This is a genomic window from Mesorhizobium sp. M0626, from assembly GCF_040320665.1.
In the GTDB taxonomy this organism is placed as follows: domain Bacteria; phylum Pseudomonadota; class Alphaproteobacteria; order Rhizobiales; family Rhizobiaceae; genus Mesorhizobium.
The window spans coordinates 276,563-319,659 of the sequence record NZ_JAMYQD010000004.1; the positions used below are offsets into that span (position 1 = coordinate 276,563).

Annotated in this window: 40 protein-coding genes (1 of these 40 cut by a window edge); 26 read left to right on the forward strand and 14 right to left on the reverse strand. The window is 63.4% G+C overall.

The genetic code is table 11. From position 1 onward, the window contains the following. From NKI37_RS06955 to NKI37_RS06965, 3 genes are all read left to right on the forward strand, one after another. Positions 1 to 256 carry the end of a DUF1214 domain-containing protein gene (locus NKI37_RS06955; RefSeq protein WP_023670163.1) on the forward strand. 329 nt of this gene lie to the left of the window's left edge, so the window shows 256 of its 585 coding nt (coding positions 330-585); the start codon falls outside the window, past its left edge; the stop codon is at positions 254 to 256. Continuing rightward, positions 249 to 797, forward strand: coding sequence for a DUF1254 domain-containing protein (locus tag NKI37_RS06960; RefSeq protein WP_023735535.1), 549 nt, complete (start codon positions 249 to 251; stop codon positions 795 to 797). The genes NKI37_RS06955 and NKI37_RS06960 overlap by 8 nt, the downstream gene beginning before the upstream one ends. Positions 798 to 1,193: 396 nt before the next feature. Further along, positions 1,194 to 2,204, forward strand: a complete 1,011-nt coding sequence (locus NKI37_RS06965) for a DUF2336 domain-containing protein (RefSeq protein ID WP_023708427.1) — start codon at positions 1,194 to 1,196, stop codon at positions 2,202 to 2,204. On the opposite strand, the gene NKI37_RS06970 is transcribed toward NKI37_RS06965, so the two are convergent. From NKI37_RS06970 to NKI37_RS06980, 3 genes are all read right to left on the reverse strand, one after another. Then, positions 2,191 to 2,538: a DUF1491 family protein gene (locus NKI37_RS06970; protein ID WP_023698568.1), complete on the reverse strand. Its 348-nt coding sequence runs from the start codon at positions 2,536 to 2,538 to the stop codon at positions 2,191 to 2,193. The two genes, NKI37_RS06965 and NKI37_RS06970, sit on opposite strands and share 14 nt — an antisense overlap. 73 nt (positions 2,539 to 2,611) lie before the next feature. Further along, positions 2,612 to 3,400 carry a peptidoglycan-binding domain-containing protein gene (locus NKI37_RS06975; RefSeq protein WP_023816459.1) on the reverse strand — a complete coding sequence of 263 codons (789 nt, stop codon included), beginning with the start codon at positions 3,398 to 3,400 and terminating at the stop codon, positions 2,612 to 2,614. Next, complete coding sequence (locus tag NKI37_RS06980) at positions 3,375 to 5,120, reverse strand: sensor histidine kinase (RefSeq protein ID WP_352788203.1); 1,746 nt, start codon at positions 5,118 to 5,120, stop codon at positions 3,375 to 3,377. The genes NKI37_RS06975 and NKI37_RS06980 overlap by 26 nt, the downstream gene beginning before the upstream one ends. A gap of 533 nt (positions 5,121 to 5,653) precedes the next feature. On the opposite strand from NKI37_RS06980, the gene NKI37_RS06985 reads away from it, so the two are divergent. After that, entirely contained in the window at positions 5,654 to 6,022 is a 369-nt protein-coding gene (locus NKI37_RS06985) for a DUF5330 domain-containing protein (protein ID WP_023732038.1), read from the forward strand. A 117-nt stretch (positions 6,023 to 6,139) separates the two neighbouring features. Further along, a complete protein-coding gene (locus NKI37_RS06990) occupies positions 6,140 to 6,568 on the forward strand; it encodes a SufE family protein (protein WP_023684547.1) in 429 nt (142 codons plus the stop codon). A 125-nt stretch (positions 6,569 to 6,693) separates the two neighbouring features. Here the strand turns inward: NKI37_RS06990 and NKI37_RS06995 are convergent, their stop codons facing one another. Beyond that, a complete protein-coding gene (locus NKI37_RS06995) occupies positions 6,694 to 7,119 on the reverse strand; it encodes a Ros/MucR family transcriptional regulator (protein WP_023673680.1) in 426 nt (141 codons plus the stop codon). A gap of 412 nt (positions 7,120 to 7,531) precedes the next feature. Further along, positions 7,532 to 7,906, reverse strand: a complete 375-nt coding sequence (locus NKI37_RS07000; RefSeq protein WP_023684548.1) for an SH3 domain-containing protein — start codon at positions 7,904 to 7,906, stop codon at positions 7,532 to 7,534. A gap of 114 nt (positions 7,907 to 8,020) precedes the next feature. On the opposite strand from NKI37_RS07000, the gene NKI37_RS07005 reads away from it, so the two are divergent. The 3 genes from NKI37_RS07005 (at position 8,021) to NKI37_RS07015 (ending at position 11,327) form a co-directional block, all read left to right on the forward strand. Further along, entirely contained in the window at positions 8,021 to 10,162 is a 2,142-nt protein-coding gene (locus NKI37_RS07005) for a S9 family peptidase (RefSeq protein ID WP_352788102.1), read from the forward strand. 2 nt (positions 10,163 to 10,164) lie between these two features. Continuing rightward, on the forward strand, positions 10,165 to 10,791 hold the full coding sequence (locus NKI37_RS07010) for a LysE family translocator (RefSeq protein ID WP_352788100.1): 627 nt from the start codon (positions 10,165 to 10,167) through the stop codon (positions 10,789 to 10,791). A 146-nt stretch (positions 10,792 to 10,937) separates the two neighbouring features. Beyond that, complete coding sequence (locus NKI37_RS07015) at positions 10,938 to 11,327, forward strand: SET domain-containing protein (RefSeq protein ID WP_352788098.1); 390 nt, start codon at positions 10,938 to 10,940, stop codon at positions 11,325 to 11,327. 21 nt (positions 11,328 to 11,348) lie between these two features. On the opposite strand, the gene NKI37_RS07020 is transcribed toward NKI37_RS07015, so the two are convergent. The 4 genes from NKI37_RS07020 to NKI37_RS07035 form a co-directional block, all read right to left on the reverse strand. Continuing rightward, positions 11,349 to 12,299 carry a c-type cytochrome gene (locus NKI37_RS07020; RefSeq protein ID WP_352788095.1) on the reverse strand — a complete coding sequence of 317 codons (951 nt, stop codon included), beginning with the start codon at positions 12,297 to 12,299 and terminating at the stop codon, positions 11,349 to 11,351. 9 nt (positions 12,300 to 12,308) lie between these two features. Further along, positions 12,309 to 12,746 (reverse strand): c-type cytochrome, encoded by a 438-nt coding sequence (locus tag NKI37_RS07025; protein WP_023687226.1) that lies wholly within the window; start codon positions 12,744 to 12,746, stop codon positions 12,309 to 12,311. A gap of 159 nt (positions 12,747 to 12,905) precedes the next feature. Further along, positions 12,906 to 13,508, reverse strand: a complete 603-nt coding sequence (locus NKI37_RS07030) for a superoxide dismutase (protein WP_023673687.1) — start codon at positions 13,506 to 13,508, stop codon at positions 12,906 to 12,908. Positions 13,509 to 13,613: 105 nt separating this feature from the next. Further along, on the reverse strand, positions 13,614 to 14,492 hold the full coding sequence (locus NKI37_RS07035) for a branched-chain amino acid aminotransferase (protein WP_023673688.1): 879 nt from the start codon (positions 14,490 to 14,492) through the stop codon (positions 13,614 to 13,616). Positions 14,493 to 14,660: 168 nt separating this feature from the next. Between NKI37_RS07035 and NKI37_RS07040 the strand changes: the two genes are divergently transcribed. The 9 genes from NKI37_RS07040 (at position 14,661) to NKI37_RS07080 (ending at position 25,642) form a co-directional block, all read left to right on the forward strand. Further along, positions 14,661 to 15,323, forward strand: a complete 663-nt coding sequence (locus NKI37_RS07040) for a haloacid dehalogenase type II (RefSeq protein ID WP_023743721.1) — start codon at positions 14,661 to 14,663, stop codon at positions 15,321 to 15,323. A gap of 175 nt (positions 15,324 to 15,498) precedes the next feature. After that, entirely contained in the window at positions 15,499 to 16,308 is an 810-nt protein-coding gene (locus NKI37_RS07045) for a L,D-transpeptidase (protein WP_352521879.1), read from the forward strand. A 290-nt stretch (positions 16,309 to 16,598) separates the two neighbouring features. Next, entirely contained in the window at positions 16,599 to 16,799 is a 201-nt protein-coding gene (locus NKI37_RS07050; RefSeq protein WP_023702206.1) for a hypothetical protein, read from the forward strand. Positions 16,800 to 17,605: 806 nt separating this feature from the next. Beyond that, positions 17,606 to 18,541 carry a helix-turn-helix domain-containing protein gene (locus NKI37_RS07055; protein WP_023752755.1) on the forward strand — a complete coding sequence of 312 codons (936 nt, stop codon included), beginning with the start codon at positions 17,606 to 17,608 and terminating at the stop codon, positions 18,539 to 18,541. 233 nt (positions 18,542 to 18,774) lie between these two features. Then, positions 18,775 to 19,194 carry a hypothetical protein gene (locus tag NKI37_RS07060; RefSeq protein WP_023687221.1) on the forward strand — a complete coding sequence of 140 codons (420 nt, stop codon included), beginning with the start codon at positions 18,775 to 18,777 and terminating at the stop codon, positions 19,192 to 19,194. A 1-nt stretch (position 19,195) separates the two neighbouring features. Beyond that, positions 19,196 to 23,875 carry a YadA-like family protein gene (locus tag NKI37_RS07065; protein WP_352788091.1) on the forward strand — a complete coding sequence of 1,560 codons (4,680 nt, stop codon included), beginning with the start codon at positions 19,196 to 19,198 and terminating at the stop codon, positions 23,873 to 23,875. A gap of 9 nt (positions 23,876 to 23,884) precedes the next feature. Continuing rightward, complete coding sequence (locus tag NKI37_RS07070; RefSeq protein ID WP_023670757.1) at positions 23,885 to 24,460, forward strand: invasion associated locus B family protein; 576 nt, start codon at positions 23,885 to 23,887, stop codon at positions 24,458 to 24,460. 13 nt (positions 24,461 to 24,473) lie between these two features. Further along, a complete protein-coding gene (locus NKI37_RS07075) occupies positions 24,474 to 25,169 on the forward strand; it encodes a hypothetical protein (RefSeq protein ID WP_023702210.1) in 696 nt (231 codons plus the stop codon). Then, positions 25,166 to 25,642: a DUF4189 domain-containing protein gene (locus NKI37_RS07080; RefSeq protein WP_023687219.1), complete on the forward strand. Its 477-nt coding sequence runs from the start codon at positions 25,166 to 25,168 to the stop codon at positions 25,640 to 25,642. The genes NKI37_RS07075 and NKI37_RS07080 overlap by 4 nt, the downstream gene beginning before the upstream one ends. Positions 25,643 to 25,646: 4 nt before the next feature. Here the strand turns inward: NKI37_RS07080 and NKI37_RS07085 are convergent, their stop codons facing one another. Continuing rightward, complete coding sequence (locus NKI37_RS07085; protein WP_023702211.1) at positions 25,647 to 26,516, reverse strand: aldose 1-epimerase; 870 nt, start codon at positions 26,514 to 26,516, stop codon at positions 25,647 to 25,649. A 70-nt stretch (positions 26,517 to 26,586) separates the two neighbouring features. After that, on the reverse strand, positions 26,587 to 28,131 hold the full coding sequence (locus NKI37_RS07090; RefSeq protein WP_023702217.1) for a helicase HerA-like C-terminal domain-containing protein: 1,545 nt from the start codon (positions 28,129 to 28,131) through the stop codon (positions 26,587 to 26,589). Between the two features lie 349 nt (positions 28,132 to 28,480). Here NKI37_RS07090 and NKI37_RS07095 point away from each other — a divergent pair, with 349 nt between their 5' ends. The 3 genes from NKI37_RS07095 to NKI37_RS07105 all read left to right on the forward strand — a co-directional run bounded on the left by NKI37_RS07095 (position 28,481) and on the right by NKI37_RS07105 (position 32,341). Beyond that, positions 28,481 to 29,923: a methylmalonyl-CoA mutase subunit beta gene (locus tag NKI37_RS07095; RefSeq protein ID WP_352788088.1), complete on the forward strand. Its 1,443-nt coding sequence runs from the start codon at positions 28,481 to 28,483 to the stop codon at positions 29,921 to 29,923. Continuing rightward, the gene (scpA, locus tag NKI37_RS07100) at positions 29,920 to 32,040 is read left to right on the forward strand and encodes a methylmalonyl-CoA mutase (RefSeq protein ID WP_352788085.1); all 2,121 of its coding nucleotides are present in this window, start codon (positions 29,920 to 29,922) and stop codon (positions 32,038 to 32,040) included. Before NKI37_RS07095 ends, scpA begins: the two co-directional genes overlap by 4 nt. A gap of 64 nt (positions 32,041 to 32,104) precedes the next feature. Next, the gene (locus NKI37_RS07105; RefSeq protein ID WP_023754815.1) at positions 32,105 to 32,341 is read left to right on the forward strand and encodes an AbrB/MazE/SpoVT family DNA-binding domain-containing protein; all 237 of its coding nucleotides are present in this window, start codon (positions 32,105 to 32,107) and stop codon (positions 32,339 to 32,341) included. A 7-nt stretch (positions 32,342 to 32,348) separates the two neighbouring features. On the opposite strand, the gene greA is transcribed toward NKI37_RS07105, so the two are convergent. Beyond that, entirely contained in the window at positions 32,349 to 32,822 is a 474-nt protein-coding gene (gene greA, locus NKI37_RS07110; protein WP_023670749.1) for a transcription elongation factor GreA, read from the reverse strand. Between the two features lie 139 nt (positions 32,823 to 32,961). Between greA and NKI37_RS07115 the strand changes: the two genes are divergently transcribed. Then, positions 32,962 to 34,317, forward strand: a complete 1,356-nt coding sequence (locus NKI37_RS07115) for a TIGR03808 family TAT-translocated repetitive protein (RefSeq protein ID WP_352788082.1) — start codon at positions 32,962 to 32,964, stop codon at positions 34,315 to 34,317. Here the strand turns inward: NKI37_RS07115 and NKI37_RS07120 are convergent. Both NKI37_RS07120 and NKI37_RS07125 read right to left on the reverse strand, forming a co-directional pair. Next, positions 34,310 to 35,314 (reverse strand): asparaginase, encoded by a 1,005-nt coding sequence (locus NKI37_RS07120; RefSeq protein WP_023738533.1) that lies wholly within the window; start codon positions 35,312 to 35,314, stop codon positions 34,310 to 34,312. The two genes, NKI37_RS07115 and NKI37_RS07120, sit on opposite strands and share 8 nt — an antisense overlap. 27 nt (positions 35,315 to 35,341) lie before the next feature. Then, complete coding sequence (locus tag NKI37_RS07125; RefSeq protein ID WP_352514196.1) at positions 35,342 to 36,508, reverse strand: acetyl-CoA acetyltransferase; 1,167 nt, start codon at positions 36,506 to 36,508, stop codon at positions 35,342 to 35,344. A 189-nt stretch (positions 36,509 to 36,697) separates the two neighbouring features. On the opposite strand from NKI37_RS07125, the gene betI reads away from it, so the two are divergent. Genes betI through betB form a run of 5 tightly spaced genes read left to right on the forward strand, consistent with a single transcriptional unit; the run spans position 36,698 to position 42,981 of the window. After that, entirely contained in the window at positions 36,698 to 37,288 is a 591-nt protein-coding gene (gene betI, locus NKI37_RS07130) for a choline-binding transcriptional repressor BetI (RefSeq protein ID WP_352788077.1), read from the forward strand. Positions 37,289 to 37,296: 8 nt separating this feature from the next. Continuing rightward, positions 37,297 to 38,826, forward strand: a complete 1,530-nt coding sequence (gene betC, locus NKI37_RS07135; RefSeq protein WP_352788075.1) for a choline-sulfatase — start codon at positions 37,297 to 37,299, stop codon at positions 38,824 to 38,826. Continuing rightward, positions 38,823 to 39,827: a threonine/serine dehydratase family protein gene (locus tag NKI37_RS07140; RefSeq protein WP_352788072.1), complete on the forward strand. Its 1,005-nt coding sequence runs from the start codon at positions 38,823 to 38,825 to the stop codon at positions 39,825 to 39,827. The genes betC and NKI37_RS07140 overlap by 4 nt, the downstream gene beginning before the upstream one ends. Before the next feature lie 3 nt (positions 39,828 to 39,830). Continuing rightward, positions 39,831 to 41,483, forward strand: coding sequence for a choline dehydrogenase (gene betA / locus NKI37_RS07145; RefSeq protein ID WP_352788069.1), 1,653 nt, complete (start codon positions 39,831 to 39,833; stop codon positions 41,481 to 41,483). A gap of 34 nt (positions 41,484 to 41,517) precedes the next feature. Further along, the gene (gene betB, locus NKI37_RS07150; RefSeq protein WP_352788066.1) at positions 41,518 to 42,981 is read left to right on the forward strand and encodes a betaine-aldehyde dehydrogenase; all 1,464 of its coding nucleotides are present in this window, start codon (positions 41,518 to 41,520) and stop codon (positions 42,979 to 42,981) included. The last annotated feature ends 116 nt before the right edge of the window (positions 42,982 to 43,097 follow it).

A 43,097-nucleotide genomic window follows, 5' to 3' on the forward strand; every position in this document is an offset into this window, starting at 1 on the left:
GGATCAATCGCTCGGCGTGGTCGACACCGGCAAGCCGAGGCTGGCGGCGCTGCAATCCTACCAGGTGCTGCGTCAACCCGACAATTCGGTGATCATCGCCGTCGGCAACCGTCCGGCCCCCGGCAACTGGCTTCTGACCGAAGGTTTTGGCCGGATGTATTTCGTGCTCACCTTCTACGACACGCCGATTGCCTCAAGCACCGGCCTTTCCGACGTGTCGCTGCCCCGGATCGTCAAGGCTGGCTGCAATGCGTAGGTTGCTGCACGCCATCCTGCTCGGCCTGCTCGGCGCCGGCATCGTCCACATCGTGGTGCTTTTGCTGGTGCCGGAATTTACCGAGCGCGATGCCTGGTCACGGCTGGCGATGGCGTCCGACCTCTACAAGATGACCAGGCTGGATGCCGAGGCGGGCGGCGCGCCGGTGGTGAAGTCGGTGGATCCGCTGTTTTACGCCGCCGCCTGCCGCTTCGACCTTGCCGAAGGCGTGGTGCGGATCAAGGCGCCGGGCAGCGTGCCGTTCTGGTCGGTGTCGGTCTATGACCGCAACGGCCACAATTTCTATTCATTCAACGACCGCACGGCGACCGGCAACAAGCTGGACACCGTGGTGCTGACGCCGGCACAGATGATCGACGTGCGCAGGGAGCTTCCCGAAGACCTGCAAGGGGCGATCTTCGTCGAGGCGCCGATCGAGGAAGGCATCTTCGTCATCCGCGCCTTCGTGCCTGACGACAGCTGGAAGCCGGTTGTGTCGCAGTTCCTGGACCAGAGCTCCTGCGAACTGCAGGACTACTGACCTCACCCCGACGACCAGCAAATTCAGTGGTGCGGAACAGGCGTCCGTGGTGTGCCCGGCTGGTCCGCCGGTCGCGCCTGGCCCGCCAATGGCGGATGCTCGTAGCGGACGCCGGGAAAAATGATCACCGCCGCCGGCGTACCGGTGTCCTGAACTGCTCGATTGACTGGTGCCGATCGCGGCACGAAAGACAGTACCATGCCCATGGTTCGCGTATTCCTCTCGGTTGCCCCGGAGCACAACGCAACGCCTCCAAATGTGATTAAGGCCGGCAGAGGGTTAACGGAGCGCTAACGGATCGCGGCTAATTTGATGTTTGTTCCAGGCCTTGCGCGAAACCGACACAGTTGCGGTTGAGCATGGTCCGGGTTGTGTCGAGTGTCGGGCGTATCTTCCGTGTCAGCTTCGGATTTCAGGCAAATCGCCATACGGACGGAATCGGGAAAAGCCGAAAGGCTGTTTCGCGCCGCCGTGTCGGCGTTCTGCTCGCTGACCCGCCCGTCGCGCCGCGAGATCGCCCAGCTCGAGGATCTGACGCTGCCGCTGTTCGACAGCGTGCCGGTCGAATCGCGCCGCTATGTCGCCGCCGCCCTGTCCGAATGCGAATATGCGCCGGCCGCCCTGGTGCGGCGGCTTTGCGAGGAGCCGGTCGATGTCTGCGCGCCCTTGCTCGTCCGTTCGCGGGCGCTGGGCGACATCGACCTGATCGCGTTGATCGGCCGCCACGGCCTGCCGCATGCGCGCGCCATTGCCCGCCGCAAGGATTTGAACCCGACCATCGCGCAGTTGATCAAGGCGCTGGAAAAGCCGACCCTGGTGCGCGTGCGGCAGCCCGAGCCGATCGCCGACGTGGCGGGCGCCGACGCCGAAGCCGCTGCCGCCGCTCCCAGCGCACCAAAACTGCCCGGCAGCGCCGCCGAAACCGCCAGGCGCCGCCTGCGCTCGATGATGCTCGCCGAGGGCGAGGCGACATCGGTCAATCCCTTCGTCGGCTCAGCAACTTACAGCAAGCTGCGCGAGACGGCGCTGACCGGCAACGCCGCCTTCTTCCAGACCGCGCTTGCCGACGCGCTCGATATCGACTTCTCGACGGCGCGGTCGCTGACCGAGCATTCGAGCTATGTCTCGCTGCTCGCCGCGCTGCGGGCGCTCGACCTCAGTGAGGACAGGGCATTCCTGATCGTGGTCGCGGTTTACCCCCGGGAGTTTCCGCACCCGCAGGCGATCCGCATCTTCCTCGACCGCTACCGGCTGCTGCACCACGAGGCGGCGCTCGACAAGGTGCGCGGCTGGAAGGCCGAAACATTGTCGCGAGCGGTGCGCGGCAACACCCCTGTCGCCGCGAATGGCGACCAAGCGCCGGACGTCGACAAAGCCAGCCTAGGGGCCAGCCTCAAGGCGTCTTGACGGAGAGAAGCTCCTCGACGGAAACCGTTCCGGCCTCGATCTCGACCACCCAGATGTCGGGATCGAATTTTTTCTCCCGCTCAAGCCTGGCGTCAAGCGCGGCGGCATCGTCGCCGGCGCCGAGCAGCGTGAAAAAGCGATCATCCGGTTTGTCCGAATCGTAGCTCGTCTGCGGCGCCGGGCCGAACAGGGAGACGTCGCCCAGCCTGCCGCGGGAGAGCACGAAGACAGCGCCGGCCTCGGTCGCGCCGCGCTTGACGACGGCCGCAAAGCCGCCGGCGCCGAAAACACGGCGCAGCAGGGCCGACACCCAAAACTCGGTGGTTACGCGCATGACGAGGCTCCGGAGGACATGCGCGGCGTCTTAGCCGGATTTTCGTCTATCCGCGAGCGGTCGTCTTGACCACTCAATTGGTCAGGCCGATCTCGCGCATCTTGACGTAGACGACCTCGTCGGGCTCGCCCGTTTCCGGCAGGCCGAACAGCGACTGGAATTCCTTGATCGCCGCCTTGGTGCGGGCGCCGACGACGCCGTCGAGCTGCATGTCGTCATTGCCGAATGCCTTCAGGCCGGCCTGGATCTTGACGATGCGGGCATCGGGCGCCTGGGCGGATGCCGGCGCGGAAACCGGGATGGGCGCAGGCGCGGCCTCGGGCGCGGCAACTCGAGCGGCGGCCATATCCACGGGCCGTGGCAGCGGATGCGGGATGCCAGCTGTGGTCTGCTTGGCGCCGAGCTGGTCGAGCAGCACGGCGTCGATCTCACCGGAGGCCGGCAGGCCAACTTTCTGCTGGTAGGCCTGGATCGCCTTTTGGGTATTCGGCCCGGAAATGCCGTCGACCGTTCCCGTGTAGAAATCGAGATCCTTCAGGATGCCCTGGACCTGCTCGACGGTCGGGTCGCTTTTGACCGGTGCCGGGCCGGGCCGCAGGATGTTGATGGTGGTTTCGGGTTCGTCCCCGCCGGGGTGCGGAAAACCCTCGATGCTGCGGGTGGCGAAGAAGGCGCCGGCATGCGGAAACGGCTGGTACCACAGCGCGTTGGCGGAAACGTAGAACAGCGTCACCAGGAAGGCGGTCGACCCGCCGACCAGGACCGGATTGCGCGAGATCGCGCCGCCGAGCGCAATCGCGCCGGCCTCGAACGCGCCGCTGCGGCGCTTGACCGCCTTAGGCTGTTTTGCGGAGCGAGCCATTCCTGTCCCCTTTCGCGTCGCCTTTCGTCCTGGTCGCGGACATCGGCAGCACGCCGTTCCTGTCGGTCGCGCTCCTCTTCGGCCCGTTCACCGGCAGGCTGATCGTGACCGTCGTCCCCTCGCCCGGCATGCTTTCGATCGACATCGTGCCGTCGTGCAGCGCCACCAGGCCCTTGACCAGCGACAGGCCGAGCCCGGTGCCCTCGAAGCGGCGCGTATAGTCGTTCTGGACTTGCATGAACGGCTTGCCGAGATTGACAAAATCTTCCTCGGCGATGCCGATGCCGGTGTCCCTGACCCAGAAATGCAGCCGCGAGCCGATCCGCTTGGCGCCGACGATGATATCGCCGCCATCGGGCGTGAACTTGACCGCATTGGAGACGAGGTTGATCAGGATCTGCTGCACGGCACGACGGTCGGCATTGATCTCCCCGGCGTCCGGCGCAATCTGCGCCTGGAGATCGATGTTCTTGGCATTCGCCTGCAGCTGCATCATCGACTGGCACATCTCGACCGCTTCGATGAATCGGAACGGTTCGGGCTCGGTCGCGTAGGCGCCGGCCTCGATCCTCGAGACATCAAGGATGGAGGTGACGACGGCAAGCAGATGCTGGCCCGACTCCTTCACCAGGCCGACATACTCCTTCTGGCGCGGGTCCTTGAAGCCGCCGAACATCTCATGCAGCAGCATGTCGGAAAAACCGATGATGGCGTTGAGCGGCGTCCGAAGCTCATGGCTGACGACCGCCAGGAAGCGGCCCTTTGCCACCTCGGCCGACGCTGCGGCCTCATTGGCGGCAGCAAGCTCGTCGCGCAATTCGGCAGTTTCGTCGTTCTCGCGCAGCAGCAGAGTGAAGGTCTCCTGCTGCTCTTCGGCGCGCATCAGTTCGAGCTGAAATGGCCGGTAATTGTCGGCCGTCGAGGCGCTGCCGTCCTGCGGCAGCCTTACCCGAAGATCGAGCCGGCGCGCCAGGGCGCCATCGCGCATGTCGGCAAGCGCGCTGAGATAAGCGACGCGATCGGACAGGTGGATGCGGTCGAACAGCCCGGCGCCGAAAAGCAGTTCCGGCGGCAGCTTCAGGATGGTGCGCGCCTTGGCCGAGGCATCCAGGACCTCGCCATGCCGGGCGACATGCAGGACAACGGCGTCGATCATGTCTTCAAGGCGGTCGTTTGGAAGGAGCGCGGGCTGCGCGCGTGCGGCATCGCCGAGGGCTGCGAGCCGGGGAACCAGCGTCAGGCCCCAGGCGAGCGGCAGCAGCCAGTGCCACGCCGCGACTTGCGCCCCTCCGAGCGGGACGACAGAGCCGACAAAGGGCTGCAGCAGCATTGCGGCCAAGGTTGAGAGGCCGCCCCAAAGTGCCGCGCGCTTTGAACCGCCGATCCACCAGGCCTCGAATGGCAGTGCCAGGGCCAGCAGCGCAACCGGCGACGCCAGGCCGCCTGCTGCCGCGACGGCGCCGGCAAGGGCAAGACCGCCGGCGGCAAGGGCAACCTGGGCTGCCAGCGTCATCTTGCCCGACGCCGCCACCAGCAAGGCGGCGAACCAGCAAAGACCGAAGGCGGCGAAAATGGTTGCGACGGTGACGGCGGCGCCCATGCCCGAGGTGACCAGTGTCACCGCCGCACCGGCGGCGAAGAACGGAGCGGCAAGCATGATGCCGATGAACCGGCGCTGGCGCAGGCGATCGCCCTGGCCGATGATGGCCGGATGGACCATGCGTTCGCAACCGGCCGCCAGCGCGCCAGGCAGTTCAATATATCTGGCAGTTGTCAAACTCAACGCACTCGCACCCGGTCGTGACTGCCCCTGCGTTGCAGGTCGCTTTTGCTTGTTTGAAACTCGCATCCAGCGTTTAAGGAATGAATAAGGCTGACCGGAACAACGAGCGCGCTGCGGCAAAAAATTGGAGCGCCGGCACCGGAATGCACTGCCATTTGTAGCCATAGTAAACGGAGCGTTATGTGCAAAGGGCGTGCCCGTGGCTGCGAAACCCTGAGCCGGCATGCCTGCTCTTCTGAAGATATCCATGCGCAACAATCGCTTAGATGGTTACTGCAAGGTTAAGAAAATTGTCGGCATTTGAGGCTAATGCACTGCAAAACGCCTCGCTTCGAATTTGCCTAAAATTTGAGGAAAATTTTCACTGAGCAAGAAAGCCGTCCTTTGCGCCTCATGTGCCATTGTCGCTGATATAAAGAGGTCATTGCGCATGGACGCATGATCCGGTCATTGGACGAGAGGGCAGATCGATGGGCTTTTTGATAAGAATGGCGTTCTGGTTTTCGCTGGTGTTGCTGGCGCTGCCGCTGACCGTCGGCCCCGACGAGGATGGCCGCGAGAGCGTCGGGCCGTTCCAGGCGCTTTTTGCGGCGCGCGAAGCGGTCGGCGACATCGCCGGCATTTGCGAGCGTAAACCGGACGTCTGCGAAACCGGCAAGTCGGCGATGCATACGATCAGCGCCCGGGCCAAGGAAACCGCCAAGATCGCCGCCGCCATGCTGGACGACAAGAGCGCCGAGACCTCGCCCGATACATCGCTGGCCACCGGCAGCGTCGCCGAGGACATCGTGCTGCCGGCGACAGTCAACATACCTGCCAAGCTGGTGGCGAAGAACTAAACTCCGTTTCAGCTGGTATCTACAGCGACACCGCAGGCCGGTCGGACCTCTCGATGCCTGCGGTGCTTTTCTTCTTTTTCCGTGACGCCGCAGCCGCGGATGACTATATCCCGAGCAATGGCCACGACGATCCAGACGATCCGCGACGACTTCTCCCTGCTCGACGAGTGGGAAGACCGCTATCGCTATGTGATCGAGCTCGGCGAAGCGCTGCCGCCATTTCCCGACGCCGAACGCAACGCCGCCAACAAGGTGCCGGGCTGCGTCAGCCAGGTCTGGCTGACCACGAGCCGAGCGCCGGGCGCCGATCCGGTCATCACCTTCACAGGCGATTCAGACGCTCATATCGTACGCGGTCTGGTCGCCATCATGCTGGCGCTGTTTTCGGGACGGACTGCCAGCCAGATCCTTGAAACGGACGCCGAGGCGACGCTGAGGTCGCTTGGCCTCGACGAACATCTGTCGCCGCAGCGGGCCAATGGCCTGCGCTCAATGGTCAAGCGCATCAAGCGCGACGCCGAGATGGCTCTCAAGCAGACTGCTTGATTGCTCTATCTTCTCTTCTTTCGACGCAATTCCCAAGAGAAAGCGCTCGGCAGTTTTCCTGGAATTGTTCTAGAAACAAAACGGCGCCGTAAGGGGCGCCGTTGATCTTGTCCATTGGAGCGGTGTTACCGCCCCTTGCGCTTGCGGCCGAGGCCCATCTTCTTGGCCAGCTGCGAACGGGCAGCGGCATAGTTGGGGGCGACCATCGGATAGCTGGCGTCGAGATTCCACTTCTCGCGGTATTCATCGGGCGTCAGACCGTAATGGGTCATCAGGTGGCGCTTCAGCGACTTGAACTTCTTGCCATCTTCAAGGCAGACGATGTAATCGTCATGAACAGAGCGCTTCGGGTTTACCGCAGGCTTCTGCTTGTCGGCCGGAGGCTGTTCGCTTGCTCCGCCCACGCGCCCGAGAGCGGCATGGACATCAGCGATAAGGTTCGGCAGTTCGCCGACGGGCACGGGATTGTTGCTGACATAGGCTGCCACCACATCGGCGGTCAGCTCGATCAGCGCATCGCTATTTCTGGAAGGTGTTTCGACGATATCCATGGTTTAGGCCCCAACGAAGGATGTTTCTGTTTGCGCCCTTTTTGGAAGATCGGGCATGGCGCGAATTCCACGCGGGAAGAGCTTCATGGATTCGCGTCCGGGCATCTTAATGAGCCCCCAGACAAAGTAAGTCAATTCGCATCTTGCGCTATATTCAACGATATTCATCGAATAGTCGCTCTTCAGCTTCAATCTTTCGTGCACTCTGTAACTTCGCGATATTTTCTGGTCGGACCAGGACTAGCATGACGTAAGGTCACGCCGTCGCTAAATCAGCAAGGACTCATAAAGTGGGCAGCGATGCTTGGTCTATGCTTCAAGATTTGGGCGGCTGATTGTCGGATTCGTACCAAACCGCAAGTTGCAAAGCGTTGGCGAAACACGCCGAAGAAGATCTTCGGTCTGACCGGATTCAATACGGCGTGAGGTATTTTCCATAGACCCAGCCACTAACAAAACCACCATTTTGCGCCGGGTCGTGCCAAACTTGACACCATTGATAGCGAATTGCCTGTTTCTGTTTCCAGTGCGGCTGGCCGGCGATCTCCAGAAGATTCAAGCCGCTGGTGCACTTGCCGGTCATCTGCAGGATCGTCCCGTTGGGATAGGCGGCCTGCTTCTGCGAGGTGCCGGACGGATATTTGCGAACGTTGAGCGTGTCGCCGAACGGCACGCCAGCCACTTGCCAAGCGGCGAACGCGGTTGCATGAGACTGGCCGGTGAAAGCCAGAACGGTCGAAGCGACGACGGCGAGAGCCGCAGCGGTGTTGATATGGAAATTCATCATCCTCTCCTTTTGGCTCATCTCCCGAGCCCGCCGCAACCAATACATCCCGGCCCTTGAACCCGCGCTGATCGGCGTGTTCATTTGCCATTCAAGTAATTTCTTCAGTGAGACGCAATGACCAAGACCTCAGCTTTTCCGACCGCCAGCCCGCCGAGCCCCGAGAAACACCCCGTCTTCGACACGCATCACGGCATTACCCGCACAGATGACTATGCCTGGCTGAGGGCCGAGAACTGGCAGGCGATGTTCAGGGACCCTTCCCTGCTTGAGGGCCGCATCCGCGCCCATCTCGAAGCCGAAAACGCCTATCAAGCAGTGCTTATGGCCGATACGCTAGAGCTTCGGAAGCAGCTGTTCGGCGAGATGAAGGGGCGCATCAAGGAAGATGATTCGACGGTGCCGATGAAGGATGGCCCCTATGCTTACGGCTCATCCTTCAAGCTTGGCGGCGAACAGCCCCGCTATTTCCGCATGCCGCGCGATGGCGGCGATGAGCAGATCCTGCTCGATGGCGACGCGGAAGCCGAGGGCAAGCCCTATTTCCGCCTCGGCGGCGTCGACCATTCGGCCGATCACCGCAAGCTGTTGTGGGCGTTCGACGACAAGGGCTCTGAATTCTTCACACTTCGCGTGCGCGATCTCACCAGCGGCAAGGAACTGAGCGACCAGATCGAGGCCACCAGTGGTGGCGGCGTCTGGAATGCCGCCGATGACGGCTTCTTCTACACAAGGCTCGACGACAATCATCGCCCGTCCAAGGTGCTGTACCACGCGCTCGGCGGCAGCCCCCTTAATGACCGGCTGATTTATGAGGAAACCGATCCCGGCTTCTTCATGGATGTCGGCGGCACGCGCTCCAACGAATGGATCATGATCGGGATCAACGATCACGAAACCTCGGAATATCACCTGATGCGCGCCGATGAGCCTTTCGCCGAGCCAAAGCTGGTGGCAAAGCGCGAGACTGGCCTGCAATATGATCTGGAAGAAGGCGGCGACATCTTCTTCGTCCTCACCAATGCCGACGGCGCCAAGGACTTCAAGATCATGACGGCGCCGGCTAATGACCCGGTTCGCGCCAATTGGGAAGAGCTGGTGGCGCACGAGCCAGGCCGGCTGATCCTGTCGGTGGTCGGCTTCAGGGATCATATGGTCAGGCTCGAACGCAAGGAAGGGCTGCCGCGCATCGTCGTGCGCGATCGCCGCAGCGGCGAGGAGCATCTGATCTCGTTCGACGAAGAGGCGTTCTCGCTCGGCCTGTCGGGGTCCTATGAATACGACACCGAGATCATGCGCTTCACCTATTCGTCGATGACGACCCCGGCGCAGGTCTTCGACTACAATATGCGCAGCCGCGAGCGTGTGCTGCTGAAGACCCAGGAAGTGCCGTCCGGTCACAATCCGGATCATTATGTCACGCGCCGGCTGATGGCGCCGGCCGCCGATGGCGAACTGGTGCCGGTCTCGCTCCTGCATCACCGCGACACGCCGCTCGATGGCTCCGCACCGTGCCTGCTTTACGGCTACGGCTCTTACGGCATTGCCATCCCGGCGGCGTTCAACACCAACTGGTTCTCGCTGGTCGACCGTGGCTTTGTCTTTGCCATCGCCCATGTCCGCGGCGGCAAGGACAAGGGCTATGGCTGGTATGACGACGGCAAGCGGGCGCACAAGATGAACACGTTCACCGATTTCATCGCCGTTGCGCAGCATCTCGTTGCTGAGCGCTACACCCAACACGACCGCATCGTCGCGCAAGGCGGCTCGGCCGGCGGCATGCTGATGGGCGCGATCGCCAACATGGCGCCGCTCAGTTTCGGCGCCATCGTTGCCGAGGTTCCCTTCGTCGACGTGATGACCACCATGCTCGACGCAAGCTTGCCGCTGACGCCGCCGGAGTGGCCGGAATGGGGCAATCCGATCGCATCAGTGGACGATTACAATACGATCGCGGCCTACTCGCCCTACGACAATGTCGCTGACCACGACTATCCGCCGATCCTGGCGCTGGCCGGCCTCACCGATCCGCGCGTCACCTATTGGGAACCGGCCAAATGGGTGGCGCGGCTGCGCGAGCGCAAGAGCGGCGACAATCCGGTGCTGTTCAAGATCAACATGGATTCCGGCCATGCCGGCGCGTCGGGCCGGTTTTCCAGGCTGGAGGAGATCGCCTACACCTATTCCTTTGCGCTCAAGGTTACGGGCAAGCCCGAACCCGAGGTGACGGGCAAGGCTGAGAGTGCAACGGAGGCGTAGCAATGATCGATCTATCCACCTTGACGGCTTACATAGCGGTTGTGCTTGGCTTTGTGTTTATTCCGGGCCCAGCCACGCTTCTGACGGTTGCGCGAGCGACGAGTTCCGGAACCAGGGTTGGCGTCGCGACGGGCGCGGGCGTCGCGGCTGGCGATGTGTTCCATACCGTCATGGCGATGGTCGGCATTTCGGCGATCATCGCCACTTCGGCAACGCTGTTCAGCATCGTAAAATACATCGGCGCGGCATATCTCGTTTACCTCGGTATTCGCGCAATCATCGAGAGAGCACCGGCCGACCCTACTGCCGGCGCACTCGCGATCTCCGCCAGCAAGGCATTTCGACAGGCTGTCCTGACTGAGGTGCTCAATCCAAAGACCGCGCTTTTCTTCCTCGCCTTCCTGCCCCAGTTCGTGCGGCCTGAAAACGGATCGGTGATGCTCCAGCTGATGACGCTGGGGGTAATCTTTGTTCTGCTCGGGCTTTTCAGCACAGTTGTCTTTGCCGTGAGTGCGGGCCGGCTCGGCGCGTTCCTGCGCCGCAATCCGTCGGTGGTGAAATGGCAAGGCAAGGTGGTTGGCGCCATCTACTGCGCCTTGGGCGTTCGTCTGGCCTTGCAGCAGCGCTGATGTCGGAGCGAAAGGCGCGCCCGTCGGGGCGTGCCGATCATCACTTTTTGAATTCCGGGCTGCTCATTTTCACTCGCATTTGCAATGGCTGCGCGCTACCCAATGCGCGCCACCTTCCAGACCATGACATACGCAAAGGGGCCACTATGTTGCTCGTCGACACCTATCTCGAGAAATCGCCGATCCAGGGCATCGGAGTTTTCGCCAGGAACCACATTGCCAAGGGCACGCTGGTCTGGAAGCTCGACCCCAGATTCGACCGGATCATCGACGTCGAGACCTATGAGGGCGAGAGCGGGCCGGTGAAGAACTATCTCGACCGCTATTCCTATCCCGACCGCCGCGATCCGGCCTATATCGTTTTCGAAGCCGATGATGCCCGTTACATGAACCATGACGACGAACCGAATTGCGATGTCTCCTCCCCCGAGGAAACCTATGCCTTGCGCGACATCGCACCCGGCGAGGAACTGACCTGCAATTACAGCCATTTCTTCGAGACGGGCTTCGACTTCCTCGGCGATCGCCACCTGTAGCGAGATCACTTGTAGGCGAGATCACTTGGCCGGCTTGCTGCGCACCGGGTAGCCGTTGGGATGCGGCGGCGCCGCCTTGAGATAGGCGGCTATTGCCGCGCGATCTTCCGGCGCCAGTTCGGCCATGTTGTGCTGCACGTCGACCATGGCGCCGCCTACCGAATCGAAATCGGGCGTAAAGCCGGTTTCGAGATAGTTGGCGATGTCGGCTTCCGACCAATCACCGAGCCCGCCCTCGCCCGATGTGATGTTCGGCACGATGCCGCTGCCTTCGGCGGCCGCGGCACCCGCCAGCCACTGGCTTTTCCTGGTGCCGCCGGTGAAGTCGCGCGGCGTGTGGCATTCGCCGCAATGGCCGGGTCCCTCGACCAGATAGCGGCCGGCCAGTACCGGATCAGGCGTGCCATCGGCAAAGGCAATCACCGGCTCCTTGCTGAGATAGAGCCGCTTCCACAGGCCGAGGCCGCGACGGATGTTGAAGGGGAAACTCAGCGAATTGTCCGGCGCCTTGCCGGCCACCGCCGGCAGCGTCTTCAGGAACGCATAGAGATCGGCAATATCAGCCGGCTTCATGCGGGCGTAGGATGTGTAGGGGAAGGCCGGATAGAAATGCTCGCCCGACGGCGACACGCCCTTCAGCATGGCGTTGGCAAGGTCCTCGACCGTCCAGGCGCCGATGCCGTCCTTGGGATCCTGCGAGATGTTGGGCGGCACGAAGGTGCCGAACGGCGTCTTGAGCTCGAGGCCGCCGACCAGTTGCAAACGGCCGTCGCCTTGCGAGCCCGGCTTGGCGTGACAGGAGGTGCAGCCGCCGGCATTGAAAATGCGCTTCCCCCTGGCGGCGTCGCCGGGGCCGAGCTGCGCCAGGGTGCCAGTGTCGAGCTTGACCGGCGCCGACAGGAACCAGCCGGCGCCGGCACCGACGACGCCCAGGACAAGGGCGGCGCCGACAAATTTTTTCCACAAGGGCATTGCCCGGGATCAGCTCTTCTTCACCCGATAGGTCTTGTGGCAGGTGCCGCAATCACTGCCGAGCGTATCGATCTGCGCCTTCAGCGCATCGACATCGGCGGGTGCGGCGGCGACTGCGGCCTTGACGTCGGCGAGGTACTTGTCCTCGGTCGATTTGAAGCCCGCCATGTCTTCCCAGATTTTGGGCGAGGCGGTGGTATCACCGCTGTCGCTGCCGGCCGGGAACAGCGCGTCGACATCGAACTTCTCGGCATTGACTTGCAGCGCCTGCAGCGCCGTCAGCACGGCGGCGGCATCGAAGTCTGCCTCGCCCTTGGCGATTTTCGACAGGCCGCCGACAATCTTGCCGCGTTCCTTCATCAGTCCCTGTCGGTCGAGGATCGGGTCGGCAAAAGCCGCCGAGGCGGCGAGGCTGAGCATAGAGATGGCGATAACAAGCTTTCTCATTCAATTGGCTCCAGGATGATGAGGGGTCGCGACCTAACGTTAACGGAGGGCGGGCCGGGATTATTCCCTGTCCGCCGGCCGGATTCTGCCGAATTTTGTGTGCCTGCTGCTTCAGCTGAGAAAGAAAAGCCCCGGAGTACCGGGGCTTCTCTGGGTCGATCAGGCTTTCGCCTCTTCGTACATTTCAAGGACATGGTCCCAGTTGATGAGGCTGTCGACGAAGGCCTCGAGATATTTCGGCCGCGCGTTGCGGTAGTCGATGTAATAGGAATGTTCCCAGACATCGACGCCGAGGATCGGCGATGCGCCATGGACGAGCGGGTTCTCGCCGTTCGGCGTCTTGGATATCGCCAGCTTGCCGTCCTTGACCGAGACCCAGGCCCAGCCCGAACCGAACTGCGTGGTGCCGGCGGCGATGAAGTCGGCCTTGAACTTGTCGTAGCCGCCGAGGTCGGCGTCGAAAGCCTTCTGCAGGGCGCCTGGAAGCTTGTTGCCGCCGCCGCCCTTCTTCATCCACTTCCAGAAATGGATGTGGTTGTAGTGCTGGGCTGCGTTGTTGAAGAGGCCGGCATTCTTGCCGAACGACTGCTTGACCACCTCTTCGACCGACAGATCGCCAAGGCCCGCTTCGGCGGCCAGCTTGTTGCCGTTGTCGACATAAGCCTTGTGGTGCTTGTCGTGGTGATACTCCAGCGTCTCCTTCGACATGTAAGGCTGCAAGGCCTCGTAGTCGTAGGGCAAGGCGGGCAATTCAAAAGCCATCGGTCATACTCCTCATGGAAAAATCCGGTGCGGATACCGGATTAAGATAGGGCTGCATTGATCTGGAACAACTCCGGAATGAAGCGCCAATTGCCTTTTAGCGGCTCAACCGGCGGAAGTCGAATGCGCCCATTCCCAATAAAGGTCGCGCGCTTTCTTGGCCACCGGCCCGGGCTGCAGATCGCGGTCCTCGATGCGGGTGATCGGCACGACCTTGGAATGATTTCCGGTCGAAAAGATCTCATCGGCTTCGAGAAAGTCGCGCACCGACAGCATCTTCTCCGTGGTCTTGAAGCCGTAATCGCCAAGCAGCGTCATGGTGCGCGAGCGGGTGATGCCGGACAGGAAGGTGCCGTTGGGCGCCGGCGTCAACACGTGGCTGTCCTTGACCAGGAAGATGTTCGAGGTTCCGGTCTCGGCGACATTGCCCAGCATGTCCAGCACCAGCGCATTGTCGAAGCCGCGTCCCTTCGCTTCGAGGATGGCGCGGCCATTGTTGGGATAGAGGCAGCCGGCCTTGGCATTGGTCGGCATGGTCTCGATGGTCGGCCGCCGGAACGGCGACACGGTGATCGAAAAGCCGGTCGGCGAGATCATCGGCGATTCGTAGAGGCAGAGGCAGAAACGGGTCGAGGCCGGATCGGCCGGCACGCCCATATAGCCGCCATGCTCGGCCCAGTACATCGGCCTGATGTAGACCGCTGTCTTGCCGTCGAACTTCTTCAGCCCGTCCCAGGTCAGTCCAACAATCTCATCGGCGCTCATCGACGGCGCGAGGCCGAGCGCGGTCGCCGATGCGTTCACCCTAGCGGCATGCAGCTCGAGATCGGGGGCGACGCCTTCGAACCAGCGGGCGCCGTCGAAGACGCTGGTGCCGAGCCACATGGCGTGGCTGCGCGGACCCAGAATGGCGACGTTGCCTTCGTACCAGTCGCCGTCGACGAAGGTCCATGTCGCCGATAGCGCCGCAGTCGCCAGTGTCATTGTTCGGTTCCGCTTCAAAGCTGCCTGTGCCAAGCATTGGAAGATGCTTTGACCGGCGCCGTCAACCGGCATGGAGCGGTTTTTGTTGAGGCCAGAGCGCCCCAAGAAAGCGATCAAGACTACAATCGATGCTTGCACCTTGCGCCGCCTGCCCTCAAAACTGTCGCCATGCATTACGCGGCTTACGTTTTCGACGCCTATGGCACGTTGTTCGACGTGCACGCCGCCGTGCGCCGTCACGACGGCGAGATCGGCCCTGACGGCCCGCTGCTTTCGGAAATCTGGCGCGCCAAGCAGCTGGAATATTCCTGGGTGCGCACGCTGATGGGCGGCTATGCCGATTTCTGGCAGCTCACCGAACAGGCGCTCGATTTCGCCCTGCGCAAGGTTCCCTCCGCCGACAAGGGACTGAAGGCCAAGCTGCTCGAAGCCTATTGGCGGCTCGACTGCTATCCGGAAGTGCCGGCCGTGCTGAAGGCACTGAAAGCATCCGGCGCCAAGCTCGCAATCCTGTCCAACGGCTCGCCCGAGATGCTGGAAGCGGCGGTCAAGTCGGCCGCCCTCGACCAGGTGCTGGACGATATCTTTTCGGTCGACGCCGTCAGGCGCTTCAAGACCGACCCGTCGACCTACGACATGGTGGCGACGGGCTGGCGACTCTATCCGGGCGCCGTCTCGTTCCAGTCGTCCAACCGCTGGGACATCGCCGGCGCCACCAAATTCGGCTTTCGCACCGTCTGGATCAACCGCGCCAACCAGCCCGAGGAATACCGGGATTTCCCGCCGGCGCTGATCCTGCCGTCGCTTGAAGGCCTGCTGACCGGCGGCTGATCACTCTGTTGCCTTCGAGCAACAGTGGCAGGGCGGTCACAGCTTCGCCTTTGTTTGTCCACCCTCAGGCCAGAATCGGAACCGCCTATCGCGTCAGGCATTGGGGGAGGCCGACCACTGCGCCGCCTGAAGGCATTCACGCTTTCTCGCGATTTGAGACTTAAAAAAGGCAACCATGTTGAAGACCGAAATTGACCACTATCGCCTGAGCCGTCGCGGCTTTCTGAATGCCGCAGCCCTTGGCGCCGCCTCGATTGCGGTCTCCGCCTGCACCACCACCGGACCGGCACCGGCGCCGGTCGAACCGCCACCGCCGACCTATGATGAGCCGCCGCTCGGCGACTATGCGACGATGTACGGCCCGATTTCCGACAGCGGGTTCGAGCTCCCAGCGATCCCGATCAAGAAGATGGACCCGCAGTTCCTGCGCCAGATCGTTCCCGATCCGACCGGCCAGCGGCCAGGTACCATCATCGTCGATACGACCAACCATTTCCTCTATCTGGTGCGCGAAGGCGGCCAGGCGATCCGTTACGGCGTCGGCCTCGGCCGCGCCGGCTTCGAATGGTCGGGAGACGCCGTCGTCCAGTGGAAGCAGAAATGGCCGAAATGGACGCCGCCCGATGAGATGGTTGCCCGCCAGCCTGAACTGGAAGAATACAGCGCCAAGAACGGCGGCATGCCCGGCGGCCTCAAGAACCCGCTCGGCGCCCGCGCGCTCTACCTGTTCCACGACAACGTCGACACGCTCTACCGCCTGCATGGCTCGCCGGAATGGAACTCGATCGGCAAATCCGTCTCGTCAGGCTGCGTGCGCCTGATAAATCAGGACATCATCGACCTCTACGACCGCGTGCCGTCGAAGAGCCCGGTTATCGTGACGTCCGACATCGGCCAGCCGATGGCGGCGAGCGCAAACCGCAGAGCCATCCCGATCGATGGCGGGGTGCCGGATGGCTCGGTCCTGCTCGGCCCGGTGACCTGATCGACTTCATCGATGCCATGAAGCGGCAGGTTCCGCTCCATGCGGCAAACCCCCGCCAGGATCCCGATAGCTTTACGCGAATGCCTGGGGTTCGCATCCAAGATATGCAATGCCGGCAACAGGAGGCCAAAAAAGACGTCCAGACGAACCATGGAGCCGCTGCAATCGGGGCGGCCATGCCCTGTCAATCTCGACGCTGCTGTGTTTCGTTACCGATTGATGTATATTAGACGGGAGTATGATTGCAGAGACATACATTTCATTAGATCATTGATGGCGGGGGAACGCCGATGGTGGGATTTGATTTCGATAGTCCGCCTGCCGACGGCGCCGAGGCCAACCTGTCGGCCGAATGCGAGCGCCAATTGCTGCCGCTCGTCCGCGGAATTGTCGAGGCGGCGGTTGCCGCCGGGTGGAGCCAGGAAGACGTTCTTCTGGCCATGGTCGAGCTGTGCTGGGATCTGTACGAGAAACGCCGAGGCAATCTTTAGCAGGCCTGCGTGAGCCGGATAATTCCGTAGCGCCGGCCAAGCCAGGCCATGTTTTTCTCGCGCAAACTTTTTTCTTCACCTACAATGTTTTTTCTATCCGCGGGATGCGCTACGCTGCCTTTGGGCAGGACTATGAGGGATACAAATTACCGTCCGGATTTCCGGGTTGGCTGTTTGAACGGCACGGAATTTCGATGGGCTGGCAAAGCGGCTGAGGCAAGGCTGAATGAAAAATGCGGGCGAGGTTCAGGAACGCAGCGCAGGCGCCGATCGGGTCGATCGGCACGCCCTCGACACAATCCCCGAAAATGCCAATCCCAGAAGAGCAACCATGCGGGGGAGCGGGATATGCTCTGTCCGCAGCCCTGGATCGCTCCCGGAGGGTCGCCATCGCCGAAGTCGCCTACCTCGCGGGATTTTCGGATCAAGGCCATTTGGCCACCGCCATGAAGAAGCACAAGGGAAAGAAGCCATGATTCGGGCGATAACTGCTGCTGGATCGTCCGTGACAATGACAGATAGTCGACCAGCTCTGGCAATGGCCGCGATCTATATTCGGAATACAATGCTGGATTGTGACGGCACACTATGCACAATAACTAGGCAAAATGGTAAGATAAGATCGGAAAATAGTCAGGTAGCCTTGGCTAAAAATTCAAACCTGTAAATTTATAGTCAAAATCCTGGTAAAATTTTCATTTGAGCTCAAATTCTTCTTTGCAATATAAAGCAGCATCTGTAGGATTCGAAGGAACGCCCAGGAGCAAACGTGAATTCTGGGCGCCTCGATATAGCACAGGATTGGATTGATCGGCGCAGCAGTGGCAGAGACGAAGATGCAACATAGAGGCAACGTCCAGGAAAGCGCCGGGACAGAGCGGCGGCGCGCGGATCGTCGCATCTTCGACGGAATTCCGGAAAGCGCGGGGCGCTACCTGGTCACGTTTCGAGGCGGCGCGGCTCATGTCGTTCATCGGCCGGGATCACACACATTCAAAGCGGCGGAACATTTCGCTTCGGTTCTGCTTGCACCCTCACCAGGGATAGCGGCATCGCTGGGCAGCGACAAAGTCCACGAATACGACGGCGACGTCGGTATGATCATGGTCGTCCCAGCCGATCTCGGCGGCAAGGTGACCCGGTCATCCACCACGGAAAGCGCAATCGTGGCGCTCACCCCCGAGAGTCTCTTCGAGCTGGCAACGCGTGAATTCGACACCGGCCATGCCGAGCTTCAACCGCCGCCGTACGGGACCGTCGACTTCCAGGCGCTGCAACTCGCGCAGTTGCTAAAGGCGGAACTGACGGATCGGGAAACTCCAAACGACTTCTATGTCGATTCGTTGGTCACCATGTTCGGCGTCCATTTGCTTCGGAACTACGCAGGAGCGCGAAAGTTGCCACAAGCCCCAAAGGGCGGTCTGTCGAACCGCAGCGCCCGGCGGGTGCGGGAATTCCTGGAGGTAAATTTTTCCAGCAAGATCGCGGTGGCCGAGCTGGCCGCACTCTGTGGCCTGTCGCCGAGCCATTTCATCCTGGCATTCACCAAGACTTTTGGCGAGCCGCCGCACAAATACCTGCTGCGGCTGCGTCTCGATTTCGCCGAAAAACTTCTCATCGAGAGCGACCTGTCGATTGCGGAAGTCGCTCATCTCAGTGGATTCTCGGACCAGAGCCACTTGACAGTCACCATGTCCAGATACCGGAACAGAACCCCCAGGCAGGTGAAGCTGCAACGTTAACGCTTGTTGCGGCGCGCATGATTGTCCGTGGCGATACCTCGATTGATCTTCAGTATAGTCGAAGGTTGTGTGGCAGAGCAGTCACAGTCGTCGCGCAGGGACCAAATACCGGATTTTCCTACAAAGATTCCGGATTATTCCAAAATACCTGCACCGCGAATGTGCTCATGGTCGCGATGGAAGTCATTTGGGGCGGGGGAGCAACCAGATGATACAGCATGTCGGATTGTCCCATGGACATTCAATTCGCGGAAATCGAGGTCTTCGCGCCTAAGGCCGAAGCGGCCTGGGCTGCACTGCAACGCCAATACGCCAGCCGGATCAGCGCTGCGGAACTCGACCATCTCCTGGCCTGTTTCGTGCTTGGACTGACCTCTCCGGCTTGTGGTGAAGGCGATCCGGGATTTCATTTCGATCTCTGCCGCGCGCTGGTGGCGGTAAGCCTGCCGCCGGAACGGACGGAGGCTGCACTGCATACGGTTCCAGAACCGACGCAGCCATGGGTCGCGAGCGCCTATCAGCTGATTGAAAAACAAGGCGCGAAGGTCGGTCTCTCGTTGCGGGAGAAGACGCGCAATTTCGAAGATTTTTTGGCCACCGAGGCGAATGGTGCGGCACATCAGAGCGCCTCGGCAATTGCGAGGAAAAACTAGCATGACCAAACGCGTCGAGGGGCGGAGAAGGATCGAACTTTCTTCAAGCTTTGTCGGAAACTGGATCGCGGGCGCGGCCGACAGCCGCTCGGTGCGGCGCCGCCTGATGGCGGTGCTGCGCATGGCTCACCGGGTTCTTGGATTCGGTCGCAAGAATATGGGTCTGGGAACATTGGGAAGCGGCACCAGCGTGCGTTCGGCTCTGGCCTGTGGCGTGAGCCCGGCCAGCATGCTCGGCGGCCTGGCCGCGCTCGCCGCGCTCGGCCTCGCCACACCGGCCCAGGCACAATATCAGGCTGGCGGCGGTTCGGCGACCGGCGGCAACGCCGTCGCCATCGGTAACGGCGCCGCGACGAATGGCAATAACAGCGTGGCGTTGGGCAGTTCCAACAGTGCAACGGGCGACGGCACGATCGCCATCGGCTATGCGATGGGTGTCAATGGCCTCAATTCCATAGGCATAGGTGTCTTCGCAGGCGCAACCGGCGTCAATGCCCTCGCCGTGGGCGGGAACGCCAAGGCCAACGGGGACGCAGCAAGCGCTATTGGCGTCAATTCGGTTGCAACCACAAGCGCGGCCGCTTTTGGCAATAATGCGCGTGCCGACGGAGTCAACTCGACCGCGATCGGCCCTGTTACCCGGGCGACCGGATTGCGCGCCACCGCGCTCGGGTTCGGGGCAACGGCATCCGGCGTGGATTCGATTGCCCAAGGTAACAGCGCCGTAGCAAGCAACCAGAATGCCGTCGCCATCGGATTCCAGTCGACTGCTACGGCGATAAACTCCGTCTATCTCGGCTCACGTACCGCGGCCGGAACGGGAGCGCTGGCCCAAGGCGCGGTCGGCATCGGCACAGATGTGACAGCATCCCAGGTCGATGCCATTGCGATGGGACGTTCGTCCGTTTCGTCGGCGCAATACGCGGTTGCTATTGGCCTGAATGCGAAGGCTACAGGAGCGGGTGGCGCGATGGCGTTGGGCCAAGGCACGATCTCGAGCGGTGTCAATTCCGTTGCACTCGGCGTTCAGGCTAATGCCACTGGAGCCGGCTCCAACGCCTTGGGCACGTTGTCCGTCGCTTCGGGAGGGAATGCCACTGCTCTAGGCACCAGTTCCACGGCCAGCAACCGCTATGCGACAGCCGTAGGCTGGGGAACTGTCGCCAGCGGTACCAATTCGTTTGCTGGGGGGCAGAGAGCCGCTGCGTCGGGAGCAAGCTCCACGGCGCTGGGCACTACCTCGAATGCTTCGGGCGACTTTGCTCTTGCATTGGGCAATGGTGCTGTGTCGAGTGGAACCGGCTCGGTCGCGACGGGTTCTGGAGCCCAGGCCACAGCCGTCGCCACTGTGGCGATCGGCAACAACGCTGCCGCCACCGCCCAGAATGCCATCGCCGCCGGAACTGGCGCGGTCGCCAATTCCGCCGACGCTGTTGCAGTTGGCACGAATGCGACGGCGACGGGCGGCAAGGCCGTCGCCATCGGCGCCGGCAACACGGCTTACGGCAACGGCGCGGTCTCCATCGGCGATCCGAGCTATGCCAGCGGCACCGGCGCCTTCACCGGCGGCGCCAACAACATCGCCAACAGCGACGGCACGGCAACCGCCACAGCCGCAAACCAGGCCGCAGGCGCGGTTGCCATCGGCAACAACAACAAGGCCGTCGGGCAAGGCTCCGTGGCGCTGGGCAATGGCTCGACGGCGGGTGCAGCCGGCCTTGCCGGCAATGTCGCGCTGGGCAACGGCGCGACGGCGACGGCAAGCTCCGGCGACGTAGCGCTCGGTTCGGGCTCGGTGACCGCGACGGCGGTCGGCACCAGCGGCGCGACGATCGGCGGCACGGCCTACAGCTTCGCCGGCACGACGCCGACGAGCACTGTCAGCGTCGGCGCGCTCGGCGCGGAGCGGACCATCACCAATGTCGCGGCGGGCCGGCTCAGCAATTCGTCGACCGACGCCATCAATGGCTCGCAGCTCTTCGCCACCAACCAGCAGGTGACGCAGAACACGACGGCCATCGCCGCCAACACCGCCGACATCACCAATCTCGGCAACACGATCAACAGCATCAGCACCGGTGGCGGCATCAAGTATTTCCACGCCAATTCGACGGCGGCGGACTCGTCCGCAACGGGCACGGACTCCGTTGCTATCGGACCAGTCGCGACCGCGACGGGGACAAACGCCATCGCGGCCGGCACCAATTCGAGCGCCTCCGACGCCAACGCCTCGGCCTTCGGCAGCGGCGCCGTCGCATCGGCGCTTGACGCAACGGCGATGGGATACATCTCCAAGGCCTCGGGCCAATACAGCACCGCCGTCGGCGCCAACGCCAATGCCACAGCCACGTCCAGCACCGCGATCGGCCAGAACGCGTTTGCAACCGCCTTTCAAGCGACCGCTCTCGGCGTAGGAGCGAATGCCGGCGCCCAGAATGCAATCGCGCTGGGCGCCCTCGCCAACGCCAGCAACGCCGGCGACGTGGCGCTCGGCTCGGGCTCGGTAACCGCCGCGGCGGTCGGCACCGCCGGCACGACGATCGGCGGCGTCGCCTACAACTTCGCCGGCACGACGCCGGCAAGCACCGTCAGCGTCGGCGCGGTCGGCGCGGAACGCACCATCACCAATGTCGCGGCGGGCCGGCTCAGCAATTCGTCGACCGACGCGATCAACGGCTCGCAGCTCTTCGCCACCAACCAGCAGGTGACGCAGAATACGACCGACATCGCCGCCAACACCGCCGACATCACCAATCTCGGCAACACGATCAACAGCATCAGCACGGGCGGCGGCATCAAGTATTTCCACGCCAATTCGACGCTGGCGGATTCGCAGGCGCTGGGGACGGATTCCGTTGCCATCGGCCCGAATGCTGTTGCCAACAATGCCGGCGACGTGGCGATCGGCGCGAATGCGGTGTCGACCGTGACGACGGCGGTCGGCGGCACCACGATCGGCGGCGTTGCCTACACCTTCGCCGGAACCACGCCGGCGGGAGCGTTTTCGGTCGGCTCGGTGGGCGCGGAACGCCAGATCCAGAATGTCGCGGCCGGGCAGTTGAGCGGCTCCTCGACCGATGCGGTCAATGGTTCGCAGCTGTTTGCGACCAACCAGCAGGTGACGCAGAACACGACCGACATTGCCGCCAACACGGCTGACATAACCAATCTCGGCAATTCGATCAGCAACATTACCGGCGACACCTCGCTGGCCTACACCGACGCCAATGGCGACGGCATACGCTATGTGCGCACCAACGACCGGACGCTCGCCGTCGCGGACTCCTTCGCGCAAGGGATCGGCTCGTCCGCCCTCGGCTACCAGGCGACCGCGAGCGCCGACAATGCGCTGGCGCTCGGCCGCGACACCCAGGCCAGCGTCATCGGCGGCGTGGCGCTCGGCGCCGGCTCGGTTTCGGACCGGGCGGTCGCGCCCGTCTCGGGATCGATCCTCTCCGGCACCGGCCTCATTCCCTACAACACCGCGGACATGAGCCTGCTCGGCGCCGTCTCGGTCGGCACCTCCACCTCCTATCGCCAGATCATCAACGTGGCCGACGGCACGCAGGACCAGGATGCGGTCACGCTTCGCCAGTTGAAGGGCGCGCTGAGCTCGTTCGCGGTGACGGGGAGCCTGTACTTCCACGCCAATTCGACGGCAGCGGATTCGCTCGCGGTCGGCGTCGATTCGGTTGCGGTCGGTCCGCGCACCACCGTCAACGGCGACAATGGCATCGGCATCGGCAACGGCGCCATCGTGCAGCAGACGGCGCCGGGAGGCATTGCGATCGGCCAGAACTCGACCGTCAACCAGGCCGACAGCATCGCCCTCGGCACCAACGCGACCACCAACGGAGCGCAGGCGGTGGCGCTCGGCGCCGGCGCAAAGGCCAACGAGCCGGGCAGCGTCGCGCTCGGCGCGGGCTCGACGACGGCGGCGGCGGTCGCCACCACCGGCACAACGATCAACGGCGTTGCCTATACCTTCGCCGGAACAGCTCCGACGAGCACGGTCAGCGTCGGCACCGTCGGCAACGAGCGCACCGTCACCAATGTCGCGGCGGGCCGGATCAGCGGCACCTCCACCGACGCCATCAACGGCAGCCAGCTCTTCGCCACCAACCAGGCGGTCGAAGCCATGCAGGGTAGCGTCGGCGACCTGAATCAGTTCGCCGTCCAGTACGACAAGGATGGGAACGGCAACAAGTCCAACTCGATTACCCTTGCCGGCGGCGACCCGAACACGCCGGTGGTCATCCACAATGTCGGGCCGGGCGTTGCCAACACCGATGCGGTCAATGTTCAGCAGTTCAACAGCGGGTTAGCACTCAACCTGGACAATTCGAAGAACTACACCAACCAGGTGGCGGCCACCACGCTGCAGCAAGCCAATGCGTATGCGGACTCCAAACTCAGCCAGCTCAACATGGACATGGGAGAGGTCAGGGGCGAGGCGCGCCAGGCTGCGGCAATCGGCTTGGCGGCCGGCTCGCTGCGCTACGACGATCGTCCCGGCAAGCTGAGCGTGGCCGCCGGCGGAGGCTATTGGCGCGGTGAAGGCGCCCTGGCCTTCGGCGCCGGCTACACCAGCGAGGAAGGACGTGTTCGAGCGAACCTGTCCGGCACGACGGCAGGCGGACACTGGGGTGTCGGCGCGGGCGTCAGCCTTACGCTGAACTAGAGCCCGGCCATGATCAGGCAGGCAGTCCTTGCTGTCGCGATATCCATGACGTCAATGCTCCTGTCCGGCCCGTTAGCGGCCGGGCAGGAAGCAATCCCTTCCGGCTACAGGGTAAAACCTTCCGACGTAGCGATCCCTGCGGATGCGAAGCTTGGCGAATATCAACGGACCACCCGTCCGTTCGAGAACTGGACGCTGATCTGCGACGAGAACCTGAAGGCGCGCCAAAAGGTCTGCAATGTCACCCAGATCATCGAGGACCAGGCAGGACAGGTTGCGTTCAGCTGGTCGCTTGCCGCCACCAAGGAAGGCAACCCCTACATGATCTTGCGCGCCCCGCCGATCGCCAAGAGCGACGCTCCTGTCTCGCTGACGTTCGAGGGGCGCAAGGAGCCGATAAAAATTCAACTCGACGGATGCAATCAGGCCGTCTGCGTCGGCATGCTGCCGGTTGGTCCGATCATGCGCGAACAGATTTCGAAGGCCGCGGCATCCGTCATCTCCTTCCCGACCACGGATGGCAGAACGATCAACGTAACCGCGACCCTCAAGGGCTTGGCCGCGGCCGTTGCGGCGATCAATTGACGAGGCAATCGCGATGAACCAGCAATCGATCCATGACCGGATAATGTCCCGCAACCAGGGAAAGGATGCTGTCCGGGTCGGCATCGAAGACCGGAGCAGACCGCAACGAAACCGCGCGAGGACCGCTGTCTTCTCGTTGCTCGCCATTGCCGTCGTCGCCACGTCCGGCTTCGCGGCCATGCGCTACGACCTGCTCCACAATTTATTGCCGCAGCCGGCGGTCGCGGAGACCAACCAGCCCAATCCGGCCCTGGCCGAGACACCATTTCTGCAACACGCCAAAGAGGCAGGCTTGCAGTCTTGTTCCAACATTTTCCCAGCCCTTGGGCAGATGCTGACAACCGGCACGACGTACAGCGTCCAGTCGATCTGGAACAACGAGGCCCCCGACAAACACCTCGTGGAAGCCCTGGTCGGCATGAACTACGCCACACAGGGCTACAGCGGCCCGGCGGCAGGCCTGGTGTTCGCGGCACCCACCGCATCCGTTTGCGAAGGTACGATGGTCAGGGTGGCGCCATTCGCGGCCAATTGCGCCGATGTTCCGGCCCTGCTTCCGAAAGACAGCAAGCTTGCCAACAATCTTGGACAAATCAGCGTCTATGAACTGGCCAATGGAGGGGGCAACGCGATGCTGCTGCCAACCGGCAACAGCTGCGTCGTCATTTCCGTGGCCTCGGCAGCAGGTAAACAAGGAGGCGTACAATGAGGGTGAATTCCGCCATTGCGGCGATCGGTATGCTGTTGCTTTGCGCCGGACGGCTGGGCGCGGCGGACCTCGCCCCGGCGGCGGACGTGCCCGAGCCGCCGGCCCAGGAGGAGAGAGGCATCTGGGCGGCGATCGCCTATTCGAGCCCCGACGAGAAGCACGGCTTCTTTTGGGGCGCCGACAAGCGGCAGGAGGCGATGGACATCGCGCTGAAGCATTGCCAGAACGCCGGCGGCGGCAGCTGCGCCGTGGTCAGCGTATTCCGCAATCATCGCCATTGGGACGATGACGACAATACCGGCTTTCCCTACAAGCATTGCGGCGCCCTCGCCGTAGGCGAGAAGCCGGAAGGGCGGCTGACCAGTTGGGGCGCCGAGACGGCGCAAACACGCCGGGATGCCGAAGACCTGACACTGCAGGCGTGCGAGCGGAACGGACAAAAATGCAAGATCCGCGAGTGGGTGTGCACATGACGCATCAGAGCGAAGCAGCGGAACGCCAATCGAGGCGCATGTTTGCACTCAGTGTAGCGCCGTGCTCAAGCGGGGTCAGCCCTTTGCCGTGATGCGCATCGACGGTATGCGACACCGGCTCGAAGCAGAAGAAATCGGCATCCTGCGACGGCGAATAGAGGATGAAGACGTCGAGCAATGGCGAGGCGGTGAGCGAGATGGCGATCCTGTCCTCGGGCCGGGTGATCCTGGCGCGGCGGTCCCAGCCGTCGAAGGCGTTGTTGACCCAGCTTCGCGGCAACAGGGAGGCGTTCGAGAAATTCCACGCGGGGTAATCGGCCACCGGCGCCACGCCGACCGGCAGATGATGCTTGTCCTCCAGCCAGACCCGCGCCGCCTTCGCCTCGAGCGTCGTTCCGGCGCTGCGCGGGAACCACGGATGAAAGCCGAGCCCGTAAGGCAGGCGAATGCCGGTGCGATTCTCCACCGTGAGCGTGGCATCCAAGGCCCCGTCATGCAGCGCATAGGCGACCCGCGCCGTATATCGGTAGGGGCCGATTTCACCGGCGTCGAGGACCAGTTCTGCCTCGGTGGCGCTGTGGCTGGCAATCCGCCACTCCCTCTGGAAGCCGTCGCCATGGATTGGAAAGGCCTCCCCCGGCACGTTCGGCTCGATCGCATGGAAGCGGCCGTCGAAGGCGAAACCGCCGCCTGAGATGCGGTTCGACCAGGGAACCAGAAGCTGGCAGCCGGAGGCGCCGGTGCCATCGTCGGGGCGGAGCAGCGGCACCGTTGCGCCGCCGACCAGTGCATCGAAGCGGGCGATCGCCGCGCCCTTTTGCGGCGCCAGGACCAGACGGGCGCGGTCGTCGCGCAGTTCCAGGAGGCCGGCCATCCCTTACCAACCGCCGTCGATGGCGATGTTCTGGCCGCTGATCATGTCCGAGGTGGGCTGGCCGACACTTTTACCGCCCCCTGGACAGGCTGCCCAGAATCCCGCGCACGATCGCGCGGCCGACCGACGAGCCGACCGAGCGCACCACCGCTTTGATCGCGGCTTCGGCCACCGTCTGGCGGTTGGACGGCCGTGGTGCAGGGGCGCGGCGACCGCCTGATTGCTGCGGCGGCGGATCGTCATTGCCGAAGCCCGGAATGGTCCAGCGCGAGCGCCCGCTGTCGGCCTGCTGCGCCTGCTCGTCCTGCGCATCCCTGGCTTTCTTCTGCAGCATCTCGAAGGCCGATTCGCGGTCGATGGTCTGGTCGTACTGGCCGGCGACCGGGCTCTGGTCGATCAGCTTGCGGCGCTCGTCCGCTGTGATCGGGCCAAGCCTAGACGATGGCGGCCGGATCAATGTCCGCTGCACCATGGACGGCACGCCCTTGACCTCCAGCGTCGAGACCAGCGCCTCGCCGGTGCCGAGCTGGGTGATGGCGGTGGCGCAGTCGAAATCGGGATTGGGCCGGAAGGTGTCGGCGGCGGTCTTGACCGCCTGCTGCTCACGCGGCGTATAGGCGCGCAGCGCGTGCTGCACACGGTTGCCGAGCTGGGCGAGAACCTTTTCAGGGATGTCCAAAGGGTTCTGCGTGACGAAATAGACACCGACGCCTTTCGAACGGATCAAGCGAACCACCTGCTCGACGCGGTCGATCAGCACCTTCGGCGCATCGTCGAAAAGCAGATGCGCCTCGTCGAAGAAGAACACCAGCTTCGGCCTTTCGGGATCGCCGACCTCGGGCAATTCCTCGAACAGCTCCGACATCAGCCAGAGCAGGAAGGTGGCGTAGAGCCTGGGGTTCATCATCAATCTGTCGGCAGCGAGCACGCTGATGGCGCCGCGGCCGTCGCGGGTGGTGCGCATGATGTCGGCGATGCGCAAAGCCGGTTCGCCGAAGAAATGCGCCGCGCCCTGCTGTTCCAGCACCAGAAGCGTGCGCTGGATTGCGCCGACCGACGGCTTGGTGACATTGCCGTAGCGCGAGCTGATCTCGTCGGCGCGCGCTGCGATGTTGGCCAGCAGTGCTTGCAGATCCTTCATGTCGAGCAGCAGCAGGCCATCCTCATCGGCGATGCGGAAGGCGATGTTCATGATGCCTTCCTGCGCTTCGGAGAGGTTCATCAGCCGCGACAGAAGCAGCGGCCCCATTTCCGAGACGGTGGCGCGGATCGGATGGCCCTGCTCGCCGAACAGGTCCCAGAAGATGACCGGGAATTCCTGGAAGTCGTAAGGGTCGAGCTTGACCTGCTCGGCCCGCTTGACCAGGAAATCCTGCGCCTTGCCCATCATGGCAATGCCGGACAGGTCGCCCTTGATATCGGCGCAGAACACAGGCACGCCGGCATTGGAAAACCCCTCGGCCAGGATCTGCAGGCTGACTGTCTTGCCGGTGCCGGTGGCGCCGGTGATCAGGCCATGGCGGTTCCCATATTGCAGCAAGAGCTGTTCGGCGCGCTGATAGCTGTCGTCGGGCTTGCGGCTGGCGCCGAGGAAAATGCTGGTGTCGTCAGCCATATGACCATGTCTCCGCAAACTGATGTGTTAAAAGCCTGTGGCCGTGCCGCAGGGTATAGTCAGGCCATTGCGCAGCGACAATGCTATTCTCCAATTGGGCTATCCATCCAGTTGGCTATTCATCCAGATTGGGCCAATCGTCTAAATTGAACCAATCCTCCAAATCGGTTTTTGGAACTTGCGGATTTTGCCGCTGTTTGGCAATCGTTCCATGGTTCGTCCACGCAGGCTGCCCTATGTCAGGGAAGCGAATCCCAACCGCGCAAGCGCATTGCATTGCGATATCTGGCAGGGAACCGTAGACTGGACGGCTGACGCTGGTGCGGCCGCATAAAAACGAGGAACATGGATGGGCGCCGGAGCCTTGACCAGGAGCATCGAACCCGCTGACGTCGAGCGCCAGCGTTGGCTGGCCTTGGCCGAAAAGGCGCTCGCCGGCGCCTCCTTCGAGGAAAAACTGGTCTCGCATACCGACGATCAGATTCGCATCGAACCGCTCTACGATCGCGCCGCCGGCGCCGAGCCGCTTGTGCGCGCCAACCCCAAATTGCCCTGGATCGTCAGCCAGCGCATTGACGATCCCGATATCGGCCGCGCCAAGGCGCAGGCCCTGGACGATGTGGCACAAGGCGCGACGGGATTGTCGCTTGTCTTCGAGGGTGCTCCGAATGCGTTCGGCTATGGCCTGCCAAGGACGGCGCAGGCGCTGGAAACGGTGCTGGATGGCGTACCGCTCAACCGCACGCAGATCCGCATCGACGCCCATCCCTGGAGCCGTGCCGTCGCCGACTGGCTGGTGGCGTTCCTGAGCAAGCGCCGCTCCGACCCGGCAAAGCTGAACCTCTCCTTCGGCATCGACCCGGCGGCAATCTTTGCCGGAACCGGCCGGCTGCGAATGTCGATCGAGGCGTTGCAGGCATCGATGCCGCAATCGCTGGCGCATTTCTTCTCGCTGGGCGTGCCGGGTGTGCTGCTGGAGGCCGACGGGCGGGTGTTCCACAATGCCGGCGCCACGGAGGCGCAGGAACTCGGCACCATGCTCGCTTCCGCCGTGTCCTACCTCAGGATGTTCGAGGATGCGCGCCAGCCGCTTGTCTATGCCGCTCCCCATATCGGCTTTGCGCTGAGCGTCGACCAGAACCAGTTCCTGTCCATGGCCAAGGTCCGGGCCTTGCGCAGGCTGTGGGCGCGCATCCAGGAAACCTGTTCCATCCCGGCATCGACAGCCAACATCCATGCCGAGACGTCGTTCCGCATGATGACGGCGGCGGATCCCGAAACCAACATCCTGCGCACCACCATCGCCAGCTTTGCAGCGGCAGCAGGCGGCGCGGACTCGATCTCCATCCTGGCACACACCATCGCCCTCGGGCTGCCGGCCGGCTTTGCCCGCCGCATCGCCCGCAATGCGCAGTTGATCATGGCCAATGAAAGCCATATCGACCATGTCGCCGACCCAGCATTTGGGTCGGGCGCAGTCGAGGCGCTGACCCTGGGCCTGTGCGAAGCGGCGTGGGAAGAGTTCCAGCGGATCGAAGCGGAAGGCGGCGTTCTGGCAAGCCTGCAGCAAGGGCATATCCAGAAGCGCGTGAAGGCAGCATCCGAGCGCCGCGCCGAGGCCTACCGGTCGGGTGAACGGGCAATCATCGGCACCACGCTTTACCCGCTGAAAAACGATGCCCCGGTCGAGACGCTGGCGGCTGAGCGGCGGCCGCCTTTCACAGAGGGCGTGGCGGTGTGCGAGGCGCTGTTTCCGGTCCGCATCGACCAGGCAATCGGAGCCGCACAGTGATCCCGGATTTCAGCCACATTGGCTGGTCGGCGCCACGGCGCGCGCCGGTCGAGGTCAAGGGCCAGCGGCTGACGCCGGAAGGCATCGCCGTCAAGCATCTCTACGGCCAGGGCGATCTCAAGGGGCTGCCGCATCTCGACACCTATCCGGGAATGCCGCCCTTCGTGCGCGGTCCCTACCCGACCATGTATGTCCAGCAGCCGTGGACGATCCGGCAATATGCCGGCTTCTCGACGGCCGAGGAATCCAACGCCTTCTACCGGCGCAATCTCGCCGCCGGCCAAAAGGGCCTTTCGGTCGCTTTCGATCTGCCCACACATCGCGGCTATGACAGCGACCATCCGCGTGTATCAGGCGATGTCGGCATGGCGGGCGTGGCCATCGATTCCATCCTCGACATGCGGCAATTGTTCGACGGCATCCCGCTCGACGAAATGACGGTGTCGATGACCATGAATGGCGCGGTGCTGCCGATCATGGCGCTCTATATCGTCGCGGCCGAAGAACAGGGCGTCGCGCAGAAGGATCTCGCCGGCACCATTCAGAACGACATTCTGAAGGAGTTCATGGTCCGCAACACCTACATCTATCCGCCGAAGCCCTCGATGCGGATCGTGTCTGACATCTTCTCCTATACCTCCCAGCACATGCCGAAGTTCAATTCGATCTCGATCTCCGGCTATCACATGCAGGAGGCCGGCGCGACCGCGGACCTGGAGCTCGCCTACACCATCGCCGACGGCATCGAATATGCCCGCGCCGGCGTCGCCGCCGGGCTCGATATCGACCGTTTCGCCCCGCGGCTTTCCTTCTTCTGGGCGGTCGGCATGAACTTCTTCATGGAGATCGCCAAGCTCCGCGCGGCGCGCCTGCTGTGGGCGACCCTGATGCAGAAGAATTTTGCACCGAAGGATGAACGCTCGCTGTCGCTGCGCACCCATTGCCAGACCTCCGGCTGGTCGCTGACGGCGCAGGACCCCTACAACAACATCACCCGCACCATGATCGAGGCGATGGCGGCGACGCAGGGACATACCCAGTCGCTGCACACCAACTCGTTCGACGAGGCGATGGCGCTGCCGACCGACCACTCGGCCCGCATCGCCCGCAACACGCAGCTGATCCTGCAAAAGGAATCCGGCACCACCCGCATCATCGATCCGTGGGGCGGCTCGGCCTATATCGAACGGCTGACGCACGATCTGGCGGCGCGTGCGCTCGCCCATATCGAAGAGGTCGAGGCGCTTGGCGGCATGGCGGCGGCAACCGAACAGGGCATTCCAAAACTGCGCATCGAGGAAGCGGCGGCGCGCACGCAGGCGCGTATCGATTCCGGCGAGCAGATACTGGTTGGCGTAAACGCGCATCGCCCCGAGAACGACATCGACGTCGACGTGCTGAAGATCGACAATGCCGAGGTCAAGGCCCGGCAATTGTCGAAGCTGCAGAACCTGAAAGGCACGCGCAATGTCGGCGCGGTCGAGAGCGCGCTCGATGCGCTGACCCGCGCTGCGCAGGGTAACGAAAACCTGCTGGAATTTGCCATCCGCGCCGCGCGCGCCAATGCCACGGTCGGCGAGATCTCGCTGGCGCTCGAAAAGGTCTTTGGCCGTCACGTCCCCTCGGTGCAAACGATCTCCGGCGTTTATCGCAATGCGCTTGGCGACAATCTGACGGTCGACCGATTGCTGGAGAAGCTCGAAGCTTTCGAGAAGAAGTCCGGCGGCAAGCCGCGCATCCTGGTCGCAAAGATGGGACAGGACGGCCACGACCGTGGCCAGAAGGTGATCGCCACGGCCTTCGCCGATCTCGGCTTCGACGTCACGGTCGGCGCGATGTTCCAGACACCCGACGAGATCGCCAGGCTGGCGGTGGCGCAGGACGTCCATGTCATCGGCGCCTCATCGCTGGCGGCGGGGCACCTGACGCTGATCCCCGAACTACGCGACGCGCTGAAGAAGCTCGGCCGCAGCGACATGCTGATCGTCGCCGGCGGCGTCATCCCGCCGCAGGATTACGGCGCAATGCTGGAAGCGGGTGCCGCGGAAATCTTCCCGCCAGGGACGGTTATCCCGGAGGCTGCGGATCGGTTGCTGGACCGGCTGCTGGCGGGCTGATTGAAACAGTTGCACTGCTTATCAAAGTTGCGTTACAATATCGGGCGCAACCTATGGTATAGCTATGAACACCATCATTCACGGACTTGAGGACGGATCGGGCGTTGTAATCCTGCCGCGGGAAACGCTCGACAGCTTGGGCCTGCAGGTGGGCGATGAACTCCAGATCATCGAAACCGACGACGGCATCATCCTAAGGCCGGTGCCGTGTGACGACGTCGAACGGCAAATGCTTGCTGCTCGCGGTGTCATGGACAAGTATGAGCCCGCGTTGCGAAAGCTGGCTGTGCAAATAGGGTGAGCTGGCGTCAGGCGTCCGACAGCTTGACGATTTCCCATTCCTTGCCGTTGACGCTTGCGACGTCGCCGACCTTCTTGCCGAACAGCGCCACGGCCATTGGCGAGACGTGTGAGATGCTGCCCTTTGAGGGGTCGGCCTCGTCCTCGCCGACGATCTTCCAGTGCACTTTCTTGCCGTCATCGCTTTCCAGCGTGACACCCATGCCGAAGCGCACCTGGTCGCTGCCCGGTTCCGGCACGGAAAGCTCGGCGCTTTCGCGGCGCGCTGTCCAGTAGCGCAGGTCGCGCGAGACGACGGCAATGCGCTCGCGATCGGCTTTTCGCTCGGCTTTCGCCAAAATGTCGCGCAGATCGGCCAGATTGTCCTCGATCATCGCCAGGCCGCGCTCCGTCACCAGATTGCGGTGTTGGCTGATCGGCCGCTCGCCGATGCCGGCAATGGCGTTTTCGCTGTCTTCCTCGCGGGTGAAAGCCCTGCTCATCGGATAAACTTAGGCCCGCTTCCGTGACTGCACAAGCCACTTGGCGGACCCGGTCATTGGTCGGACTATCGCCGAGCGGAGACCTATGCGGCTGGCCCAATTCCTGCGAAGAACCATTTCATCGCAGGGATCTGTGCCGATGTTGAACAGACGAACGCTTCTCAAGGGGACTGTCGGCTTTGCGGTGCTCGGCGTTTCGCTGGACAACGCCTTGGCGAAGACGGCAGCGCTTGGCTCGATCAATGCCGCCGAGCTTGGCGTGGAGCCGGACGCACCGGACGACCAGAGCAGGGCCTTCGCCAGGATGCTAGCCGAGGCAAGCCAGCGCAATGCGCCGGTGTTCCTGCCGCCGGGCACCTATGTCGTGTCCAACCTGACCCTGCCCGCCCGCGTCAGGCTTTCGGGCGTGCCGGGCGCCTCGCGCATCCTCTATGGCGGCAATGGCCATTTGCTGACGGCCGAACAGGCCGAGCATATAGAGTTCACCGCATTGGTCTTCGACGGCGCCAACGGCGGGTTGGCCGACGATGCGCAAGGCCTGCTCGACCTGCGCCGCGTCGCCCATCTCGTCATCGACAATTGCACGATCACCGGCAGCGGCAAGCATGGGCTGGCGCTGGAGCATGCGTCGGGCCGCATCGAGCGGTCCGAGATTTCGGGGGCTGCGGACGCCGGCATCTACTCCGTCGAGGCCGCTGGCCTGGCGATATCCGACAACACCGTATCCGACTGTGGCAATGGCGGCATTCTTGTGCATCGCTGGCAGCAGGCCGAGGACGGCACGATCGTCAGCGGCAACCGCGTGCAGCGGATAGGCGCGCGCAGCGGCGGCACCGGGCAGAACGGCAATGGCATCAACGCATTCCGTGCCGGCAATGTCTCCGTCACCGGCAACATCGTCTCGGACTGCGCCTTCTCGGCGATCCGCGCCAACAGTTCAAGCAATCTGCAGATGACCGGGAACACCTGCTCGCGGTCGGGCGAAACCGCGCTCTATTCCGAATTCTCCTTCGAAGGCGCCATCATCGGCAACAACATCGTCGATGGTGCCGCTAACGGCATCTCGATCGTCAATTTCAACGAGGGCGGCCGTATGGGTGTCTGCTCGAACAACATCGTGCGCAACCTCTCGACCACCGGCCCCTACCCCGCCGACGCGCCGGGCTTCGGCGTCGGTATCAGCGTCGAGGCCGACACCACCGTCTCGGGCAATGTCATCGAGAACGCGCCGCTCTACGGCATGCAGATCGGCTGGGGCGCCTATATGCGCAATGTTGTGGCGACGGGAAACATCATTCGTCAGGCCGGAACCGGCATCGCCGTCACTGTGGTCGAAGGCGCTGGGAACGCCATCATCTCCGACAACGTCATCGACGGCGCCAAGAACGGCGCCATCATCGGCCAGCGCTGGGCCGAACGGGCGACCGGCGACCTCGCGCGGTCGAGCGATAGCGGCTATGCGCACCTGACGGTCGAGCGAAACAGGGTCAGCTGAGCGTCGTCGTCGGCCGCAGCGAGCCGACCTTGGCGCCGATGCGGCTTTCTATCGGCGGATTGGTCTGTTCCAGAAGGTTGGCCGCCAGCACGGCGTCGGCGCTGAGAAGTTTTGCCAGCACAGCAGCAATCATCACCTCGGCGGCGCGGCCGGCGCCGTCATCACATTTTAGCGCGATGCCGAGGCCAAGCTCCGGGACGGCGGCGCAATAGACGCCCTCGGCGCCCGTCTTGACGAAGATGCGGCCGGGCGCGGCCTGCATCAGCGCCACATCGGCCTTGCCGGTGCCGGCGACCAGGAAAGGCTCGGCCATGCAGGCAGACAGCAGGCGTTTGGCCGCCTTGGCACGCTCAGGGCCAAAGCTCCTGCCCGTAGCCATGCGGGCAAAGCCAAGGGCAAGACTTTTCAGCGGCACGGCATAGGTGGGGATCGAGCAGCCATCGGTTGCCCGGTGATCCGCATCGTGGGCAGCGCCGGTCACCGCCTGCATGGCATCGCGCACCATCTCCTGCAAACCATGGCCTGCCTTGACGTAGCCTTGGTGGGCAATCCCTGAGTGCACGCAGGTGCAGAGAAATCCGGAATGCTTGCCCGAGCAATTGTTGTGCAGTGCGTTCGGCGAGACGCCTGTGCGGGCCAGTGCGATCGTCGCGTCGTGGCTCGACGGCCAATGCGCGCCGCATTCCAGCGCCGACTTGTCGAGGTCAGCCTTGGCCAGCATCGCCTGCGCCAGTTCGACATGCGCGGGTTCGCCTGAATGTGAAGCGCAGGCCAGCGCCAGTTCGCGGTCGCCGAAGCCATAGGCATCGGCGGCACCCGTTTCGACCAGCGGCAGCGCCTGGATCGCCTTGACCGCCGAGCGCGGAAACACCGGCCGCGCCGTATCGCCGATCTCCAGGACAGGCTTGCCGTCACCGTCGAAGATTGCGACAGCGCCGCGATGGGCGCTCTCGACGATCGCGCCGCGCAAGACTTCGACCAGAACCGGATTTGTCATCACCACCCCGAAATATACGGGCCGCTTCTACCTGATCCGGTCGAGGATGGAAACGTAGTTGGCGACGGCAGCGCCACCCATGTTGAAGATGCCGCCAAGCTTTGCGTCCGGCACCTGGATGCCGTCTGCTTCGCCGGTCAACTGCATGGCGGTCAGCACATGCATCGACACACCGGTGGCGCCGATCGGATGGCCCTTGGCCTTCAGCCCGCCCGAAGGATTGACCGGGAGCCTGCCGTCTTTTGCCGTCGTGCCGTCCAGCGCCAGCCTGGCGCCCTCGCCCGGCTTGGCCAGGCCCATCGCCTCATATTCGATGAGTTCGGCAATGGTGAAGCAGTCATGCGTCTCGACGAAGGAGAGGTCGTCGAGCGTCACGCCGGCCTTCTTCAAAGCCTGGTTCCAGGCCTGCTCGCAGCCTTCGAAAGACAGGATGTCACGCTTCGACATCGGCAGGAAATCCTGGACATGCTCGTTGGCGCGGAAGGCGACGGCGCGGCGCATCTTCAGCGCCGTCGAGGTGTCGGTGAGCACAAGAGCGGCGGCGCCATCGGAAACCAGGGAGCAATCGGTGCGCTTCAGCGGACCGGCGACGAAGGGGTTCTTCTCGCTTTCCTGGCGGCAGAATTCGTAACCGAAATCCTTGCGGATCTGCGCGTACGGATTGTCGACGCCGTTCTTGTGGTTCTTGGCGGCGATCATCGCCAGCGCGTCCGACTGGTCGCCATAACGCTGGAAATAGGCCTGCGCGATCTTGCCGAAGACGCCGGCGAAACCGGCCGGCGTGTCGCCCTCCTCCGGCAGATAGGAAGCCTTGAGCAGGTTCTTGCCGATCTCGGGGCCGGGGGTCGTCGTCATCTGCTCGGCACCGACCACCAGCACGATGCGGGCGGCATTGGCGTCGATGGCGCGGATGCCTTGGCGGACCGCTGCCGAACCCGTGGCGCAGGCGTTCTCGACCCGCGTCGCCGGCTTGAAGCGCAGCCGGTCATCGGCCTGCAGCACCAGGCTGGCGGTAAAATCCTGAGGGGAGAAGCCGGCGTTGAAATGGCCGAGCACGATCTCGTCGACCTCGTCCGGGCCAATGCCGGCATGGTCGAGCGCGTCGACCGCGACCTTTGTGATCAGGCCCTCGAGCGTCTCGGCTTCAAGCTTGCCGAAGCGCGAATGCGCCCAGCCGACGATGCATGCGGTCATGGCAACCTCCGTTCGCCGCAAGCCTAACATGTCATAGCGCGGCATCAGCCTCTAATATTGTTCAACAGTGAACCGTTTTCCAGTCCAAGGGATGGGCCAGAGCGACACGATCGGTTGATCCGAGCGCGAGTTTTTTATTGATTGATCCGTCAATAAAAAATAATCTCGGTTTTGATCTGGATCTCCCCAATGCCGAAAGTCGGAATGGAACCGTTGCGCCGCAAGGCGCTCATCGACGCGACGATCTCGGCGATCGGCGAGCGCGGCTCGCTTGATGTGACTATGTCGGAGATCGCCGGACGGGCGGGCGTGTCGTCGGCCCTTGCCCACCACTATTTCGGCGCCAAGGACGAACTGCTGCTGGCGACGATGCGGCACATACTGGCCGAGCTGACCATCGACATGCGGCGCGCCCTGCAATCCACCGGCTCGCCGCGCGAACGCGTCTCGGCGGTGGTCGCCGTCAACTTCTCCGACATCCAGTTCCGGCCGGAAACCATCGCGGCCTGGCTCGCCTTTTATGTCGAGGCACAGAAATCATCGGCCCTGCGCAGGCTGCTCAGGGTCTATGCGCGGCGGCTGCACTCGAACCTGATGAGCGGACTGACCGGCATACTGCCGCGCAACGAGGCCGACCGCGCGGCGGAAGCGGTCGCGGCGATGATCGACGGGCTGTACATCAGGCGCGCGCTGAAGGACGGCGTGCCGGATGCTCAAACCGCGATCGCGCTGGTCGAAGATTATCTCGAAATCAAACTCGGCGGGCGACAGACACAGTGACAGCCTCAGTGATATCAAGGCGACCCAACATCCTGATCGTCATGGTCGATCAGCTCAACGGCACGCTGTTTGCGGACGGGCCGGCGGACTTCCTGCATGTGCCGCATCTCAAGGCGCTGGCCGCACGCTCGGCGCGCTTCGGCAACAACTACACGGCCTCGCCGCTTTGCGCGCCGGGCCGCGCCGCCTTCATGAGCGGGCAATTGCCGTCGCGCACCCAGGTCTATGACAACGCCGCCGAATTCGCTTCCTCGATCCCGACCTATGCGCATCATCTGCGCAGCGCCGGCTACTACACCTGCCTGTCGGGCAAGATGCATTTCGTCGGGCCGGACCAGTTGCACGGTTTCGAGGAGCGGCTGACCACCGACATCTATCCCGCCGATTTCGGCTGGACGCCGGATTACCGCAAGCCCGGCGAGCGCATCGACTGGTGGTATCACAATCTGGGCTCGGTCACCGGCGCCGGCGTTGCCGAGATCACCAACCAGATGGAGTATGACGACGAGGTCGCCTTCCACGCGGTGCAAAAACTCTACGATCTTGCCCGCACCTCCGACGATGCGGCGAGCCGGCCCTGGTGCCTGACGGTTTCCTTCACCCATCCGCACGACCCCTATGTCGCTCGGCGGCAATATTGGGATCTCTATGAAGACTGTCCGGCGCTTGAACCGGAGGTGGGATTCATCCCCAATGCGGATCAGGATCCGCATTCGCAGCGGCTCTACCGGGCCAGCGACTACGACAGTTTCAACATCACACCGGAGCAGATCCGCCGCTCGCGGCGCGGCTACTACGCCAACATCTCCTATCTCGACGACAAGGTCGGCGACCTGATGTCGGTGCTGGAACGCACGCGCATGCTGGACGACACGGTCGTCCTGTTCTGCTCCGACCATGGCGACATGCTTGGCGAGCGCGGCCTGTGGTTCAAAATGAACTTCTTCGAAGGTTCGGCGCGGGTGCCGCTGATGATCGCCGGCAAAGGCATTCCTGCCGGGCTGGTCGAGGCGCCGGTCTCCAATCTCGACGTGACGCCGACACTGTGCGACCTCGCCGGCATCGACATCTCCGCGATCGCACCGTGGACCGACGGCCAGTCGCTGCTGCCGCTGCTTGATGGCGAGCCGCGCACCGCGCCGGTGCTGATGGAATATGCCGCCGAGGGCTCCAACGCGCCGTTGGTGGCGATCCGCGACGGCCGCTACAAATTCATCCATTGCGAGATCGACCCGCCGCTTCTGTTCGATCTCGGAGCCGATCCGCAAGAACGCACCAATCTTGCCACCGATCCGGCGCATGCCGATCTGGTGGCGGCCTTCACGGGAGCCGTGCGAGCGCGCTGGGACATGACGGCATTCGATGCCGCGGTGCGCGTCAGCCAGGCGCGGCGCTGGTTGGTTTATCCCGCGCTGCGCAACGGCACGCATTACCCCTGGGAATTCCAGCCACTGCAGAAGGCGTCGGAACGCTACATGCGCAACCACATGAACCTCGACAATCTCGAGGAACAGAAACGCTTTCCGCGAGGCGAATGATGACAATTGTCCCCTCCCTCGAGCACCTCAGACAGGCCTATGCCGTGACGTCGAAGGCGACGCAGATCACGCCTTTGCTGGAATCGACAGCGTTGGCCAAGGAGACGGGTGCGGCCCGCGTCTTCATCAAACCGGAATCGCTGCAATGGGCGGGATCGTTCAAGGTGCGCGGGGCCTATTGGCGGTTGAAGCGGCTGTCGCCGGATGAGGCCAGAAAAGGCGTCGTCGCCTACTCCTCCGGCAATTTCGCGCAAGGGTTGGCGGCTGCCGGCCAGGCGCTCGGCATTCCCGTCACCATCGTCATGCCGATCGACGCGCCGGCCGCCAAGCGCGATGCGACCGCAGGTTATGGCGCGCGCGTCGTGCTGACCGATCATGGCGAGCGCGCCCGTGAAGAGGTCGCAGCCGCCAAGGCCCGCGAGATTGCCGAGACCGAAGGGCTGGCGTTGCTGCATCCATTCGACGATCCGGAGATCGTTGCCGGCCAGGCCGGCGCCGGGCTCGAAGCGCTCGAACAACTCGAGGCAAAGGACGCCAGTGCCGACCTTCTGTTCTGCTCGGTCGGCGGCGGCGGACTGATCGGCGGCATGTCGCTCGCCTTCCACTATCTGTCGCCAGCAACCGAGATCATCGGCGTCGAGCCGGAAGGCTTCAACGGCATGGGTGCATCGCTAGCGCATGGCGCCATCGAGACCATGCCGATCGCGCCAAAATCGATTTGCGACGGGCTGATGTCGCGGCGGCCGGGCGACGCGCCGTTCGCGGCGGTCAAGACCGCTGGCGTGCGCGGCATCACCGTCGACGACCAATCGGTTAGGCGAGCGATGAAGACCGCCTTCGAGCGGATGAAGCTGGTGCTTGAGCCGTCAGGCGCAGCGTCGCTGGCGGCGCTGCTCGGCGGCAAGGTGGATGTGGCGGGTAAAACCGTCCTGGTTGTGGCTACCGGCGGCAATGTCTCTCTCGCCGATTTTATTTCGCATATGAACGATGGGCGCATGTGAACCATGCTTGAAGCAGACTTCGTCATCATCGGCTCCGGCTCGGCCGGCTCGGCCATGGCCTACCGGCTGTCGGAAGACGGCAAGCATTCGGTCATCGTCATCGAGTTCGGCGGCACCGATATCGGGCCGCTGATCCAGATGCCGTCGGCGCTGTCGATCCCGCTCAACATGAGCCTTTACGACTGGGGCTTTGCCAGCGAACCGGAGCCGCATCTCGGCGGCCGCGTGCTGGCGACGCCACGCGGCAAGGTGATCGGCGGCTCGTCCTCGATCAACGGCATGGTCTATGTCAGGGGCCACGCACGCGACTTCGACCACTGGGCCGAACAGGGGGCGGCCGGCTGGGGCTTCGCCGACGTGCTGCCCTATTTCAAACGCATGGAGGACAGTGACGGCGGCGAGGACGGCTGGCGCGGCCACGGCGGCCCGCTGCACGTCCAGCGCGGCCCGCGCAAGAATCCGCTCTACGGCGCCTTTGTCGAGGCCGGCCGCCAAGCCGGGTTCGAACTGACCGACGACTACAATGGTTCGAAGCAGGAAGGCTTCGGGCCGATGGAGCAGACCATACGCGGCGGCCGCCGCTGGTCGGCGGCGTCAGCCTATCTGAAGCCGGCGCTCAAGCGGCAAAATGTCAGCGTGGTCAAAGGCTTCGCCCGCCGGGTGATCATCGAGAATCAGCGTGCCGTCGGAGTCGAGATCGAAGCTCACAAACAGATTCAGGTCGTTAAGGCACGACGTGAGGTGATCGTCGCCGCATCGTCGATCAATTCGCCCAAGATCCTGATGCTGTCGGGCATCGGCCCGGCCGCGCATCTCACGGAGAACGGCATCCAGGTCGTGGCCGACCGGCCCGGTGTCGGCCGCAATCTGCAGGATCATATGGAGCTCTACATCCAGCAGGAATCGACCCAGCCGATCACGCTGAATTCGGTTCTCAACCCATTCTCCAAGGCGCTGATCGGGGCGCAGTGGCTGTTCTTCAAGACCGGCCTCGGCGCCACCAACCATTTCGAGGCCGCGGCCTTCGTGCGCTCGCGGGCCGGCGTCGACTACCCCGACATCCAGTATCACTTCATCCCGGCTGCGGTGCGCTATGACGGCAAGGCGGCGGCGAAGGCGCATGGCTTCCAGGCGCATGTCGGGCCGATGCGGTCGAAGTCGCGCGGTTCGGTGACGCTGCGCTCGCCCGACCCGAAAGCGACGCCGGTCATCCGCTTCAACTACATGTCGCATCCAGACGACTGGACCGAGTTCCGCCACTGCATCCGGCTGACCCGCGAGATCTTCGGCCAGAAGGCTTTTGACGGCTTTCGCGGCAAGGAAATCTCGCCGGGTTCGCACGTCCAGTCGGACGAGGATCTCGACGCCTTCATCCGCGATCATGCCGAGAGTGCCTACCACCCGTGCGGCACCTGCAAGATGGGCCGCGCCGACGACATCATGAGCGTGGTCGATCCGGAGTGCCGGGTCATCGGCGTCGACGGCCTGCGCGTCGCCGACTCCTCGATCTTCCCGCGGGTGACCAACGGCAACCTCAACGCGCCGTCGATCATGACCGGCGAGAAGGCCTCCGACCACATTCTCGGCCGCACGCCACTGGCGCCGTCCAACCAGGAACCCTGGATCAATCCGCGCTGGCAGGTGGCGGATCGATAGGGCATTGTCCGGCGAAGACCATTGGAGAATTCATATGCGCGCCCAGCCAACGGCATCGCACTATGTCAACGGCCGCTACATCGAGGACGAAGGCGGCGCGCCGCTGCCGGTGATCTATCCGGCGACCGGTGAGGTCATCGCCACTTTGCATTCGGCGACTCCGAACGTGCTGGAGCTCGCCATCGAAGCCGCCCGCGCCGCGCAGCCTGCCTGGGCGCGGATGAAGCCGGTCGAGCGTGGCCGCATCCTGCGCCGCGCCGCCGACATTTTGCGCGCTCGCAACGCCGATCTGGCGCGGATCGAGACGCTCGACACCGGCAAAGCGATCCAGGAGACGCTGGTGGCGGATGCACTATCGGCCGCCGACTGCCTCGAATATTTCGGCGGCGCGGTTGCCGCCTTCAACGGCGAGGCCATCGATCTTGGTGGACCTTTTGCCTATACGCGCCGCGAGGCGCTCGGTGTGTGCGTCGGCATCGGCGCCTGGAACTATCCGATCCAGATCGCCGGCTGGAAATCCGCCCCGGCGCTCGCCATGGGCAACGCCATGGTATTCAAGCCTTCTGAAAACACGCCGCTGTCGGCGCTGGCGCTGGCCGAGATCTACTCAGAGGCGGGCCTGCCCGACGGGCTGTTCAACGTCGTGCAAGGCTATGGCGATGTCGGCGCCGGCCTCGTCGGCCACGATGTCGTTGCCAAGGTTTCGGTGACCGGCTCGGTGCCGACCGGCCGCAAGGTGCTGTCGCTCGCCGGCTCGAAGATGAAGCACGCTACCATGGAGCTCGGCGGCAAGTCGCCGCTGATCGTGTTCGACGATGCCGATCTCGAAAACGCCGTCGGCGGCGCCATGCTCGGCAATTTCTATTCGACCGGGCAGATCTGCTCCAACGGCACGCGCGTCTTCGTGCAGAGCGGCATCCATGACCGCTTCGTCGACCGGCTGGTCGAGCGGACGAAAAAGATCCGCATCGGCGATCCGCTCGATCCTGAGACGCAGATGGGGCCGCTGGTCAACAAGGCGCAGCAGGAGAAGGTCGTTTCCTACATCGCGGCCGGCAGGCAGGATGGAGCAACGCTCGCCTGCGGTGGCAACGTGCCGTCGCTGCAAGGGTTCGATGGCGGCTTCTTTGTCGAGCCAACCGTGTTCACAGGTGTCACCGATACTATGCGCATTGCGCGCGAGGAGATTTTCGGGCCGGTGATGAGCGTGCTGAAGTTCGACGGCGAGGACGAGGTGATCGACCGCGCCAACGACACCGAGTTCGGCCTTGCCGCCGGTGTGTTTACCCGCGACCTGCAGCGCGCGCATCGCGTCATCGCCGAACTGCAAGCGGGCACCTGCTGGATCAACGCCTACAATCTGACGCCGGTGGAAATTCCGTTCGGCGGCGTCAAGCAGTCCGGCATCGGGCGCGAGAATTCGCTGGCGGCGCTGGCGCTCTATTCGCAGCTGAAGGCGGTGTATGTCGAGACCGGGGATGTAGCGAGCCCGTATTGAGGGTTGGTGCGAGGGGCCCCCCCCCCCCCCCCGCCGGGGCAGGGGGGGGGGGGGCCCCCCCGCGCCCCCCACCCCAACCCCAAAAACCCACCCCGCCCACCAAGAACACCAAGACG

Excerpts from the sequence above, each read along its gene's own strand:
- NKI37_RS07020 (WP_352788095.1), bottom strand. The coding sequence starts at position 12,299 with ATGCCCTTGTGGAAAAAATTTGTCGGCGCCGCCCTTGTCCTGGGCGTC.
- NKI37_RS07025 (WP_023687226.1), bottom strand. The coding sequence starts at position 12,746 with ATGAGAAAGCTTGTTATCGCCATCTCTATGCTCAGCCTCGCCGCCTCG.
- NKI37_RS07090 (WP_023702217.1), bottom strand. The coding sequence starts at position 28,131 with ATGGCTGACGACACCAGCATTTTCCTCGGCGCCAGCCGCAAGCCCGAC.
- NKI37_RS07010 (WP_352788100.1), top strand. The coding sequence starts at position 10,165 with ATGATCGATCTATCCACCTTGACGGCTTACATAGCGGTTGTGCTTGGC.
- betA (WP_352788069.1), top strand. The coding sequence starts at position 39,831 with ATGCTTGAAGCAGACTTCGTCATCATCGGCTCCGGCTCGGCCGGCTCG.
- betI (WP_352788077.1), top strand. The coding sequence starts at position 36,698 with ATGCCGAAAGTCGGAATGGAACCGTTGCGCCGCAAGGCGCTCATCGAC.
- NKI37_RS07030 (WP_023673687.1), bottom strand. The coding sequence starts at position 13,508 with ATGGCTTTTGAATTGCCCGCCTTGCCCTACGACTACGAGGCCTTGCAG.
- NKI37_RS07070 (WP_023670757.1), top strand. The coding sequence starts at position 23,885 with ATGATCAGGCAGGCAGTCCTTGCTGTCGCGATATCCATGACGTCAATG.
- NKI37_RS06995 (WP_023673680.1), bottom strand. The coding sequence starts at position 7,119 with ATGGATATCGTCGAAACACCTTCCAGAAATAGCGATGCGCTGATCGAG.
- NKI37_RS06970 (WP_023698568.1), bottom strand. The coding sequence starts at position 2,538 with ATGCGCGTAACCACCGAGTTTTGGGTGTCGGCCCTGCTGCGCCGTGTT.
- NKI37_RS06960 (WP_023735535.1), top strand. The coding sequence starts at position 249 with ATGCGTAGGTTGCTGCACGCCATCCTGCTCGGCCTGCTCGGCGCCGGC.
- NKI37_RS07105 (WP_023754815.1), top strand. The coding sequence starts at position 32,105 with ATGAACACCATCATTCACGGACTTGAGGACGGATCGGGCGTTGTAATC.
- NKI37_RS07120 (WP_023738533.1), bottom strand. The coding sequence starts at position 35,314 with ATGACAAATCCGGTTCTGGTCGAAGTCTTGCGCGGCGCGATCGTCGAG.
- NKI37_RS07075 (WP_023702210.1), top strand. The coding sequence starts at position 24,474 with ATGAACCAGCAATCGATCCATGACCGGATAATGTCCCGCAACCAGGGA.
- NKI37_RS07045 (WP_352521879.1), top strand. The coding sequence starts at position 15,499 with ATGTTGAAGACCGAAATTGACCACTATCGCCTGAGCCGTCGCGGCTTT.
- NKI37_RS06975 (WP_023816459.1), bottom strand. The coding sequence starts at position 3,400 with ATGGCTCGCTCCGCAAAACAGCCTAAGGCGGTCAAGCGCCGCAGCGGC.
- NKI37_RS07050 (WP_023702206.1), top strand. The coding sequence starts at position 16,599 with ATGGTGGGATTTGATTTCGATAGTCCGCCTGCCGACGGCGCCGAGGCC.
- NKI37_RS06990 (WP_023684547.1), top strand. The coding sequence starts at position 6,140 with ATGGCCACGACGATCCAGACGATCCGCGACGACTTCTCCCTGCTCGAC.
- NKI37_RS06980 (WP_352788203.1), bottom strand. The coding sequence starts at position 5,120 with ATGGTCCATCCGGCCATCATCGGCCAGGGCGATCGCCTGCGCCAGCGC.
- NKI37_RS07060 (WP_023687221.1), top strand. The coding sequence starts at position 18,775 with ATGGACATTCAATTCGCGGAAATCGAGGTCTTCGCGCCTAAGGCCGAA.
- NKI37_RS07040 (WP_023743721.1), top strand. The coding sequence starts at position 14,661 with ATGCATTACGCGGCTTACGTTTTCGACGCCTATGGCACGTTGTTCGAC.
- NKI37_RS07035 (WP_023673688.1), bottom strand. The coding sequence starts at position 14,492 with ATGACACTGGCGACTGCGGCGCTATCGGCGACATGGACCTTCGTCGAC.
- NKI37_RS07015 (WP_352788098.1), top strand. The coding sequence starts at position 10,938 with ATGTTGCTCGTCGACACCTATCTCGAGAAATCGCCGATCCAGGGCATC.
- betB (WP_352788066.1), top strand. The coding sequence starts at position 41,518 with ATGCGCGCCCAGCCAACGGCATCGCACTATGTCAACGGCCGCTACATC.
- NKI37_RS07115 (WP_352788082.1), top strand. The coding sequence starts at position 32,962 with ATGTTGAACAGACGAACGCTTCTCAAGGGGACTGTCGGCTTTGCGGTG.
- NKI37_RS07065 (WP_352788091.1), top strand. The coding sequence starts at position 19,196 with ATGACCAAACGCGTCGAGGGGCGGAGAAGGATCGAACTTTCTTCAAGC.
- NKI37_RS07125 (WP_352514196.1), bottom strand. The coding sequence starts at position 36,508 with ATGACCGCATGCATCGTCGGCTGGGCGCATTCGCGCTTCGGCAAGCTT.
- NKI37_RS07140 (WP_352788072.1), top strand. The coding sequence starts at position 38,823 with ATGATGACAATTGTCCCCTCCCTCGAGCACCTCAGACAGGCCTATGCC.
- NKI37_RS07085 (WP_023702211.1), bottom strand. The coding sequence starts at position 26,516 with ATGGCCGGCCTCCTGGAACTGCGCGACGACCGCGCCCGTCTGGTCCTG.
- NKI37_RS06985 (WP_023732038.1), top strand. The coding sequence starts at position 5,654 with ATGGGCTTTTTGATAAGAATGGCGTTCTGGTTTTCGCTGGTGTTGCTG.
- NKI37_RS07005 (WP_352788102.1), top strand. The coding sequence starts at position 8,021 with ATGACCAAGACCTCAGCTTTTCCGACCGCCAGCCCGCCGAGCCCCGAG.
- NKI37_RS07000 (WP_023684548.1), bottom strand. The coding sequence starts at position 7,906 with ATGATGAATTTCCATATCAACACCGCTGCGGCTCTCGCCGTCGTCGCT.
- NKI37_RS07080 (WP_023687219.1), top strand. The coding sequence starts at position 25,166 with ATGAGGGTGAATTCCGCCATTGCGGCGATCGGTATGCTGTTGCTTTGC.
- greA (WP_023670749.1), bottom strand. The coding sequence starts at position 32,822 with ATGAGCAGGGCTTTCACCCGCGAGGAAGACAGCGAAAACGCCATTGCC.
- NKI37_RS07095 (WP_352788088.1), top strand. The coding sequence starts at position 28,481 with ATGGGCGCCGGAGCCTTGACCAGGAGCATCGAACCCGCTGACGTCGAG.